General features: G+C 70.3%; 16 protein-coding genes and 2 pseudogenes (2 of these 18 only partly in view). 2 read left to right on the top strand and 16 right to left on the bottom strand.

Annotated features, from left to right (window positions below; translation table 11 throughout):
* The 9 genes from EV192_RS38960 to EV192_RS38920 form a co-directional block, all read right to left on the bottom strand.
* A protein-coding gene (locus EV192_RS38960) for a GHMP family kinase ATP-binding protein (RefSeq protein ID WP_132123650.1) crosses the window boundary here: on the bottom strand, positions 1-209 show its 5' portion. 670 nt of this gene lie to the left of the window's left edge; only the first 209 of its 879 coding nucleotides appear in the window; it begins with the start codon at positions 207-209; its stop codon lies off the left edge, out of view.
* A complete protein-coding gene (locus EV192_RS38955) occupies positions 206-2,008 on the bottom strand; it encodes a class I SAM-dependent methyltransferase (RefSeq protein ID WP_132123649.1) in 1,803 nt (600 codons plus the stop codon). Before EV192_RS38955 ends, EV192_RS38960 begins: the two co-directional genes overlap by 4 nt.
* Positions 2,008-3,150, bottom strand: a complete 1,143-nt coding sequence (locus EV192_RS38950; RefSeq protein ID WP_132123648.1) for a glycosyltransferase — start codon at positions 3,148-3,150, stop codon at positions 2,008-2,010. Before EV192_RS38950 ends, EV192_RS38955 begins: the two co-directional genes overlap by 1 nt.
* On the bottom strand, positions 3,147-3,920 hold the full coding sequence (locus EV192_RS38945) for an alpha/beta fold hydrolase (protein ID WP_132123647.1): 774 nt from the start codon (positions 3,918-3,920) through the stop codon (positions 3,147-3,149). The genes EV192_RS38950 and EV192_RS38945 overlap by 4 nt, the downstream gene beginning before the upstream one ends.
* Complete coding sequence (locus EV192_RS38940; RefSeq protein WP_132123646.1) at positions 3,921-4,199, bottom strand: acyl carrier protein; 279 nt, start codon at positions 4,197-4,199, stop codon at positions 3,921-3,923.
* Positions 4,186-8,067, bottom strand: a complete 3,882-nt coding sequence (locus EV192_RS38935) for a type I polyketide synthase (RefSeq protein ID WP_132123645.1) — start codon at positions 8,065-8,067, stop codon at positions 4,186-4,188. Before EV192_RS38935 ends, EV192_RS38940 begins: the two co-directional genes overlap by 14 nt.
* Complete coding sequence (locus EV192_RS38930) at positions 8,061-14,462, bottom strand: type I polyketide synthase (protein ID WP_243727350.1); 6,402 nt, start codon at positions 14,460-14,462, stop codon at positions 8,061-8,063. Before EV192_RS38930 ends, EV192_RS38935 begins: the two co-directional genes overlap by 7 nt.
* Before the next feature lie 382 nt (positions 14,463-14,844).
* Entirely contained in the window at positions 14,845-16,305 is a 1,461-nt protein-coding gene (locus tag EV192_RS38925; RefSeq protein ID WP_132123770.1) for a benzaldehyde dehydrogenase, read from the bottom strand.
* A 63-nt stretch (positions 16,306-16,368) separates the two neighbouring features.
* Complete coding sequence (locus tag EV192_RS38920; protein ID WP_132123643.1) at positions 16,369-17,160, bottom strand: integrase; 792 nt, start codon at positions 17,158-17,160, stop codon at positions 16,369-16,371.
* A 114-nt stretch (positions 17,161-17,274) separates the two neighbouring features.
* Here EV192_RS38920 and EV192_RS38915 point away from each other — a divergent pair, with 114 nt between their 5' ends.
* Positions 17,275-18,573, top strand: a complete 1,299-nt coding sequence (locus tag EV192_RS38915) for a hypothetical protein (RefSeq protein ID WP_132123642.1) — start codon at positions 17,275-17,277, stop codon at positions 18,571-18,573.
* 143 nt (positions 18,574-18,716) lie between these two features.
* Here EV192_RS38915 and EV192_RS38910 read toward each other — a convergent pair whose 3' ends face one another.
* Positions 18,717-19,973: a pyridoxal phosphate-dependent aminotransferase gene (locus EV192_RS38910; RefSeq protein ID WP_132123641.1), complete on the bottom strand. Its 1,257-nt coding sequence runs from the start codon at positions 19,971-19,973 to the stop codon at positions 18,717-18,719.
* A 14-nt stretch (positions 19,974-19,987) separates the two neighbouring features.
* On the bottom strand, positions 19,988-21,262 hold the full coding sequence (locus EV192_RS38905) for a KamA family radical SAM protein (RefSeq protein WP_132123640.1): 1,275 nt from the start codon (positions 21,260-21,262) through the stop codon (positions 19,988-19,990).
* Positions 21,263-21,463: 201 nt separating this feature from the next.
* Here EV192_RS38905 and EV192_RS38900 point away from each other — a divergent pair, with 201 nt between their 5' ends.
* Positions 21,464-22,063 carry a TetR/AcrR family transcriptional regulator gene (locus tag EV192_RS38900; RefSeq protein ID WP_132123639.1) on the top strand — a complete coding sequence of 200 codons (600 nt, stop codon included), beginning with the start codon at positions 21,464-21,466 and terminating at the stop codon, positions 22,061-22,063.
* On the opposite strand, the gene EV192_RS38895 is transcribed toward EV192_RS38900, so the two are convergent.
* From EV192_RS38895 to EV192_RS38875, 5 genes and pseudogenes are all read right to left on the bottom strand, one after another.
* On the bottom strand, positions 22,058-23,635 hold the full coding sequence (locus EV192_RS38895; RefSeq protein ID WP_243727349.1) for an AMP-binding protein: 1,578 nt from the start codon (positions 23,633-23,635) through the stop codon (positions 22,058-22,060). The two genes, EV192_RS38900 and EV192_RS38895, sit on opposite strands and share 6 nt — an antisense overlap.
* Positions 23,632-36,519, bottom strand: a complete 12,888-nt coding sequence (locus tag EV192_RS38890) for a type I polyketide synthase (RefSeq protein ID WP_132123638.1) — start codon at positions 36,517-36,519, stop codon at positions 23,632-23,634. Before EV192_RS38890 ends, EV192_RS38895 begins: the two co-directional genes overlap by 4 nt.
* Positions 36,520-36,644: 125 nt before the next feature.
* A pseudogene (locus EV192_RS38885) lies at positions 36,645-39,197 on the bottom strand (type I polyketide synthase); the annotation flags it as partial.
* A 230-nt stretch (positions 39,198-39,427) separates the two neighbouring features.
* Positions 39,428-45,028 (bottom strand): annotated as a pseudogene (locus EV192_RS38880) (SDR family NAD(P)-dependent oxidoreductase); the annotation flags it as partial.
* Between the two features lie 517 nt (positions 45,029-45,545).
* Positions 45,546-57,671, bottom strand: the 3' portion of a protein-coding gene (locus EV192_RS38875; RefSeq protein WP_132123635.1) for a type I polyketide synthase. The gene runs 1,644 nt beyond the window's last position; 12,126 of the gene's 13,770 nt are visible here — the last part of the coding sequence; the start codon falls outside the window, past its right edge; the stop codon is at positions 45,546-45,548.

Raw genomic sequence — 57,671 nt, 5'->3', positions numbered from 1 at the left:
ATGGAGACCAGTTCCAGCATCCGGTCGGTCCGCCGCTCGCCCGCGACGATCGCGCCCCACCGCGCGCACACCGACATCCCCGGCATCAGCGGCACGACACCGGGCGCATACCAGACCCCTTCGGCCGACCGCCCGAACGCCTCCCGGAACGCGTGCGGCACAAGGCGAAGCTCCGGCGAGACGTCCGGCCGGTCGGCCAGGTCGGTCATCGAACCCCCTTGCGGGCGAGCACCCGGTAGGCGTTGCCCCGGTCGTGGCGGTTGGCGATGGTCTGGTTCACGGTCTTGTCCAGCACGCCCGCGATCACCAGCCAGGGGATTCCGAGCGTCCAGACCGCCGCGCTCCGCACGCCTTTCAGCTTCGGCTTCGCCGGACGCCACGGCGACGGCGAGCGCGGCGCGATGTTCGCCAGGAACAGGTAGCTGGACAGGACGAAGTCGTTACAGAGGTGCGCTTTGCCGCGTTCCTCGGCGATCGGTTCCAGGCCGCGGTCGGCCAGGGCCGCCTTCAGGTTCCCGATCGGCATCATGTGCTGGTGCTGCGGCTGGAACCACGGCATCCAGTACCGGCCGAACAGCCGGCCCAGCCGCCACTCCGGGTCGGGCAGCTCGATCAGCAGGTAGCCGCCGTCCGGCAGGACCGACGCGGCGACGTCCAACTCCGCCCACGGGTCGCGGGTGTGTTCCAGGTAGTGGTGCATGCTGACCACGTCGTACTGTCCGGCGATCTCGCCGGCGAACTCCTTGAAGCCGCCGCGGTAGGACCGGCTGATCCGGCCGAGGGTGACCGCGTCGTCGATGGCCGCCCCTTGGTCCAGGCCGTCGAACGTGGTCTCGGGGAGGATCTCCTTGGCGCCGCGGCAGAAGTGCGCGTGCCCGGAACCCACGTCCAGCCACCGGACCGGGGTGGTGAACGGCTGGACCATCCGGGCCCGGTCGTAGTACGGCTCGGGCCCGCCGGCGAACACCGCCTCGGCCGCGCCGGCGCCGTGGCCGTCGTAGAAGTCGCGGTAGTAGAAGTCCAGACCGGCCGGGGTCAGCCGGGGGTTCTGGAAGAAGTGTCCACAAGGGACGCAACGGTCCATGGTGAACTCGCCGGGTTTGCGCTGCACCAGGTCCGTACTGGTCACGCACAGCTCCAACTGAGTCGCGCCACACGCCGGGCAGGTGTCTCGACGGGTTTCGAAGAAGCGGTCGGTGCCGCGGCTGATCTCGTCGGCGTACACCGGGATCAGCGCGACCATGTTCTCGTCCTGGGCCCGTTCCTCGGCCGACCGCCAGCGGCCGGCCATCGTCCGCACCCACAGGTACGGCGTGTACACCGGCCGCAGGATCGAAGCGACAACCAAATCCTTGGGGTGCAACGGAGTTCCCGCGAACGCGAGCACCGGATGCAGCAGGTACAAACCGGCGGCGATCAAGCCCCACGGCCAAGACCACACCACAGTCCCGGCCACAATCAGGTAGCCGAGCACCGAACCCGCGGTCCACAGCGCCGGGCGCTTGCCGAGTTGCCGCAGCCGGGCGGCCCTGGTCGACAAGTCGTACGGCTTCGCTTTGAGCGTCGGCGCCACGGCCAGGTCGACGCTGACGCCTTCGCGGTCCTTGACCCGCCGGGCGAACGTCACGAACTCGGTGGGATCACTGGGTTCCTTGACGTCCAGCTTGTCGATCGCCTTACGGCCGCACACGATCGCGTCACCCGCGCTGATCCCGCGCACCCACCGGCCGCCGCGGTACTTCGCCGGCTCGACCGTCCGGAGCAGGTCGACCGCGGCCGTGGTGCTGAGGTTCGCCGGGATTACGTCCACCAGGCCGAGATCTTCGGCTCGGACGAACTCGATCGCCGACTCCCGGACGTCGCCGGGCAGGTCCGCCGGATAGGACACGAAGTCCTCGGAGTCGCCGGCCGCGAGCCGCAACACCCGCAACTGCCCGGCCCGCGCGCGCAGTTTCCCAGCGTCCAGCAGCAGGTAGGCGACCACCAGCCCGAACAGGATCCACGACATCACACCGTCACCGCCTCAAGATGATCGGCCGCGGCGGACGCGCCGCCCGCGGCCCGGAAGGACTGTTGGACCCGGCGTGCGCCAGCGGCGTACTCGGGGTTGTGCAGCACGGCGTCCAGGGCCGCCCGGATCTCGGGTGCGCGGACCCGCGCGTACTTCAGCCGGAGCCCCGCGCCGGCGTCAACCACCTGCTGGGCGATGATGGGCTGGTCGTCCCTGATCGGGGCGACGACCAACGGCAACCCGTGGGCCAGTGCCTCGCACACGGTGTTGTGGCCGCCGTGCGAGATCACCGCTTCGACGTGGTTCATCAGCGCCAACTGCGGAACACGTTCCGTCACAAGCACATGCGGCGGGGCCGTGACCACGCCTGGCGGCGCGACGAGCACCACCTGGACTTCGGTGAGGTCGCTGACGGCGGTGACGACCTCGCCGAAGAACCGGTGCCCGGCGGCGCCGTTGAGCGTGCCGAGCGACACCAGGACCCGTCGTTTCCCCTCGGTCAGCCATTCCCAGGGGAACTCGGTCCGCTCCGACCGCCGCAGGGCTGGCCCGGTGAAGACGTAGTGGTCGGGAAATGCCCTGTCCCCCACCAGTTCAGCCGTGGTGAACGCCAGCACCAGCAGCTCCGAGAACCTGATGTCCACATCGGACTCACTCAGGGCGGCCAGCTGCCGGCGGATCCATTCTTCCACCTTCGGCATCGTCTGAAGTGGACGGACGAGCTCCGCCGAGGTGCTCGCCGACGTCACCCACGGGATCTCCGAGGCACGGGCCACCACCGGGCCGGCGAGCGCCTGCTGGTCGGCGACGACCACGTCCGGGACGAACTCGAAGACCGCCTTGTCGACACCGGGAATCATGGCGTGCGCCAAGGGGATCAGGAACTCCTCCCAGAGGAACTTGAGGACCGCGAAGCCTTTCAGCTCCAGCCATCGCCGCCGGGCGTCCTGGATGTCCCGTTCCAGACTGTCGGCCAAGGCCGGGAAGATCGTCGCGCCGTCGTCGAGCAACGGTGTCAACGTCCCGGAATGGCCGACCCAGGCGACTTCGTGGCCACGGGCACGCAGCTCGGCGCCCACCGCTGCGGTCGGGTTGACGTGCCCGGTCAGCGGCGGGACGACGAACAGGTACCGGCTCATCCGAGCCACCCCCGGATCAGGCTGAGGAGGTCCCCGGTCGCCTCGCGCAACACCGTGTGGCCGAGGCCGGGAATCACGTGCAGCTCACAGTTCCGTACGTGCGTCGCCAGGTCCTGGGCCGCGTCCACCAGTTCCGACTCGGCGCCGAACACGCCGAGCACAGGGCACTGGACCTCCTTGAGGTCCTGTTTGGACAGCAGCGCGCCGGACATCAGGTCGTCGATCAACGACGTGCCGTTGAGCAGGGCGTCCGCGTTGCCGGCGAGCTTCGCGACCTTACGCTGGCCCAGCGTTCGCAACTGGTCCTGGGTGCGGTCGAACTCCAGCCCGAGCGCGGCCACGCTGAGGGTGTTCACGATGTCCTCCACCCACAGTTCGCCCGGTGTGCCCGCGCACGCGGCCTCCACGAGCACGACCCCGGCGACGCGTTCGGCCGCCTTCAGCGCGGTGTGCATCGCGACGATGCCGCCGTAACTGTTGCCCAGGAGGTACACCGGTTCGGTGATGCCCAACTCGTCCAGGATGGCGAGCAGGTCCGACGCGCTTTCCTGAGGCGTGTAACCGGCTTTCGGCCGGGCGGACAGGCCGTGGCCGCGTAGGTCAAATAGCACAGTGTGGATGCCGTCCCGGGCCAGCGGCGCGGCCAGCGTGTAGTAGAAACTGGACAAGTTGTCCATCACCAGGCCGTGCACGAACACCACCACGGGTCCCTCGGACGGGCCCAGTCGCTGGACGTGGAACCGCAGGCCGCGGACGTGGATCTCGGCCATCTACGCGGCCGGTGGGGCTTCGATGTGGTCGACCAGCCGACCGACGGTCATCGCCATGATCTCGTCGATGTCCATGTCGCCGAGGAACGCGACGAGGTCGACGCGATCGCCGTACCGTTCGCGCAGCTTGTCCGCGAGCGCCACGAACTCGATGCTCTCCAGGCCGAGGTCGTCCGAGAACGTGGTCTCCGGGGTGACCGCCATGCCCAGCAGGACGTCCGCGCCGACCACTTCCTCGATCATCCGGACCACCTCGTCCAGCACGTCAGTATCGGACATGATCCGCTCCTGTCAGATCGACCACATAGGACGTCTCGCCGTCGGCGACCGTGGGCTGGACGCTGATGCCGACCGGGTCGTCGCCGGCGATCGCCACCGCGCACCCACCCCCCGACGGCTTGGTGGGATCCACGCAGTGCGCCACGGAGACGGTCGGGGTGGTGAACGCGCCCGTGACCCGCACACCGTCGCCCTCGTCGATGACGGTGAGTTCGGCGGGGAAGATCGGGCCGGCGCCGCGGTCCCACAGCCACGTCCGGACCGCGTCCTTCACCGCGACCCGGCCGACCAGCCACTGGCGCTGGGTGCGCAGGTCGAGCCGCCGGTACTGGTCGCGTTCCGCGGCGGTGAGATAGCGGCGCATCATCAGTTCGCGCGTCGCGCTGTCCGCCCACTTCTCGGTGACCATCACCCAGCCGCCGGGCTGCGGCTCGGCCAGGGTGTTGCGTTCGGCCCGGAGTTTGACCTGCCAGATCCGGTCGTCCGTGGTGAACCGGCGGGTGGTCCAGCCCTCGATCCGGCACCACAGCGTCCCGTCCGACGTCCGCAGTTCCGCGTCCGCGCGCATGTGCTCCGCGGTGACCTCGGTGATCCAACTGGTGCACTGGATCCGTTGCCCGACTTCCGGTGTCGGCCCGTGGTAGCGGACCGCGTCGATGCCGGTCGGCAGGACTGTCTGGTCGACGTCCCGGCTCACCTGCATCCAGTGCCCGATCACCTGCCCGGCGTTGTCCAGCAACGCGCCCGGCGCCGGCAGGACGGTCACCGTGCCCGTGATGCCGTTGTCGGCGAGCGTCTCGATCCCGATGACCCCGGCGAACCGCGGCCCATGGAACATCCAGCCGTCTCGGTAAAGCCGGCTCGCCGGGACCGGCGCCGGCCTGGGGTCGACGAACTCGGGCATGGTCCGGTTGTCGGGCTGCGGATACCTGTCGGCCACCAGGACACAGCCCTCGGCGTAGTCACCAACCCGGACGTGGATCCGGTTTCCCTTGCGGCGGACCGTGATGGTGGCCTCGGTAGCGGGTTCGACCACGACCCACTGCATCGCCCGCACGGACTCGACCCCGGTGATCACACCGTCCGGCGCCACGGTCCGGGCCGCGTCCTTGATCACCTCCAGGAGGCCGGTGATCGGCACGGTCGGGAACCCGTCGGACACTTCGGCCCACCCGTCGGCCTGCGGGAAGATCGCATGGTCGACCAGTTCGGGCATGGTCGCCAGCGAGAACTCCCGGGTGAACCTGGCTTCGGCCGGGTGGGTGGGCTTCGACAGGGCTTCGACGACCTGGCGGGCGGCCGCGGTGGTCTCCGCGAGGACAGCGGTCAAGGCCGCGCTGACCGGCGAATCCTCAGGAATCGACGTTGGTTGGGTGATCGGGTGGGTGGCTATCGGGTCGAGCCTGATTCGGGGCACACCGAGATTCAGCAGACGGCCCCGGTTCAGGCCGAAGGCCCACAGTGCGGCGGCGGTTCGGTCGGCTGAGTCGCCGGTCACCGTGATGTGCTCGCGGTCGCCGAGGGTGTCCTCCACGAAACCTGTGAGGCTGCCTTTGCCGACCTGGACGAACGCGCGGATACCGGTTTCGTGCAACCGGTGGATCATCGGCCGGAAGCGGACCGGTTCGACCAGGTGCCGCAGCACCAGGTCGCGGATCTCGGCCGGGTCGTCCGGCATGGGTGCGAGCGAGGTCGCCGACCAGACCGGCACAGCGGGTGGCTGGACCGCGATGCTGTCGACGGTTGTCCTTGCGGTCGCCAGGAAAGGGGCGAGCGCGGGTGTGTGGAAGCCGGTCCGGAACGGCATCACCTGGGCCAGGACACCTTGCGCCTTCAGGGTTTCCACCACGTCGGCCAGTTGGTCGGCCGGGCCGCAGATGACTGACTGATGGGGACAGTTGTCGTGGCTGACGACCACGTCCCCGGTGACTGCCCGGTGTGCCGTTTCCGCGTCGCAGCCGAGGGCCGCGTAGACGACGTCCGCGACGGCGACCATGCCCGGCCGGAGGGATTCGACGAACTCGTCGATGGTCGGGTAGATGCCGGCGACCGCCATCGCCGTCCACTCCCCCATGCTGTGGCCGGCGAGGGCGGCGGGCACGATCCCCGCCGCCTTGAGCCGCTGTGCCTGCGCACGGCCAGCCCGCAGCAGGCCGATCGCGTGGTCCACAACGGACTCCTCGCCGGTCAGCTCGCCCGTGCCGCGCTGCTCGAAACCACTGAACAGGAAGGCGACCTGGTCCTTCCTGGTGAGCAACGGTCGGGGCGCGAACCAGATGCCGTGCCGGCCGGTCCACGCCTTGGCCCGGCCGGCGATCTGCCTGGCGAGCTTCAGTTTCCGGGTGTCGGGGGCCCAGACTGTCAGCCGGCAGGGCAGATCGCCGGCCGGTGTCCGACTGCGCGCACGGGCCAGCAGGTCCTCATCGTCGGCGAGCAGGTCACGTTCGAGGTCCGCAGGAGTGTCCGCGGACAGCGTCAACACGGGCACCGGCAGCTCAGGCACGGCCGGACTGCTGTCGCGGGCGCGTTCGAGGACGGCGTGCGCGTTGATCCCGCCGAACCCGAAGGCGTTCACCACCGCCCTATGTGGATCGTCCCACGGCCGCGCCTGGTGAATGAGCTCGAACCGGGTGCCCCGGAGCTTCTCGTGCGGTTCGTCGACGTGCAGGGTGGGCGGCAGGGTCGCGTGGTACAACGCCAGCGCGGCTTTGATGAGTCCGGCCATGCCGGCCGCCGGCATCGCGTGCCCGATCATGGATTTGACCGTGCCGATGCCGATCTTCGAGCCGTGCGCCCCAAAGGCGTTGATCATGGTCTGCGCCTCGGCCGCGTCGCCGGCGGGGGTGGCCGTACCGTGCGCTTCGATCAGGCCGAGTCCGTCGCCCGGATTGAGACCTTGCCAGGCTCGTTGTACGGCAAGGAGTTGGCCAGCCGGGTTCGGTGTCATCATGCTCGTTGCGCGGCCGTCGCTCGCGGTCCCGACACCGCGGATGACGGCGTAGATCCGGTCGCCACTGGCCATCGCGTCCGCGGCACGCTTGAGCAGCACCATCCCGACGCCTTCGGACAGCAGCGTGCCGTCGGCCTTGCTGTCGAAGGGACGAATCCGCTCCGTCACGCTGAGGGCCTTGAGCTGCGTGAACACACTCCACAGCGTGGGGTGATGGGACACGTGCACGGCCCCGGCCAGCATGGCGTCACACCGGCCTTCGGACAGTTCACGCACGGCGTGTTCGACCGCGACCAACCCGGACGCGCACGCGGCATCCACTGTGTACGCGGGGCCGTGCAGGTCGAACCGGTTGGCGACCCGGGACGCGGCCAGGTTCGGCACCAGGCCGATGGACGCCTCAGGTTGGTCCGGGCCGAGCTTCGAGCGCAACGCGGCCCGCAGCTCGCGCTCGTCCACCCCGGGCAGCAGGTCGCGCACGACCGACACCAGCTGGTTGACCTGCACGCGCTGGTCCAGCCGCGCGCAGCCCGGCGTCAGGTAGCCACCACGACCCACCACGACACCGACCCGATCCCGGCTCGGCAGTGCCTGCTCGCCGCCCATGTCGGCGATCGCGGCGGCGGCCACGCTCAACGCCAGCAGCTGGTCCGGCTCGGCCGCGTCCACAGTGGACGGCATGATGCCGAACCGGCCGGCGTCGAAGACGGCGAGGTCGTCGAGAAAGCCACCGCGCCGGCAGTAGAACCGGTCGCTCGCCGGGGTTCCGGCGGGGTCGTAGTACAGGTCCGGATCCCAGCGGGCGGCCGGGATCGTGCCGATCGAGTCGACACCGTTGACGATGTTGTGCCAGAACGCCGACGCGTCGGCCGCTCCGGGAAACAGGGCTCCGACACCGACGATCGCGATGTCTAGCATTGGTAGACCACCTGCACGTCCTCGCCGGCCGCGATCTCGTTGAGCAGGCAGTCGACCCCGTCCTTCGGGTCGATCAGGCCGATGCCCCGGCGGCCGTACTCGCCGGCCAGGTCCGCGGCCATCCCGCTGCCCGACCACGGGCCCCAGTCCACGCTCACCACGTGGGCGTCGGTCTGCGTCGACCAGAATCTCGCCAGCCGGTCCAGGGTGTCGTTGGCGGCGGCGTAGTCGGCCTGGCCCCGGTTGCCGGCCACCCCACTGATGCTGCCGAACAACACCATGAAGCGCGGGTTGTGCCGCAGCGCCGCCTCAAGCGCCTTGGCGCCGTCGACCTTGGTGTCGTAGACACGGGCGAAGGCTTCGACGGTCTTGTCCGCCATCAGCTTGTCGTCCAGGACACCGGCGCCGTGGATGACGCCGTCCAGCCGGCCGAAGCGCGCGACGATGTCCTCGATCACCGGACCGGCTTCCCGCACGTCACAGGCGTGGTAACGGACCGAGGCCGTGGACTGGCGCAGTTGCTCCATTGTGGACTTGATTTCGCGTTGGGCGAGGATGGTCCGTGCCGTCGCGGCGATCTCATCCCGGTCACGTAGGCCGGTCTCGATCAGCGCGCGACGAAGGGCGGGCTCGTCCTTCGCCGCCGCCGTCCGGGGATCCTCCTGTGCGCGCGGCAACGGGGTCCGGCCGATCAGCTCGATCCGGCAGCCCGTCCGTTCGGCCAACGCGATCGCGGCCAGCGCGGTGATGCCCCGCGCGCCACCGGTGAGCAGCACCACGCTTTGCTCGTCCAGGCTCAGATCTCCTTGGGGTACAGCGGTTTCCTTGAGCTGGATCGCGTAACGCCGGCCGGACGCGTGACCCACCACAGCTGGTCCGTCGACCGCGGTCAGTTCGGCGACGAGGGCGGTCGCGATGGCGCGGTGGCTGTCCTTCGGGTTCACGTCGACCGCCCGGACGTGGATGTCCGGGTACTCCTTGGCCGCGGTCCGGACCAGGCCGTGCAGGCCCAGGTCGGCGGGGATGGCGGTCTCACCGAACCCGAACGTGCCGCCGCCGGCCGTGGCGGCCACGAACCCGCGCACCGGCCCGGCCAGGCACGTCCTGATTTCCTGGTAGACCGCGGGCAGCAGCCACTCCTCGTCCGGGCGCAGGCCGCCGAGGTGGATCACGTAGTCGACCCCGGACGGCACGTCGGCGATGCCCGGCACGGTTCTGGTCGACCCACCGAACCGCTCCACCAGGTCCGCGATCTCCAGGCCGATGCCGCCGCCGTCGCCGACGATCAGCACCCGCCGGTCGGCGAGCACATCGGCCCGCGGCGGGCACGCGTCCAAAGTCACCAACTCGGGAACCTGGCGGGTGGGGCGGACGCTGGTCACCGCCGGTGGCGCGACCACGTCGGCCGGCTTGTCGTGCTGGTCGAACCAGCCGACGATGCCCTCGATGGTCTTGATCTTCGACAGTTCGTCCACGGTCGCGCTGTCGCCGGTCACCCCGAGGGCCGTGGCCAGCTCGCCGATGATCTCGGTCCGTTTGATGGAGTCGATGGACAGGTCCGCCTCCAGGTCCAGCCGGGGATCCAGCATCTCTGGCGGATACCCGGTACGGGTACTGATCGTCGCCAGCACCACGCTGCCCACGTCCATCGCCACCGCCGGTTCCGGCACGTGTTCCGGCTCGACGACAGGCTGCTCGACGACGAGCGGGGCCGTGGTGGTGCCGAGGTAGCCGAGCATGACATCACGTTGCGCGGCAACGGCTTCGCGCATCCCGTCCAGGAACTCCTTGACGATGGAGTCTCTGGAGACGCCCGCGGTCAGGCGTGGGGCCTCGGTCGCCGGGCGGAGCCCGCCGGCGAGGGGTTTCCCGTTGGTGTCACGCACAAGTCCTCCATCCACGTACCACTGGGGTCGTCGGGGAACGTCCTCCAGGCGGACCGGTTCGGCCCGGCCGGCGAACATCGGCACGGTGTCGACCGGAACGCCGGCGACCGCGAGCGCTGCCACGGCTCGAAGCAAGGCGGGGACGCCAGGCGTCCCGTCACACGAGACCGCTGTGAACGACCGGTCACCAAGGATCTTGCGCACGAACGACGTCAGCACACTGCCCGGCCCAGCCTCGACGAACACCCGGGCGCCGGCCGCGTACATCGCCTCGATCTGGTCGACGAACTGGACGCCACTGGTGAGCTGGGCGGCCAACGTGGCCGGGATGTCCTGGCCGTACGGTCGAGCATCCACATTGGACCACACCGGGATGTCCAGCGAGCCGATGTGCTGCGTGGCCAATGTGCCGGCGAACGTGTACGAAGCGTCCGCCACGAGTGGACTGTGGAACGCGGCGGCGACCGGGATGGTCCGCACGGACACGCCGGCGGACCGCAGGTTCTCGACCGCCGATGCCATCGCTTCCGTGGCACCGGAGATCACCAACTGCTGGGGCGAGTTGTGGTTGGCCACCACCACACCGGCCGGCAGCAGGTCCCGGATGTCCGAAAGGGACGCTGACACGGCCGCCATCGTCCCGGGATCCTCGCCAACGGCCGACACGATCGCCGCGGCCCGCGCCGAACTCAACCGAAGCAGGTCTTCCGGCCCGAACGCGCCCGCGACGGACAACGCCACCAGCTCGCCGTAGCTGTGGCCGCCGGCCAGGTCCGGTCGGATGCCGAACGACGCCAGCAGTTCCGTCATCGCCAGGCCCGCGATGCCCAGCGCGGGCTGGGCGACCGTGGTGTCCGTGATCGCCGCCCGCTGCCGGGCCTTGTCGTCCTTCGACAGCGCGGCGGGCGGGAACATCACGTCCTCGTACGCACCCGACGCCAGCCGCAGGTTTCGCTGGAGCCAGGGGAACGTGGTGAACAGGTCGAGCAGCATGCCCGGACGTTGGCTGCCCTGGCCGGAGTAGAGGAACGCGACCTTCGGCGGCTCGGTCGCGCTCCGCAGCTTGACCAGGTCGGACTCCTGCCAGGCGGCGACCGACGCGAGCACGTCGGGCAGTTGGTCGTGGTGCGTGACGACCGCCGCGGCCTGGATCGGCTGGGTGCTGGCCGCCGCGGTCGCGGCGAGGGCACGCAGTGGCCAGGGACGGCCGGCGGCTTCGTTCGCCTCGACCAGCCGGGCCAGTTGGGCCGACGCCCGTTGGGCCGCCTCGGGGGTCGCGCCCCGGAAGACGACCAGTTCCGCCGGCCATTCACGTAGGCCGTGCCGGGGTTCGTCGGCTCCGCTGTATCCGGTGATGACCGTGTGGAAGTTGGTGCCGCCGAAACCGAACGCGCTGATCCCGGCGGTGCGTTCGGCGGCCGGCGCCGACCACGTTCGGCGGCCGAACGCGAACGGGCTGGTGGTGGCGTCCCAGTAGGCGTTCGGCTCGGTCACGTGCAAAGTGCCCGGCCGGACTCCGGTGTGCACGGCGGTCGCCGCCTTGATCACACCCGCCAGGCCGGCCGTGCATTTCGTGTGGCCGATCTGGGACTTGACCGACCCGATCGTGCAGCTTCCGGGGGCGAGCTTGGTGAACATCTCGGTCAACGCGGCCAATTCGGTCCGGTCCCCCACCACAGTCCCGGTCCCGTGCGCCTCCACGAGCCCGACGGACTCAATGGAGACGGCGCGGTACGCCCGCTGGAGTGCGCGGCGTTGTCCGTCGGCGCGTGGCGCGGTCAGGCCAAGGGACCGTCCGTCACTGGACGCGCCGATGCCTTTGACCACCGCGTAGATCCGGTCGCCGTCGCGTTCGGCGTCGGCGAGTCGCTTGAGCACAACGCATGCCACGCCTTCGCCCAGCGCTATGCCGTCGGCCGCCGAGTCGAAGGTCGCGCAGCGGCCGCTGGGCGACAGCGCCTGTACGGACGCGAACATCATGAAGTCGTGGGCACTGTTGTGCAGGTCGACGGCACCGCAGAGGACCAAGTCGCTCGACCCGGCGCGCAGCTCTTTGCACGCAACGTCGAGCGCGGCGAGGCTGGACGCGCAGGCCGCGTCAACGGTGTAGTTGGCGCCGCCGAGGTCGAGCCGGTTGGCGATCCGGCCGGCGATGACGTTGCCGAGGACACCCGGGAACGAGTCCTCGGACAGGCGCGGCAGGTACTCGTCCAGTTCTTCGGGCGTGCTGCCGTACAGCGCAGGTAGTGCGGAGCGTACAGTGTACGCATTGGCTAGGTCGGCGCCTGCTTCGGCACCGAAGATCACCGAAGTGCGGTCCCGGTTGAAGGCTCGCTTGGCGTAGCCCGCGTCCGAGAGCGCCCGCGCAGCGGCTTCCAAAGCCAGCAACTGCGCGGGTTCGATGGACGTGAGCGAGGCCGGCGGGATGCCGTACGCGAGCGGGTCGAAGGCAACCGGCGACAGGAAACCGCCCCAGCGGGACGGGGTGTCCGGGTACCGCGCCGGATCCCAGCGCTCCGCCGGTACTTCGGTGACCGCGTCGACCCCGGACACGATGTTGGACCAGTACGTGGCGACGTCGCCCGCGCCCGGCAGCATCGCCGCCATCCCCACGATCGCGATGTCCAGCGGCTCGGCCGGAGCTTCCGGCGCGTCGTCGGACACCGCGGACCACCGGGCTTCGAGCAGGTCGCCGCGGGTGACGTCCTCGTGCAGGGTGGCGATGTCGGTCAGCGAGTCCCGGAGCGTGGCGACCTGGCCGATCATGAACATGCCTGTCGACCGCTGCTCGTCCTCGGCCACCGCGACCAGTTCGGCACCCGACCGGCGCAGGCCGCGGCTGGCGATCCGCAACCGGCCGAGGTTCAGCTTCTCCAACTGTTCCCACGCGTCCTGCCTGGTCACACCCTCGGCCAACAGTCGCGCGCGCTCCTGCTCGAACATGTCCACATAGGACGTCTTGGCGCAGCGCACGCTGTGTCCGGGCGAGGTCTCCAGCAGCACGGTGTCCGCGCAGTCGACGGCGACCTGCTGGAACACCGGCTGGATCGCGCCGTGCTCGACCGCCTGCCTGGTGAACAGGTACGCGGTTCCCATCAACGCGCCGACGGCCGCGCCACGCGCAGCGAGCGGGGCACTCATCGCCGAGACCATCGCGGCTGAACGCTCGTCGTGGATGCCGCCGGCGAACAGGACGCTCACGTCACTCAGGTCCGGCCGGTCCAGCAGGACGTCGATCTGCTGTTCCCACAGGGTGAAACTCGACCGTGGGCCGGTGTGGCCGCCGCACTCCCACCCCTCGAACACGAACTTGCGCGCGCCCTCGTCCAGGAACCGGCGCAGCAGTGCCGGCGACGGCACGTGCAGGAACGTCGAGATCCCCGCCGCCTCCAGGTCCTTGGCCTGCGCCGGGTTGCCACCCGCGACGATCGCGTACCGCGGTTTCACCGCGTGCACGGCCGTCAGTTGGGCTTCCCGGAGAGTCGGGTCCGCGAACCCGAGGACGCCGACACCCCACGGCCGGTCGCCGAGGCGCTGGGCGGTGCTGTTGAGCAGGGCGGCGGTCTGCTCGCCGGTCATCAACGCCAACGCGAGGAACGGCAGCCCGCCCGCCTCGGCGACGGCTTCGGCGAACGCGGGCTGGTCGCTCACACGCGTCATCGGGCCTTGCGCCAGCGGATAGCGCAGCCCTGGATTTCGTCGACAGAAGACGCCATTTCCGCGCAAAGGCGGATTTTCCGCGGCCGTGCGCAGATTGGTATGAACAGCTTCACGAACTATTTGCACAACACCGCCGGCGGTAACACCCGATTGGCTCAGTCCACGCGCGAGCGCGCCATCTTGGCCGACCGGAAGCACGGTGTCCAGACCTGGTCGTTGAATCACTCTTCGGCCGCCCACAATGGCGGTGTCAGCGCCGTCCATCGCCGCGATCGCGGCTGTCACCTCGGGTCTCAGGTAATCGCGGACCTCGTTCACCAAGATGAACTGGCTGTCCAGGACGACGCCATTGGCGCCGCCGGCGACGGCCGCGGCGGCGGTGTTCGGCCCGATGCCGCCCGCCGCCCACACCGGCACGTCGACCTCGGCGAGCAGGTGTTGCAGCAGCACGAAGGTGGTCAGTTCGCCGACCCGGCCACCGGACTCGCAGCCACGCGCGACGAGCCCGTCGGCGCCGGCAGCCACCGCGGCGAGGGCCTCCGCGACCGTGGTCACCTCCACCAGCACTCGCCGGCCGTTACCGTGGATATGTTGGGGTGTAAGGATTGTGTCAACGTCGTCGGGTAGGTCGGCCACGGTTACCGGGCAGTCGCCGGCCAGCCGGACGCCGAAGCCGCCGTCGAGCCGGTCCCGCACCCGGTCGAGCGCGGCCAGCGCCGGCGCGCGGTCGTCGCCGAGGTCGAGCACGCCGAGACCGCCGGCGCGGCCGACCGCCACCACCAGGGCGGCATGCGGTTCGGCCAGTGGACTCACACCTATGACCAGGTCACGACACGAAAGTACGCTCAAGTCGATTCCTCCTCCACACCGGCAGGGAATGGGATGTGAAAGGAAACCAGCGGTGAACGACCGGAGCGTCACCCCAACGGGACGTTTCCTGGCCGTTGACAACCGTTTCATTTTGACGCAACAAATTGTGTCAACGCTGACCGGACGACGGGTGGACAATGCTCGCAGGGCGGTCCACTCGGTGTCACCCGCCGATCACCGTACAAACAAACCCGACCCGCGTCCACTCCTGCGGTGAGAACTTCTCACGTATCGGGCCATCGTTGTCGCGGCACCACAAGAACCCACCACGGAACCCCTCACCAGCGTGAGTCCCCGCCCCGATGACCGGTTCTGCCGACCAGCTCCCGGTGATCCACAACACACCGTTACGGGTGAGTTCTCAGAACGGATAGCCAGGCACGTCCGCGCGCATCGTGACCCACCTGGTCTCGGTGAACGCCGCGATGTTGGCGGCGGCGCCGCCGAACCGAGAGCCGGTGCCGGACGCCCGGACCCCGCCGAACGGGACGTTCGCCTCGTCGTTCACGGTCTGGTCGTTGACGTGCACGATCCCGCTCGGGATCCGCTCGGCCAACGCCAGGCCACGCATGGCGTCCCCGGTCAGGATGCCGAGGGACAGCCCGTACTCGCTGTCCGCGGCGAGCTTCACGGCCTCGTCCTCCGAGGCGAACGGGGTCACGGCCGCGACTGGGCCGAAGACTTCGGTTCGGTACGCCGGCACCGACGCGGTCACGTCCGCGAGCACAGTCGGCCGGTAGAACAGGTCCGTGTACGTCCCGCCCGCGGCGAGCGTGGCGCCGGCCGCGACACTTTCGGTCACCAGCGCGTGGATCTTGTCGCGCTGGCCGGCGTCGATGACCGGTCCCAACGCGAAGTCCCCGGTCGCCGGGTCGCCGACGGTCAGCTTGTCCGCCTTGTCCGCCAGCCGCCGCACGTACTCCGGATAGATCGACTCGTGCACCAGGTGCCGGCCGGTGGTCATGCAGATCTGCCCCTGGTGGAAGAACGAGCCCCACGCGCCCGCGCCCACCGCGCGGTCCAGGTCCGCGTCCCGGCACACGATCAGCGCGGAGTTCCCGCCCAGTTCCAGGTGCGCCCGCTTGAGGTGCTTCCCCGCGGCCTCGCCCACCAGGCGACCGGCCGCGGTGGACCCGGTGAACGAGATGACCCGCACGTTCGGGTCGGCCACCAGGGCCGCGCCTGCCTCCGGGCCGCCGGGAAGGACGTGCAGCACACCCGGAGGCAGGCCGGCCTCCTCGAACACCGCCGCCAACGAGAAGCCGCCGCACACCGCTGTTCGCGGGTCGGGCTTCAAGATGACGGCGTTGCCCAGGGCCAACGCCGGTGCCACGGACCGGATCGCGAGGATCAGCGGCGCGTTGAACGGAGCGATCACACCAACGACACCGACCGGGACGCGCTGGACCGTGCTCAGCCGTGGCGCCTCACTGGGGACCATCTCGCCGTACGGGTGGCCTGGCAGCGCGGCGGCCTCGTAGCACTCCTGCGCGGCGACATGTAGCTCGAATCCGACTTTTCCGGCCACCGAACCGGATTCCCGGGTCAGCCACTCGCCGATCTCCGTCCCATGCCTCTGCCACAGGTCACCGGCCCTGCGCAGGATCGCGGCACGGTCCTGGAACGGGGTGGCTGCCCAGGTCCGGTGCGCCTCAGCGGCGGACAGGGCGGACGCCGCCACGTCCACGGGTCCAGCGATGCCGGTCCGGCCCAGTTCACGCCCGCTGGCCGGCTCCCGCACGACACCGTCGCCACCGGCCGTGGTCACCCACGTGCCGGTGAAGACCCGTCCCTGCCATGTCTCGCCGCTGAGAAACGCCATGTCGAACTGGTACCCGGTGATCGCGGGCCGCGTCAGCACGACTTCCGTTCAGCGGAAGATCGATCAGGAGTCCACTGTGGACTCGAAGTCGCAGTACGCGACCGTGGCGTCGTCGTGCACCTTGCCTCTCGGCCAGCGACGACGGTCCGGATCGGATCTCTCGCACCGACGGACCGACGCGATCACCTCTGTTGGCCCCATGTTCAACAGCTGCGCCCAGGTCGCTTGGCCGTACTCGTCCACCAGGCACGACGCACCGTCGGTGAGCAACGCGGCCCGCCGGATCGCGGCCCGCGGAACGCATCCGGTGATCGCGTTGTCGGCGGCGGTGGGATCCGCGCTGGCGACCCAGTAGCCGTCCGGGTGGTTGCGCAGCCCGTGCAGTCCGTCCTTCAGGTGCCGGCGCAGCTCCGGCGACGCGTCCGGGTGGCGGGCGCGGCGAAGCAACTCCGCCAGCCGGGTGTCGGTGAGCGCGGTGGTGCCCAGTTCGGTCGCCAGCACCAGCACGCAGTCGGTGAGGATCAGGTACTCCACCGACTTGACGGAGTCCCGCAGGACCGCGACGGTCGCGGCCGGGCTCCACGGGTGATCCAGATCGCACGTGCCGCCGTGCATTCCGGCGACGTCCGCGATGGCGCCGCCGACCGCCTCGGTCAACGAGATGGCACCGCCCGCGTGCTTCAGAATCCGGTCGGCCAACTGCCGGACGTACCACACCGTGCCGTGTCCGCAGCCGGATTCGTCCGTGTACCACTTGCTGACGCCGTCCAGGACGACCACCACGTCACCGGCCGTGGCCGCGATGTCCTCATTGGACTCCCCCGACCCCTGTCCGGTCGCGAACGACACCCGCACGGCCGGCAGTGTGGCATCCCAGGGGGCAGGTGACAAGACAAGCCGGCCGGTGTTTAATGCCAAGCAGCTACGTACTGGGAGGTTACGAGTGACGGACCCGGGTAGCACCCGGAGATGACCCGGGTGACCGGGGCCGTGGTGACCCATCCGAACCACACCGGCCGGGCGCGTGTTCTCGCCGGTGGGACGCTTGACGTGGTCACCGATCGCACCTCGGCCGCCTGGCTGTCCATTCCGGACGGATCGACGCACCACTTTCTCCTGCCGGACAACGCCGTCACGTCGACCACGTTCTTCGAGCGGGTGCAGAACGCGGCCAAGACCATGCCGGACGCGGCGCTGGTGCTGTTCACCGCGGCCAACACCCGCAACGGCGCGGCCGTGCGCCAGGGTGCGCTGGCCGGGGCGCGGTGGGTGCCGGCGGCGAGCGAGTACGTGCCGACCGCCGGGACCGTCCTGCCGCACGAGGTCGCGCGCGGCTTTGTCGGCTACGTCAGGGAACACGGCGGCCACTGGCCAGAGTCCGTACTGCTGCACCGGTTCCTGAAACGAGAGCGGGTTCCCGCTTTTCTGGCCGTGCCGAACCTGGTCGACTACTCGTTGGCGGAGAACAACTCCGCGTGCTTCTTCGGCGAGGATCCGGAAGCCGGTGACGAGCCCGGCCTGGCCGAACTGTCGGTGGTCCCGTTCTACGCGCACGGGTTCGCCCAGTGCGCGGTGCGGATGTCGGACGGGTGGCGGACCATGCTGACCGACGAGTACCTGCGCCGCTTCGCCATCCCGGACCTGCCGACGGCCGCGGACTTCGACTCGGCCGAGGAGCGCGCGGTCTGGCTGACCGGTTTCACCATGGGCGTGGTGAACCGGTTCGAGGGACACGGGGTGAGCCGGTCCGGCCTGGTGCTCGACCGGGCACTGTCGACGCTCGGCTCGTCCCGCCGGCTGCACGCGTTCGCCTGGGACGGTCTGCGCTCGGGCATGGGCACGGCGCCGAAGAGCAGCGACCGGCCGCTGAGCGTGCGCGTGGCGGTCGACGGGTACCTGGGCGAGTACCTGCTGTTCACATTGGCCGGCCGCGGCTATCCGGTCACCCGGGACTCCCCCGCGGACGTCGTGGTCTACGACGGCGACCAGCCCGCGCGGGGCGCGAAGGCGACCATCCGGCTGGGCGGGGACGAGCCGCTGCCCGGGGTGTCGGTGATCCGCACGGACACCCCGTACGGGCCGGGGATGCCGGGCGAGCCGTCCCGGGCGGACCGGCTGGTGCACATCGCGGACATCGCGGACGCGGTCGAGCAGGTGATGCTCCGGGACCCGCCGCCGGCCCTGTACCCGATCGACCGGCCGAGTGTGCCGGTGGATTTCGGGCTGCACATGCTCTGGGAGTGGCGGGCCTACGAGACCGATGAATGACCCGCCCAGAACACTTTCATTTCGCTACTCCTCCTGACCACGAACAACCCATTAATGAATGTTCGTGCCCGGGAGATGTTCACCGATCGACTGACGATGAACTCATCCGCGGATCATGATTTTCTCACGCTTGACGCGATGACTCACGCGCACAGCTTGGTGAATGCCTCATCGATCCTGGTCAGCGTGTCGCTGATATGCGGCAGCCGCAGCGGATCGGCCGCGGCCAGCGCCTGCTCTTGCAACTCCGCGGTGTCGCCGTAAAGCATGCTGGTGGCGGCTTTGAACTTGAGCGCGCCGAAGTCGTCGCCCAGCAGGTGCCCGGCGAGCACCACGATCGCGTGCTCGTCCAGCAGGTGTTGGGCGAGCGAGTCCGAGTCGGTGACGCCGAGCAGCCCCAGTTTGCCGCGGACCGGGCCGAAGTCCGGGTAGACGTAGAAACCGCCGGCCGGCGGCCGGCAGACCGCGCCGGCGTCCACCATGATCCGGTGCACCGCGGCCGCGACCACACCGTGCAGCCGCGCGCTGTCGGCCAGCCGTTGCCGCAGCTCCGGCGGTTCGCTGAAGGCGTACTCGGCCACCTCCTGCATCGGACCGGCCAAAGTGGACCAGACCTCGCTGGCGAACGACAGCACGCCGTCCCGGATCTTCTGGCCCCACGGGCCGTCCGGGAACCGGGCCGCGCCGATCCGCCAGCCGCCCACCGCGAGGCTCTTGGACAGGCCGGTGGTGACCACGGTCCGCGGCGGCGCCAGCTCGGCCGGGCTCACGAACGGGGTCGCCGGGTCGTGCACCAGGTCCCGGTAGATCTCGTCGGAGACGATGAGCAGGTCCTCCTGCTCGGCGACCGCGCAGACCTCGCGGACCAGTTTCGGCGACGCCAGCGTCCCGGTCGGGTTGTCCGGCAACGTCAGTATCAGGATCCGTGGGTCCCGGCCGAGCGCGCGGGCCGCGAGAATGGTCTCCCGCAACGCCCCCGGGTCGGGCACGCCGCCCGCGGAGGTCGGGATCGGCACGTGGAACGCCTTCTTCCCGGCCAGTTCGGCCTGCGGCGCGTACGTGTTCCACGCCGGTTTCGGCAGCAGCACGTCCCCGGGGACGACCAGGTTGAGGGCCATCAACAACGGTTTGCTGCCCGGCCCGACCACGATCTGGTCCGGGCTGGTCGGCATCCGCCGCCGGGAGAAGTACCCGGCCGCGGCCTCCCGCACCGCGCGCCCACCGGCCACCGGCCCGTACGAGGTGCGACCCGCGCCGGCGACCAGCCGCTGGACCAACGGCCCGAACGCCGGCAGCCGCGCCTCGCCGAACCCCATGTGCACAATGGACTCGCCGTTCGCCACCCGCGCCGCGACCTGCTGGTTGAGGGCCAGGTTGGGCGATACGCGCCAGCCAGCCATCGTCTGTGCTCCCTTCACCCCGTGATCCCCTCGGCAATATCAGCCGGTGTGGTGCAGTCCATGTGCAACTCGTCCAACCAGCACGCGCTTGGCGAGTACGCGGCCCGGAACGGCCGGCCCACCAGCGCCGGGTCACGGGCCTGCAGCATCCGCAACTGAAAGAAGCCGTCAGTCACGCCATCGATCACGACCTTGCCCGCGGTCGCGGACATCACCGGCCCGCGCACCGTCCGCGCCAGCCCCGGCAGGGTCCGGTACGCGGCCTGGAAGATCTCCACCGCGCGGGCCAACGGGACCTTGAAGTAGTCGTGCGGGCCCGTGTCCCGTTCGACGAACATGTAGTACGGCACCGCGCCGGCCGCCAGCTCGCGCCGCCACAGCTCCGACCACGTGCCGGCGTCGTCGTTGACATGCGCCACCAACGGCGCCTGGCAGTACACGATCGCGCCGGTCGACCGGATCCGGGCCAGCGCGCGCTGTGCCTCGTCGGTGGCCAGCTCGCGGGGGTGTGCGAAGTGCGCCATCACGGCCAGCGTCCGGCCGGCGGCGATGACTTGGTCGAACAGCCGCAGGACGTCGTCGGCGTCCTGGTCGGTGGTGAACCGGTACGGCCAGTACGCCACCGATCTCGTGCCGATCCGGACCGTCTCGACCGAGGTGACCCCGAGCAGCGGCTCGACGTGCGCGCGGAGCCGGTCGCTCGACATCACCATCGGGTCGCCGCCGGTCAGCAGCACGTCGCTGACGGCCGGCCGGGTGCGCAGGTACGCGACCAGGTCCGCCGGGTCGGGCGCGGCGAACCTCAGGTCGGTGTCGCCGACGAACTGGGCCCACCGGAAGCAGTAGGCGCAGTACGAGTGGCACGTCTGGCCGTGGCTGGGGAAGTACAGCACGGTTTCGGCGTACTTGTGCTGGATCCCCGGCAGTTCCCGACCGTCCACAATGGGCACGTTGCGCAGCTGGCCGGACGGGTGCGGGTTCAGCCCGGCCCGGATCCGGTGGATGAACGACGGCTCGGGGCTGGCCAGCCGCAGCTCGTCGGCCAACGGCAGCATGCCGCGTTGCGGGAACACCAGTTGGAAAATCGGATCGGCCGGCACATTCGACCAGTCGACGAGTTCTTCGAGGACATACTCATTGACCCGAAACGGCAGCACCCTGGCGAGTGCGCGAATTGTGCCGGCGATCTCGGCGGACAGGCCGTAACGCACCGCGATGTCGTCGATATGTCGCGGCCCGTAGGCGCGAAAACGCGCGGTCGGCGGGACGGTCTCCGCCAGCAATGTCATATATCCATGATAAGGATCGGCCCAGCGTACGGACCCTGGTTGACCCCTCTTTCGGATATTCGTGGCGGGCTCACGGCCGGCGAACACAATTTCTCATGTCCGGAATTCCACACAATGCGCCGGGCCGGCGCGGCGGCGCGGCTGGCCAGGGGGTCGCCCGCCCCGATACGCTGTTAACTCAATCGTCGAACAGGACAGCGGATGGGACATCGGGAGCAGCTCCTCGAGGGCGCGAAGCGCTGCCTGCTCGAGAAGGGGTTCGCCCGGACGACGGCACGGGACATCGTGGCGGCGTCCAACACGAACCTCGGGTCGATCGGGTACCACTTCGGCACGAAGGACGCGTTGATGAACGCGGCCCTCGTGCAGGCCACCGAGGAGTGGGGCAACGAGCTCGGCCAGACGCTGGCCGCGTCCGCCAACCCGGACGACACCCCGCTCGACCGCTTCGAGGCGGTCTGGACCCGGGTGATCTGCATGTTCGAGGAGCACCGGGAGCTCTGGGTGGCGCAGTTCGAGATCTTCAGCCACCTGCAGCACTCCCCCGAGATGCGGCCGTACTTCTCGGCCGCCCAGGAGACCGCCCGCCGTGGCCTGGCGACCCTGCTGCAACTGATCGACCCGACCGCCGACGAGCACTCGGTCCGGTCGGCCGGCTCGTTCGCCCTGGCGATGCTCACCGGGGTGATCGCCCAGTGGCTGGTCGACCCGGACAAGGCCCCCGACGGCAAGGACCTCGCCGACGCCATCCGCGCGATCGCCGGCCTCCCCAGGACCGCACCCCAACCAGCCGGTTCATAGGTCGGGGGTGGCGGCCAGGGCGGCGCGGTCGGTCTTGCCGTTGGTCGTCACCGGGAGTTCCGGCAGGACTTTGATCTCCCTGGGCACCATGTAGTCCGGCATGGTCTGCATGCAGAACGTGCTCAGCGTGGCGTGGTCGACGTCCGGGACGTCCGGGCGCAGCACCACGAACGCGGCCAGTTCGGTGTCCTCGCCGGGGCGCTGCCGGACGAAGGCGACCGCCGCCGCGATGTCCGGGAACTCGGTGAGCCGCCGTTCGACCTCGCCGAGTTCCACCCGGTTGCCGCGGATCTTCACCTGGGAGTCGGTCCGGCCGCAGAAGTACAGCTCGCCGTGCTCCCCTTTGTACGCCAGGTCTCCGGACTTCAGCACCAGCTGGCCGGACCGGGGGCACAGCGGATCCGGGACGAGGGCCTTCGCGGTCGCCTCCGGGTCGTCCCAGTAGCCGTTGAACAGCGACGGGCCGCGCAGGTAGATCTCGCCGACCACCCCGGCGCGGTCGATCGGGGTGCCCTCCTCGTCGATCAGCATCATCTCCGCGCCCGGGTAGGCGAAGCCGATGGACAGCCGCTTCATGCTGGGCGGCAACGGGTTCGGCACGTCGGTCAGGGAGAACGCCATCGCCTCGGTCGGGCCGAAGCAGTTCACGATCCGGGCGGTCGGCAGGGTCTGCTGCAGCTGGCGGAGTTCGGTCAGCGGGAAGTTCTCGCCAGAGAACAGGATGCCGCGGATCTGGTCGAGTTCGGCGAGCGCGTCGGCCTCGTGCCGCAGCACCGGGCGCCAGATCGACGGGACGCCGTTGACCTGGGTGGCGCCGGACTCGCGCAGGAAGCCGAGGAACCGGCGCGGCCAGCGGACCGCCTCCCGGGGCACCGCGAGCAGGGTGGCGCCGGTGCCGAGGGCGAGGCCGATGTCGAGCAGCGCGAAGTCGCACTGCAGCGGCGATGTCGTGGCCACCCGGTCGTCGCACGTGATGACGCTGTGCGCCAGCATGCCCCGGTAGAACGCCAGCACGGCCCGGTGGCTCATGGCCACGCCTTTGGGCCGGCCGGTGGTGCCCGAGGTGAAGATCATGTACGCCGGGTCGGTGGCCACGATCTCGCGGCGGTACCGGGTGCTGGGCTTGGGGGCCCGGCTCACCATCAGGCCGTGCCGGCCGAACCGCCCGGTCGGCACGTCCGGCGGCAGGTCGTCGCGTTTGCCGTCGATGGCCTGGACGTGCATGGCCGCGTCGGCCGACCGGATCACCGACATCAGCCGGTGCAGCGGCATCTCCGGGCTGACCGGGATGAACGTGATGCCCAGCGACGAGCAGGCCAGGATCATCGCGACCGCCGACGCCGACGTGTTCGACTCGACCACCACCCGGTCGCCGACGTGCAGGCCCAGCTCGTCCAGGGCGAACGCGAAGTCGTGGGTGAGGCGCTCCAACTGCCGGTACGACAACGTGTTGAGGCTGCCGTCCAGGCCGTGTTCCATGACCGCCGGGCGTTGCGGGGTGACCTTGGCGGCGGCGAGGATGAACTCATCCAGCCGCTCGGCCACCTTGTGCCGTGTGATCGTGAACGTCACTGGTTCCCTCCCAAGAACTCGTCGAGGATCACGTTCGCCAGCCACCCCTCGATGGCCCGCGCGGTGGTCCCCGCGTGCTGTTCCGCGATGGTGAAGTGGGTGCCAGGCACGGTCAGCACGGTGTGTGCGGACTCCCACGTGGCCTGCCACTCCCCGGCGACCGGCCGACCGGTGTCGAACAGCTCACCCGCCTGCACGAACAGCACCGGCGCGGCGAGCCGGTCGAGCGTGAAGTCGGGCAGCAGCTCCACGTAACGGCCCATGGCGGACAGCTCGGTGCTCGTGAACGCGCCCAACTCGGCGGCTTTGGTGGGCACGGCCAGCGCCATCCGCTTGACGACCTCCGAGCCGCCGTCCTCGGTCACCCGGTAGGTGTCCAGCAGGATCACGGCCGTCGGCGGGACGCCCATCCGTTCCATGTGGGCCGCGGTGGCGTGCGCGAGCAGGCCGCCCGAGGAGAAACCGAGCAGCACGAACGGGTCGCCGTTGGCCGCGCGGCGCACGCTCTCGGCGAGCACGGCGACGACCGCGTCGAACGAGTCGGGCAGGCTTTCGCCGTCGCCGAAGCCGGGCATCGGCAACGCCGTGACCGGCATGTGCAGCTGGGCGGCCAGGCGGGCGTGCTGGTTGACGCCGCCGGCGACGGTGGGTGTGCTCAGGCAGATCAGCCGCGGCTGTTTGCCGCCGCTGCCCGGGGTGCTGAAAGTGACCGGTTTCGGCAGTTCGGACAGGTCCTCCGGGGAGTGGAACGCCGGCCTCAGGTCGGCCGCCGCCCGGAGCAGCGAAAGTCCTTTGTGGACGTCGCCGTCCGTGATGGTGCGGACGAACAGGTCGTGGAAGCTGTCCTGGTCGCCGACATCGACCGCGGCCACGCCGGCGTGCAGGGCCGCGTCGAACATCGCCAGGCCTTCGTCTTTCGAGAACGCCATCGACACCGCGGACAGTCCGAGGGAACGCCGGTGCGCGGCCAAGCCGTCCAGGAAACGGTTGGCCGCCGCGTCGCTCCCCTGCCCGGCCGCGAGCACATGTGCCCCGGCCGACGAGATCATCACGAACAGCGGCACGTCACCCAGCAGTTCGTGCAGGTACCAGGCGACGTCCGCCTTGGGCTTCAGCACCTCGTGCATCCGTTCCGACGAGATCGCTTCCACCAGGCAGTTGTCCGCGACATCGGCCGCGTGCACCACTCCCCCGGGCTGGTGCCGCTCGATCAGCGCGGCCAGCGCCTCCCGGTCGGACACGTCACACGCCGCCACGGTCATCCCGAGGTCACGCAGGGCCGCGGCGCCGGGCGCGGTCATTCCGGCGCGGCTGGCCAGGATCACGTCCCGGACACCGTGCTCGGTCATCAGGTGCCGGGCGATCAACGCGCCCAGGCCGCCGGTGCCGCCGGTGATCAGGACTGGGCGGTCACTTTTCCAGTGGCGACCGTCCTTTCCGGACAACCGGACCAGCCTGGGCACCTGGGCCCGGCCGACGCGCAGGGCGATCTCGGGTTCGCCGGTGGCGACCGCGGCGGCGAGGTTGCGGTGCGACGGCTCGGCGTCGTCGATGTCCACCAGCACGAACCGGCCGGGGTTCTCGGCCTGCGCGGCCCGGACCACACCCCACACCGGCGCCTGCCGGACATCCACCCGGTCGCCCGGCACGGTCGCCACCGCGTTCTTCGTGACCACCACGAGCCGCCGCCCGCCCTCGTCGGTGAGGATCCACTGGATGGCCGCGAGCACCTGGTCGAGCACCCACCGGACGGCGCCGGGCACCGCACCGGCCGGGGAGTCCAGCATGAGCACGTCCGGCAGGTCGGCCGGGTCGCCCAGGCCCAGCGGCTGCCACACGACGTGCCGGAGGTGGTCCGGGGAACGGCGAACCATCGAGTCCACTGAGGCGACCGGGGTTCCGGCGGTGTCCGCGAGCGTGATGGCCACCGTGTCGCCGTCGAGCGCCAGTCGCACTCTAACAGTGTTAGAGACCGGGGCGTGGATCGCCACACCGCGCCACGAGAACGGCAGCAGCGCGGCCGTTCCACCCGCCATGACCAGCGGGTGCGTGCAGGCGTCCAGCAGCGCCGGGTGGATCCCGAAGCCGCTCCCCTCGACGCTGACCTCGGCGAAGATCTCGCCTCCTCGACGCCATGCCGCCCGCACGCCCAGTAACGCGGGACCGTAGTCGAATCCCTTGTCCGCCAACGAGGAGTACAGCTCGTCGACGTCCGCCGGGATGGCGTCGGCCGGCGGCCACTCGTCCAGACGAGCCGGCACCGACGAGCCCTTCGCGCACATGCCCTCGGCGTGCAGCACCCAGTCGGAGCCGTTCCGCGCGTACACCCGGACCGGACGCGTGCCGCCGCTCGGGGTGCCGACGACCACCTGGATCGCCACAGAACCGTTGAGCGGCAACGGCGTCGGCAGAGTCAGCTCGTCCACCACCGGATACCCGACCTGGGTGCCCGCGGCCAACGCCAGCTCGACGAACACCGACCCGGGCACCAGGGTGGTCCCGTTGACCTCGTGATCGGCCAGCCACGGGTGGTCCTGGGCGGACAGTCGGCCGGTGAACGTCACGCTGTCCTCGTCGGGCGCGGGCACGGCCGCGGTCAAAAACGGGTGGATCGCGGTCGGCGAGCCGGCCGCCGGCTCCAGCCAGTAGCGTTCGCGCTGGAACGCGTACGTCGGCAGGTCCACCCACCGGGCGCCGGTGCCGGCGAAGAACGCCGGCCAGTCGACGTCCACCCCGGACACGTGCAGCTGGGCCAACGCGGTGACCACGCTGTTGGTCTCCGGCCGGTGGCGGCGCATCATCGGGATGAACGAACTGTCCATCGCGGACAGCATGCCGTCCGGCCCCAGCTCGACGAATCGCGTGACCCCCTTGCGGCGCAGGAAGTCCACGGTGTCGGCGAACCGGACCGGCTGGCGGGCGTGCCGGACCCAGTAGTCCGGCAGGTCGAGCGAGTCGGCGAACTCCCCGGTCACGCTGGACACGACCGGGATCGCCGGCAGGTGGTACCGCAGCCCGCTGGCGATGGTCCGGAGGTCCGAGAGCATCGGTTCGACGTACGGGGAGTGCAAACTGTGCGACACGCGCAGCCGTTCCGTGCGACGGCCTTGGGCGGCGAACCGGGCGGCGATCTCCACGACGATGTCCTCCATGCCGGAGACCACCAGCCAGTCCGGGCTGTTGACCGCGGCGACGCAGACCTTGTCGGTCATCATCGGCGCGACCTCGTCCTCGGTCGCCTGCAGCGCGGCCATCGCCCCACCGGGCGGCAACTCCTGCATCAACCACCCGCGCGCGGCGACAAGCACGGCCGCGTCCTCAAGCGAAAGCACGCCGGCGACGTACGCCGCGGTGAGCTCGCCGATGGAGTGGCCGGCGAGGTAGTCCGGCCGGACACCCCACGACTCCAGCAGCCGGTACAGCGCGACTTCGACGGCGAACAGCCCGGCCTGGATGAAGACGGTCTGGTTCGCCAGGTCCTCCTCTTCGCCCCAGATCACCCCGCACAGCGGCATGTCCAGCACTTTGTCCAGCTCCGCGACGACCGCGTCGAACGCCTCGGCGAACACGGGATACGCGCCGTGCAACTCCCGGCCCATGCCCAGGCGTTGGGCACCCTGGCCGGTGAACAGGAAGGCGGTCAGGCCGTCGTCGGTGGTCCGCCGCACCACGCCTTGCAGGTCCCGGCCTTCGGCGAGGGCGGCCAGCGCCTGCTTGAGCTTGGCGCGGTTGGCGCCGACGACAGCCGCGCGGTGCGGCAGCATGGCCCGCCCGGTGGCCAGCGAGCAGGCGACGTTGACCGGGTCCAGTTCGGGGTCGTCGTCGATGTGGGTGAGCAGCTTGGCCGCCTGGGCGGGCAGCGCGGCCGGCGTCTTCGCCGACAGGACAAGCGGGATCGCCGAGTTCATCACGGGTTTCGGCGCGGGCGGCCCGGCCGGCGCCTGCTCGATGATCACGTGCGCGTTGGTGCCGCTGATGCCGAACGACGACACAGCCGCCCGGCGGGGATGCCCGTTCTCGATCCACTCGTGCGGCTCGGTCAGCAGCCGGACGTCGCCACTGGTCCAGTCGACCTCGTGGGACGGGTCGGTGACGTGCAGGGTCTTGGGCAGGATGCCGTGCCGGATGGCCTGGATCATCTTGATCACCCCGGCGACCCCGGCCGCGGCCTGGGTGTGGCCGAGGTTCGACTTGACCGACCCCAGCCACACCGGGGTCGTCCGGTCCTGGCCGTAGGTCGCGAGAATGGCCTGCGCCTCGACCGGGTCGCCGAGTATGGTGCCGGTGCCGTGCGCCTCGACCACGTCGATGTCCTGCGCGGACAGTCCGGCGTTGGCCAGGGCCTGGCGGATCACGCGTTGCTGGGCCGGGCCGTTCGGCGCGGTCATGCCGTTGGACGCGCCGTCCTGGTTGATCGCCGTGCCGCGCAGGATCGCCAGCACGGGGTGGTTGTTGCGGCGCGCGTCCGAGAGGCGTTCCAGCAGCAGGACACCAGCGCCCTCGGCCCAGCTCGTGCCGTCCGCGTCGGCGGAGAACGACTTGCTACGGCCGTCCGCGGCGAGCCCGCGCTGCCGGGCGAACTCGGTGAACACGCCCGGTGTGCCCATCACCGCGACCCCGCCCGCCAACGCGAGCGTGCACTCACCCGACCGTAGCGCCTGCGCGGCCAGATGCATGGCGACCAGGGATGACGAGCACGCGGTGTCCACAGTCACCGACGGTCCTTCCAGACCGAACACATAGGACACCCGGCCGGACGCGAGACTGCCCGCCGAGGTCATCGCGGCCCGCACGCCGAGGCCGTAGTCGTGGTACATCAGCCCGGCGAACACGCCGGTCGGGCTGCCTTTCAGCGCGGTCGGGTCGATGCAGGCGCTCTCCATGGCCTCCCACGCGGTCTCCAGCAGGATCCGCTGCTGCGGGTCCATGGTCATCGCGTCGTCCGGGCTGATGCCGAACATGCCCGCGTCGAACTCGGCCGCGTCGTACAGGAACCCGCCCTGGCCGGTGCCGTCCCAGCCCCGGTCGGTCGGGAAGGCCGAGATGGCGTCGACGCCGTTGGCGACGAGTTCCCACAGTTCGTCCGGGGACGCGACACGTCCGGGATACCGGCAGCTCATGCCGATGATGGCGATCGGGTCGTCGGCCACGGGCTCGGCGTGCTCTTCGGCTGGGGCATCCGCGTCGGTCAGGTAGTCCGCCACCGCCCGAGGCGTGGGGTGGTCGACGGCGAGGGTCGCGGGCAGCTTCCGGCCGGTGGCCTCGCTCAGCTGGTTACGCAGTTCGACGGCGGCGAGCGAGTCGAAGCCGAGGTCCTCGAACGGCCGGTCGGGGTCGATGTCGCCGCCGTCGGCGTGGCCGAGGATGGCGGCGACATGGGCCAGGACCATGTCCATCAGGTTCGCGTCCGCGCTGGTCAAGGCCGTCTCCTCGGTGAGACGCAAGTCGTGCGCGGGCCTGCCGGCCACGGATCCCACCGACATGACGGGCCGGCCGGCGTCGTCCGCGATGTCCAGGGCGATAACGCCCATGGCCGGCCGGGTGACCCGGACCCGGATCGTCTCGGTCATCGGCCCGTACACCGCGATGTTCGTCCAGACGAACGGCAGCGCGGCGTCGCTTTCCAGCATGGCGACGTGCATCGCGGCGTCGAGCCGCCGAGCGAATCCGTCTTCCGACAGCGTGATCTCGGCGAACAGCTCGTCGCCCCGGCGCCAGGCCTTGCGGAGCCCCTGGAAGGTCGGTCCATAGTCGAGACCGTTGGCGCGCAAGGTCTCGTACGGCTCGCGGAGGTCGATGGCAGTGGCCGGCGGCCACTCGGTGAGATCCATCGCCGGTGCCGACGCGGTATCGGATACCGTGGCTTCGGCGTGCAGGGTGCCCCGGGAGTGGATCTTGATTGGACCAGCGCCGGCCAAGGTGACCTGGACATCCTCGGTGAGCACGAGTGGTGCGTGCAGGACGAGCTCGTCGATCACCGTGTGGCCCGCTCGCACGACCAGCTCGACGAAACCCCTGCCAGGAAACAGGACCTGACCGTCGACCGAGTGATCCAGCCAGTCCTGTTCGGACAGTGTGACCGTGTTCGGCGACAACCAGAACCGCTGCCGCTGGAACGCGTACGTCGGCAGGTCGACCCGCTGCGCCCCGGCGAAGAACGTGGCCCAGTCCACCTCCGCGCCGGTCAGGTACAGCTGCGCCAACGCGGTCACCACGGTCAACGCCTCAGGGTGGCCGACACGCAGGGTGGGGATCGCGTCCGGCACCATCATGTCCGGCCCGATCTCCACGAACCGGGCCATCCCCGCGAGCCCCCGGCACTCGGTGACAACGGCGGTGTCGTCGGCGTCGTCGGTCAAGTTGCCCCGCACCACCATGGTCACGGCGTCCGCGAGCGTGAGCACCCCGCTGACGTGGGCCAGGGCGATCTCACCGACTCCGTGTCCCACCAGGTAGTCCGGCGTGACGCCCCACGACCGCATCAACCGGTACAGCGCGACCTCAAGCGCGAGGAGCTGCTCGGTGCCGCCTTGGTTGGTCATCTCGGCCATGACCGTGTCGAACGCGCGGGCGAACACCGGGTACGCGGCCCGCAACTCGCCGCCCATCCCTGTATGCCCGCCGCGGCTGGCGAACACGAACACCGTGCCGCCGGAACGGACCCGGCCGTAGTGGGTCTCGTCGCCGACCATCGCGGCCCGGTACTCGAACGCGGCCCGGCCGGCGAGCGTGTACCCGACGTCCGCCGGGCTCCGCCCGTCCACATCGGACAGAATGCGGTCGATCTGGGCGGACAGCGCCGCCGGGGTCTTGGCCGACACCACCCACGGCACCACCGGCAGGTCGACCTTGGGCCGCGGCGGGGTGGGCACGTGCTGGATGATCACGTGCGCGTTCGTCCCGCTCAGGCCGAACGACGACACCGCCGCCCGGCGCACCGGGCCGGGCCACGGGCGGGCCGCGGTGAGCAGTTCGACCTGGCCCTGGCCCCAGTCCACCCGCGGGGTCGGGGCGGTCACGTGCAGGGTCCTCGGCATCACGCCGTGCCGCATCGCCATGATCATCTTGATCACGCCGGCCACCCCGGCGGCCGCCTGGGTGTGGCCCATGTTCGACTTCACCGACCCCAGCCACACCGGTGCCGACCGGTCCTGGCCGTAGGTCGAGAGCAGCGCCTGGACCTCGATCGGGTCGCCGAGCGGCGTGCCCGTCCCGTGCGCCTCGATCACGTCGATGTCCGATGTGGACAGACGGGCGTTGGCCAGCGCCTGGGCGATGACGCGCTGCTGCGCCGGGCCGTTCGGCGCGGCGAAACCGTTGGACGTGCCGTCGGAGTTGACCGCCGAGCCCTTCACGATCGCGAGCACCGGATGGCCGTTTCGGCGTGCGTCGGTCAGCCGCTCGACCAGGAGCATGCCCGCGCCCTCGGCCCAGCCCGTCCCGTCCGATGTGGACGAGAACGATCGGCAGCGGCCGTCCGGCGAGAGCCCGTCGAACGTGAACGTCTCCGGGGTCGCCATCACCGCGACCCCACCGGCCAACGCCAGCGAACACTCCCCCGACCGCAGCGCCTGCACGGCCAGGTGCAACGCCACGAGCGACGACGAGCACGCCGTGTCGATCGTCAACGACGGCCCCTCCAGGCCGAACACGTACGACACCCGGCCGGACGCCAACGCGCCCGTGCTGCTGTTGCCCGGATAGTCGTGGTGCATCATCCCGGCGAAGAACCCGGTCAGGCTGCCGCGCAACGACACCGGGTCGATGCCGGCGCGCTCGAACGCCTCCCACGCGGTCTCCAACAACAGGAACTGCTGCGGGTCCATGGCCGCGGCCTCGCTCGGGCCGATCCCGAAGAACGCCGGGTCGAACTCGCCGGCCTCGGGCAGGAAGCCGCCGAAGCCGACCGCGTCCCAGCCGCGATCGGCGGGGAACGCGGAGATCACATCGCGTTCCTCGGCGACCAGCCGCCACAGGTCCTCGGGCGACCCGACCCCACCCGGATAACGGCAGCTCATGGCGACGATCGCGATCTCGTCGGCCATCACCGGGGTGGTCGCCACCGGCCGGCTGACCGGACCGTGGGCGAGGTGGGCGGCGAGCCGGGCCGGGGTGGGGTGGTCGAAGGCCAGGGTCGCCGGCAGCCGGACGCCGATCTCCTCAGCCAGCGCGTTGCGGAACTCGACCGCGGTCACCCAGTCGAATCCCAGTTCCTGGAACGTCTTCGTGGGGTCGATCGTCGACGGCTCGTGCCCGAGGGTCAGTGCCACCTGGGTTCGGACAAGGTCCAGAAGAGCCGCTTCGCGGTCCGGTTCGGGGCGGACGGCCAGGCTGTGCGCAACGGCATCGGGCGCGCGGCCGACACTCGCGCGCCACCGGCTGCGATCCAGCCCACGAAACAACAACGGGGTTTCGTCCGCGTCCCCCACCGGCCTGCGGTCCCACCGCATGGGCACCAGCACCGGCGCGTCCATCGCGACCGACGCGTCGAACAACGCGAGGCCCTGCTCCGAGGTGAGCCTGCCGATTCCGGTGCGGGCGATCCGCGACAGGTCCGCGTGCTCGGCCAGGCCAAGCTCCCACAACCCCCACGCCAGTGACTGTGCGGCGAGGCCCCGCGCGCGGCGATGGGTGGCCAAGCCGTCCAGGAAACCGTTGGCCGCCGCGTAGGCCACCTGGCCGGGCGAGCCGATGACACCGCTGGCGGACGAGAACATCACGAACGCGGACAGGTCCATCGACAATGCCGCGGTCAGCTCGTGCAAGTTCCACGCGGCGTCGACCTTGGGCCGCAGGACCGCGGCCAGCCGGTCCGGTGTCGTCGACCCGATCGTGCCGTCGTCGAGCACACCGGCCAGGTGCACGACCGCGGTCACCGGGTGTTCCGCCAGCAGGTCCGCCAGCGCGGCCCGGTCGGCCACATCGCAGGCCGCCACCACGATCTCGGCGTCCAGGTCCGGCAACTCCGTCCCACCGGACCGGCTGGCCAGCACGAGCTTCCGCACGCCGTGGTGGGTGACCAGATGCCGGGCGACCAGAGTGCCGAGCGCGCCCGTTCCCCCCGTGATCAGGACCGTTCCGTCGAACGTGACATCACGCGGCGCGGCGACGGCCGGGGCGAGCCGGGCGCCGTAGAGAGTGCCGGCGCGGACCACGGACTGGGGTTCGTCGGTGGCGACGATCGCCGAGATGTCCGCGGTGTCGTCGATGTCCGCGATCAGGAACCGGTCCGGCGCCTCCAGTTGGGCCGCGCGGACCATCCCCCAGATCGCCGCGCCGGCCAGGTCTGTGACGTCCTCGCCGGGCAACGCCACCGCGCCGCTGGTGAGCACGAGCAGCCGGGACGGCGCGAACCGGGCGTCCTTGAGCCAGCACTGCATGGTCGACAGCATCCGGCGGGTGGCCGCGTGCACGTCCGTGTCGTCCGGGCGCAGGAACACGATGTCCGGAACCGGCCCAAGGTCCATTGGTCCGTACAGGTCGTCCCATTCCAAAGTGGACACCGCGGACGGCCTGGCGGTGACCGTTGGAAGAGCCGTCCACCGCACTTCGAACAGGTCGTCCCGGCTGGTGCGCGCGACCGGCTCGCCGGCCCGCAGCACGACCCGGTCCACGTCCATCACCGGTTGCCCGGCCTCGTCCGCCACGAACAGCGCCACCCCGCCTGCACCGTCAGGGGTCAGCCGGATGCGGACACTGGTCGCGCCCGGGGCGTACAGCCGGACGCCGGACCACGCGAACGGCACCATGATCCGCCCGGATTCGCCCGTGACCATGGCGGCGTGCAGGCATGCGTCCAGCAGGGCCGGGTGCATGCCGAAGTCGTCGCGCGGCGCGGGCAGCATGGCTTCGGCATACACGACATCGCCGTCCCGCCACACCTTCCGGAGTGCCTTGAAGGCCGGCCCGTAGCCGAGGCCCGCGTAGCAGGCGTCGACATCCACCTCGGTCCCCGTGGGCGGCCAGTCGACCAGCTCGGTCAACGCCGACGAGCCCGCGCCCACTGTGCCGTGGGCGTGCGGGATCCACGGTCCGTCCTCGGTCCGGGAGTGGATCACCAGCGCGCGGTCGTCGACGCTGACCTGGATCTGGACCGGGCCGTCCGCCGGCATGACCAGCGGGCTCTCCAGGGTCAGCTCGTCCACCGCGGGATGGCCGGCGGCGCGGCCCGCCTGCAGTGCGAGCTCGACGAATCCGGTCCCTGGGAAGACGACCGAGCCGTCGACCACGTGATCAGCCAGCCAGGACCGCACCGTCACCTCGGCGTTCAGCACGACACCGCCGGTCGCCAAGGGGACCACGGTGGTCCGGACCGGGCTGGGAGCGCTCCCAGCCCAGTACCGGGCGCGCTGGAACGGGTACGTCGGCAGGTCCACCCGGCTGCCGCCGGAGCCGGCGAAGAACGCCGGCCAGTCGATGTCCACACCGGACACGTACAGCTGGGCGACGGCGTTCAGCAGGGTGCCGACCTCGGGTCTGGTGCGTCGCATGATCGGCACGAGCAGCGCGTCCGGCACGGTCTGGCCGGCCATGCCGGTCAGCACGCCGTCCGGGCCCAGCTCAAGGAACTTCGTGACACCCTGTGCCGAAAGGCAGCGGATGCCGTCAGCGAACCGGACGGCCTGGCGGGCGTGCCGGACCCAGTACTCCGGGGTGTCGATGTCGTCAGCGATGTCTCCCATAACTGTGGAGACGATCGGGACGGCCGAAATGTGATATGTCAATTGCTCCGCGATCGCCCGGAACTCCGCCAGCATGGGTTCCATCAGCACGGAATGGAACGCGTGCGATACCCGCAACCGTTTGGTGTGCTCGAACCGGCCGGCGATGGCGAGGACCTCGGCCTCGTCACCGGCGATGACGACCGAGTCGGGTCCGTTCACCGCGGCGATCGACACCCGGGCGGTGAGCAGCGGCTCGACTTCGTGCTCGTTGGCCTGCACCACGACCATCGCCCCACCCGGCGGCAGGTCCTGCATCAGCTGGCCGCGCGCGGAGACCAGCGCGCAAGCGTCCTCAAGGGACAGCACACCGGCCACGTGCGCGGCGGCGATCTCACCGACGGAGTGCCCGGCGAGGTAGTCCGGGCGGATGCCCCACGACTCGACGAGCCGGTACAGGGCGACCTCGATGGCGAACAGCGCCGGCTGGGCGTTCCCGGTCTGGTCGAGCAGGTCCGCGTCGGACCCGAACATCACGTCCGGCACGTCCAGGTGCGCCAGGACCGCGTCCATGGCCTCGGCGAACACGGGGAAGGTCGCGTACAGTTCGCGGCCCATGCCCAGCCGTTGGGCGCCCTGGCCGGTGAACAGGAACGCCAGCAACCCGTCCGTGCGCGTCTCGCCGGCACCGGCGGCGACCGCCCGAAGTCCCTCGACGGCTTTGGTCCTGTTCTCGGCGAGGACGATCGCGCGGTGGTCCAGCGAGGCCCGACAGGTGGCGAGGGTGAACGCCAGATCGATGTCGGCCTGGTCGTCGATGTGCGCGAGCAGGTTCTCGGCCTGGGCCAGCAGACCCGGCCGGCTCCGCGCGGACACGATCCACGGGATCGGGAACCCGGCCGGCCAGTGTTCCGGCTCGAGCTCGTCCGACATCTCCACCGGCGGGGCCTGCTCAAGGATCACGTGGGCGTTCGTGCCGGTCACGCCGAACGACGACACGCCCGCGCGGCGTGGATGCGTGCTGTCCGGCCACCGCGTCGCCCGGGTGACCAGCTCGACGGCCCCGGCGGCCCAGTCCACGTGCGTGGACGGCTCGGTGACGTGCAGCGTCGGCGGGACCAGGCCGTGCCGCATGGCCATCACCATCTTGATCACGCCGCCTACGCCGGCCGCGGCCTGCGCGTGCCCGATGTTCGACTTGATCGACCCCAGCAGCAACGGCCGGTCCCGGTTCTGGCCGTACGCCGAAACGAGGGCATTCGCCTCGACCTGGTCGCCGAGCGTGGCCCCGGTGCCGTGCCCCTCCACGACGTCCACATCGGACGGAGACAGCCGGGCGTTGGCCAGTGCCTGCTGGATGACCCGCTGCTGGGCCGGGCCGCTCGGCGCGGTCAACCCGTCCTGGTTCACCGCGGATCCCCTGATGACGGCCAGTACCGGGTGGTCGTTTCGTTCCGCGTCGGACAGCCGTTCCAGCAACAGCACGCCGGCACCCTCGGACCAACCGGCGCCGTCAGCGGACTCGGAGAACGACTTGCAGCGGCCGTCCGCGGCCAGACCGCGGCTGAAGGAGGTCGGCGTGGACATCACCATCACGCCGCCCGCCAACGCCAGCGAGCACTCCCCCGAGCGAAGTGCCTGTGTGGCCAGGTGGATCGCCACCAGCGACGACGAGCATGCGGTGTCCACAGTGAACGCCGGGCCTTCCAGGCCGAGCGCGGACGCGACCCGGCCGGAGATCGCGGCGGCCGAGTTGTCGGTGCCGCTGGTGTCCACAAGGTACTCGTAGTCCTGCCGGCCGGAGCCGACGAAGACACCCACTTGCCGACCACGGACCGACCTCGGGTCGATCCCGGCCCGTTCGAACGCCTCCCAGCAGATCTCCAGCATCAGCCGCTGCTGCGGGTCCATGCCGAGCGCCTCGCGCGGGCTGATCCCGAAGAAGCCGGCGTCGAAACCCGCGACGTCGGCCAGGAACGCGCCGCGCCCGGTCATGTCCCACCCACGGTCGGTGGGAAAACCGCCGACCGCGTCCCGGCCGTCGGCGACGAGCTGCCAGAGATCCTCGGGCGAGGTTACCCCACCGGGGTATCTGCACGTCATGCCGACGACCGCCATCGGCTCGGCGTGCCGGCCGGTCGCCTCCGCCAGCCGCAGCCGGGTCCGGTGCAGGTCCCCGGTGACCCGCTTGAGGTACTCGCGCAGTTTCTCGTCGTTCGCCATGTGTTCGTCTCCGGAGTCCTTAGGGCCGTGTCCGCCCGCGGAGGAACCGCGCGAGCCGCAAGGGAGTGGGGTGGTCGTGGACCATGTCTTCGACAGCGCGCCTGAGCTTGTCCGCGGTGGCCATCTCAACGGATCCCCAGCTCGTCCAGGGCCGCGAACAGCTCCTCGTCGGTCGCCTCACTGGGCCCGGCACCGATCCAGTAACGCTTGCGCTGGAACGGATACGTGGGCAGGTCCACCTGCCTGGCGCCGGCGAAGACCTTCGCCCAGTCGACCCGGACACCCGCCACATGCGCGGTGGCGAGCGCGGTCATGATCGCGCGCTCCTCATCCGAGTCACGCTGAAGCGGAATGAACGTTCCCTCGGCAGGCCCGTTCGCGCACACCGCCTGGTCGGGGCCGACCTCGACGAACGTCGTGACACCGGCCTCGACCAGCCGGCGCAGCGCGTCCGCGAACCTGACCGTCTGCCGGACGTTCCACACCCAGTACTCGGGGATGGTCATGCTCTCCGACCGGGCACCGGTCACTGTGGACACCATGGGGATCTGGGTCCGCGCGTACCGCACGGTCTGCGCGACCCGCCGGTACTCGTCGAGCATGGGCTCGACCAACGCCGAATTCGAAGCGTGCGAGATCCGCAGCCGGTGTGTCTGCTCGAACTTCGCGGCCACTTCGTCGACCGCGTCCGGTACACCCGACAGCACAACGGAGTCCGCGCTGTTCACGGCCGCGATGTTCACCTCGTCGGTCACATGCGGCAGAACGTCCTCTTCGGACGCACGCACCGCGACCATCGTTCCGGCGGCGGGCAGCGCCTGCATCAATGTGCCGCGCGCGGCCACCAGCTTCGCCGCGTCCGGCAGTGACAGCACGCCGGCCACGTGCGCGGCCGTGAGCTCGCCCAACGAGTGCCCAGTCACGTAGTCCGGGCGGAGGCCCCACGACTCCACCAACCGGTACAGGGCCACTTCGACGGCGAACACGCCGGCCTGGGTGAACCGGGTCTGGTGCAGCAGGTCCTCGTCCTCGCCCCAGATGACGTCCCGCAGCGAGCACCCCAGGTGGGTGTCCAACTCGGCGACGACACTGTCGAACGCCGCCTCGAACACCGGGAACAGGCCGTACAGTTCACGTCCCATACCCAGTCGCTGCGGGCCTTCGCCGGTGAACAGGAACGCGGTCGGCCCCGGCCGCCCCGACCCGAGGACGACGTTCGACGCGGGCCGGCCACCCGCCAACGCCGTCAAGCCCTGCTCGAAGCCGCCGACGACGGCCGCGCGATGTTCGAACACCGCCCGCGAAGTGGCCAACGAGAACCCCACATCGACTGCGGGCAGATCCACCAACGGCAGCAACTGCTCGGCTTGCGCGGCCAATGCCCGCGGTGTCCGCGCGGAGATCACCCATGGCACCACGGACAGCCGGCTACGGCAGGGTTGCGGATGCCCGGCCGGCGCCTCCGCCAGGATGACGTGGGCGTTCGTGCCGCTGATCCCGAACGCGGACACCCCGGCTCGGCGGGGGCGGCCGTCGCGGGGCCACGGCTGGTTCTCGGTCAGCAGCCGGACGTTCCCCTTCGTCCAGTCGACGCGCGGGTTCGGCGAGTCGGCGTGCAGCGTCCTCGGCAGCTCCTCGCGGCCCATCGCCTGGACCATCTTGATCACCCCCGCGATCCCGCCGGCGGCCTGGGTGTGGCCGAGGTTGGACTTGACCGACCCGAGCCACAGCGGGTGGTCCCGGTCCTGGCCGTAGGTCGCGAGCACCGCATCGGCTTCGACCGAGTCGCCCAGCCGGGTCCCGCCGCCGTGTGCCTCAACCGCGTCCACGTCCTCAGTGGACAGTTTGGCGTCGAGAAGTGCCCTGCGGATCACCCGTTCCTGGGCCAGCCCGGTGGACGCGCCGTCGGAGTTCACCGCGGAGCCGCTGACGACCGCGAGGATCGGGTGGCCGTTGCGGCGCGCGTCCGACAGCCGCTCCACCAGCACCATCCCGGCGCCCTCGGAACACCCCATGCCGTCCGCGTCGGCCGAGAACGCCTTGCACCGGCCGTCCGCCGCCAAACCGCCTTGTTTGTCCATGTACGTGTACATCTCTGGGGTCGCCATCACGGCCACGCCGCCGGCCAACGCGAGCGTGCACTCGCCCGCGCGTACCGCCCGCGCGGCCAGGTGCAGTGCGACCAAAGAGGACGAACACGCGGTGTCCACCGAGATGGCCGGGCCTTGCAGGCCCAGGGTGTGCGCGACTCGACCGGTGACCATGCTGCCGGGCTCGTGGCCGACCGCGTAGTCGTGGTGCGTCACGCCCGCGTAAACGCCGGTCTCGGTTCCCTTGAGCGCCAATGGATTGATTCCAGCCCGTTCGACGGTTTCCCAGGCCAGCTCCAGCAACAGCCGTTGCTGCGGGTCCATCGTCCTGGCTTCGCGGGGCGGGATGCCGAAGAACGCGGGGTCGAAGTCGCCGGCGTCGTACAGGAAACCGCCGCGACCGGTCACGTTCCAGCCGCGGTCGGTCGGGAAGTCGGACACCGCGTCGCCACCGGCGACGAGCAGGTCCCACAGTGCCTCGGGTGAGCTCGCGCCGGGATAGCGGCAGCTCATCGCGACGATCACGACCGGCTCGTCGCGGCGTTCCGCCTCGGCCAGTCGCTTCCGGGTGTCCAACAGGTCGACAGTGGCTCGCTTGAGGTATTTGAGAAGCACGTCCTCGCCGCTCACGCGACCACTTCCCCTCGCCTATCGAGAAAATGCCGGCTCCGGAGAATGTGTGATAAAACCGGGAGAACCAGGCACCCCGAGTACCAGTTCCCAAGTTACTGAAGGCCCCAGACAGCGCCAACCCTTAGTCACCCTTGATGCGAGCCCGACCTCGTGAATTTCTCATACCCCTAGCAGGAGTTTCTCATTCACAGCTCCTGGTCGAGGATCTTCAGGATCTCGCTCGCGGTGGCCGATTCGATGTCCTTTTCGGTGACCAGGGCGTCCGCCGGTTCGACATATCTGGCGGCGATCACGCGGAGCCGCCGGACCACTTCGGCATACTCCGCCTTGTCCATGGTCGCGGATTCCAGAACTGTTTCCAGCCGGTCCAGTTCGGTCAGCAGGGCGTGGTCCTGGCCAGCGAGTTCGGCCGCGATCAGGTCGGTCACGGCCTGGGTGTTCGGATGGTCGACGGTGAGGGTCACGGGCAGTCTCAGGCCGGTCGCGTGGTTCAGCTGGTCGCGGAGTTCGACGCACGCGGCCGAGTCGAACCCGAGCTGGTGGAACGCCTGGTCCGGGTCGATGGACGCGCCTGAGGCGTATCCGAGCACCTGGGCGACGTGACCGCGTACGACATCCAGGATGATCCGTTCCCGTTGGTCCGTGGCCAGTCCGGCCACCCGCTCGCGCAGCCTCGGGCCGGTCCTGGTGATCTTCTTCCGCGTCGGAACGGGCCCTGCCATCGCGACGACAAGCGCCTCGCTCGCGATGTCGAAGGCCCGCAGACCTTCGGCGACCGACAGCGTGGGCATGCCTTGCAGCGCCCGGCTTATCGGCGTGTCGATGTCCCACAGGCCGTACGCCAACGAGGTCGCGGGCAGGCCCTGCGCGCGGCGCTGCGCGGCCAGGGCGTCCATGAACACGTTCGCCGCCGCGTACTCCTCCTGTCCGGGGACCGGGAACATCCCGCTCGCCGACGACACGAGCACGAACGCGGTCAGGTCGAGATCCCTGGTCAGCTCGTGCAGATGCCAGGCGCCTTCGACCTTCGGCGCCATGGCGTCACCCTCGGCGACACCGGCGGCGTGGATGACCGACGACACCGGGTGATCCGCGAGCAGCTCGGCCAGTTGGTCCTTAGTGGACACGTCACACGCCACGATCCGGACCGTGGCGCCAAGCCTGCCGAGTTCTGTCCGGAGGGCGGCCGCGCCGGGACTGTCGATCCCACGCCGGCTGGCCAACACCAGCGACCGCACACCGTGCGCGGCGACCAAGTGCCGGGCCAGCGCCGCGCCGATGCCGCCCGTGCCGCCGGTGATCAGGACCGTCCCGGCCCACTCCCGCGCGGCACCCGCCGTCTCAACCAGTCGCGGCACCCGGACCTCGCCGGCACGGATCGCCACCTCCGGTTGGTCCGCCGCGACCGCGCCGGCCAACGCCTCCTCGGACGCCGTGGTCCGGTCGGTGTCGACGAGCATGAACCGGCCCGGGTTCGCGGCCTCGACGGCCCGGACGAGTCCCCACACCGGCGCCTGCCGCACGTCCACCCCCTCACCGTCCTCAGTGGACACCGCGTTCCGGGTGACGACGACCAGCCGACCGGAGTCGGGCTCCAGAACCCAGTCCGTGAGGGCCGCGTCGACCTCGTCGTAAAGCGTCCGGACGGCCATCGGGACCGGCCCGTCCGGTGACCAGACCTCGTACACCGCGGTGTCGGTCAGTTCCGCGTCGGTCGTGGCGACCGGCGTCCACTCGACCCGATACGTGCCGACAGTCCGCATCGGCCGGGCCGCGAGCGATCGCACGGACAGCACCGGCAGGCCGGACTCGTCGGCGATCTCGATCCGGTTGCCCGCGATCCGGACCCGAACCGCCGTCATGCCGCCGGCGTGCAGGGACACGCCACGCCACTCGAACGGCACCCGGGTGTCCGGACCGAGGGCGACGTGCAGGGCGGCGTCCAGCAACACGGGATGGATGCCGAACCCACGCACATCGACGCCGTCCGGTAGCACGACCTCGGCGAACAGTTCCCCTGCGCGTGCCCATGCGGCCCGCACGGCCTGAAATGCCGGCCCGTAGGCGTATCCGTGCTCGCGCAGGTCCGGGTAGGAGACAAGGAGGGGCTGCGCACCCGGCGGCGGCCATTCGGTCAGGTCGAACAGTGCGTCCGTGCCGGCGGCCAGCAGTCCGCTCGCGTGCAGCGTCCACCTGTCGTCGGAGCGGGCGTAGATCTGCACGGTCCGGCGGTCGTCCTCGAGCGCGCCGACCACGATCTGCACCGCCTGACTGTTGACGACCAGGGGCGCGTGCAGGGTCAGCTCGTCGATCATCGACGACCCGACCTGGTCGCCCGCCCAGATCGCCAGGTCGACGAATGCCGTCCCGGGCAGCATCGCCTCGCCCTGGATCACGTGGTCGGCGAGCCACGACTGGCCGTCGAGCACTCCGGTGAACGTGACCGCGTCCGAATCAAGCGCCGGCACCATGGCCGTCACGAACGGGTGCAGCGGTGCGGGGGCGGCGGGTGCGTCCATCCAGTAACGCTGCCGTTGGAACGCGTATGTCGGCAGGTCCACTCGCTGCGCGCCGGCGAAGAACGCGGCCCAGTCCACGTCCATACCCGACGCGTACAGCTGCCCGACGGCGGTGACCAGTGCCATCGCCTCGGGCCGGTTCTCCCGTTGCAACGGCACCAGGACAGCCTCGGTCTCCAGGCACCGCTCGGCCTGCCAGGTCAGCACCGCGTCCGGCCCGACCTCCACGAACCGGGTCACGCCTTGGGCCGCGAGCCACCGTACGTCGTCCATGAACCGCACCGGCCGCCGCACGTGCCCAACCCAGTAGTCAGCGTCCCCTGTGGACACCAAAGGAATCGAGGGCTCGTGGTAGGTCACGCTCTCGGCGACGACCTGGAAGTCCGCCAGCATCGGCTCCATCAGCGACGAGTGGAACGCGTGCGACACCCGCAGCCGTTCGGTCCGCCGGCCCTGCGCGGCGAACCGGGCGGCGATCTCCACGACCACGTCCTCGACACCGGACACCACAACGGAGTTCGGCCCGTTCACCGCGGCGACGCTCACCTTGTCGGTCACCAGTTGCGCGACTTCCTCCTCGGTCGCCTGGATCGCGACCATCGCGCCGCCTGCCGGCAAAGCCTGCATCAGACGGCCACGCGAAGCCACCAGCCGGCACGCGTCCACAAGCGACAACACCCCGGCGACGTGCGCGGCGGCGATGTCGCCGAACGAGTGTCCCGCCAGGAAGTCCGGCTTGATCCCCCACGACTCCAGCAACCGGTACAACGCCACCTCGACCGCGAACAGTCCGGTTTGGACGAACTCGGTCTGGCGCGCCAGGTCCTCGTCCGCGCCCCAGAAGACCCCGCGCAGCGGCAGGTCCAGTCGCTTGTCGAGCTCGGCCACGACCGCGTCGAACGCCTCGGCGAACACCGGGTACGTCTCGTGCAGTTCCCGCCCCATCCCTAACCGCTGGGCACCTTGACCCGTGAACAGGAGCGCCGTCTTGCCGGTGGACTTCTTGCCGCGCACCAAGGACTGTCCGGACTCGCCGCGGGCAAGGAGCCCCAGCCCTCGGATGAGCTTGCCGCGGTCGCCGACCACGGTCGCCCGGTACTCGAACGCCTTGCGGGTCGTGGCCAGGGCGAACCCGATATCGGCCGGGGCCAGATCGGTCCTTTGCTCCACATAGGACTTGAGTCGAGCGGCCTGGTCGGCGAGGGCGGCCGGGGTCCTCGCCGAGATCACCCACGGGACGATCGGCACCGACCGGGACTTCGTGGGCACCTCGGCGACGTGCTCGATGATGACGTGCGCGTTCGTCCCGCTCAGGCCGAACGACGAGATCGCCGCGCGGCGGATCGGGCCGGACCACTCACGTTGCTCGGTGAGCAGCCGGACGCTCCCCACGGACCAGTCGACGTCCGGGCTCGGCCGGTCCACGTGCAGGGTCCGCGGCATCACGCCGTGCCGCATCGCCATGATCATCTTGATCACCCCGGCGACCCCGGCCGCGGCCTGGGTGTGCCCCATGTTGGACTTGACCGAGCCGAGCCACACCGGCTCGCCGCCCTGGCCGTAGGTCGCCTGCAGGGCCAACGCCTCCACCGGGTCGCCGAGGGGGGTCCCGGTGCCGTGCGCCTCGACCACGTCGACGTCCGCTGTGGACAGTCCGGCGTTGGCCAGTGCCTGCCGGATGACTCGCTGCTGGGCCGGCCCGTTCGGCGCGGTCATGCCGTTGGACGCGCCGTCCTGGTTGATCGCCGACCCCCGGACGACCGCCAGCACAGGGTGGCCGTTGCTGCGCGCGTCCGACAGGCGCTCGACAAGCAGCACACCGACGCCTTCCGACCATCCGGTCCCGTTGGCGGCCGCGGCGAACGGCTTGCACCGGCCGTCCGGCGCGAGCCCGCCCTGCTGGCCGAAGTACAGGAAGTTGTCCGGGGTCGCCATCACCGTGACCCCGCCGACCAGCGCGAACGTGCACTCGCCGCCGCGCAGCGCCTGTGCCGCCAGGTGCAGCGCGACGAGTGACGACGAGCACGCGGTGTCAACCGTGACCGCCGGCCCTTCGAAACCGAACGTGTACGAGATACGTCCGGACACCACGCTGCCAGCCGTGCCGCCGCCGTAGTCGTGGTACATCACGCCCGCGAACACGCCGGTCGGGCTGCCCTTGAGCGTCGCCGGGTCGATGCCGGCGCGTTCGAACGCCTCCCAGGACGTCTCCAGCAGCAGCCGTTGCTGCGGGTCCATCTCGACGGCCTCCCGCGGCGAGATCCCGAAGAAGCCCGCGTCGAAGTCGGCCGCGTCGTAGAGGAACCCGCCGGCGTCCGGGTACGGGCCGTCCACCCAGCCGCGGTCGGTCGGCAGCGCGGACATCACGTCCACACCGTCGGCGACCATCCGCCACAACTCTTCAGGTGTCATGACACCGCCCGGATAGCGGCAGCTCATCGCCACGACCACGATCGGGTCGTGATCCCCGTTCAGGTCCACCGGCATCGGTTCTCCAGCGCCTTCGATGTGAGCGGCGACGTCCCGGACCGTGGGATGGTCGTATACCGAAGTCGCCGCGAGCGTCATTCCGGTTGCCCCGGCCAACCGGTTCGGTGTCTCTAACACTGTTAGAGAGTCGACCGACAGCCCAGCGTGGTCATCCGACGCCGTGGTCCCGTACGGGTACGTCGGCAGCTCGACCAGCCGCGCGCCGGACTCGGCGAAGTACGCCTTCCAGTCGACGTCCACCCCGGTCACGTACAGCTGGCTGACCGCGCCGAGCAGCGTCGCCACCTCAGGCCGGTCCCTTCGCATGGCCGACACCACCACGGCGTACTCGACAACGTCCTTGGCCATCTCAGCCAGCAGGGAATCCGGCCCCACCGCCAGGAACCGGGTAACTCCCTGGGCGGCCATGTACTCGACGGCGTCGGTGAACCTCGCCGGCTGCCGCGCCGAGACGATCTGATCAGCCGCGGCACCGGTCACGGTGGACACTATGGGAACAACCGCGGGACGGAACTCGACCTCGGCCTCCGCATCGGCCACCAACGCGCACGCGTCCTCGATCGCAAGCACCCCAGCGACATGCGCGGCCGCGATCTCCCCCACCCCGCACCCAGCGATAAAGTCCGGTCGCACATCCCACGACTCCAACAACCGGTACAGCGCGACCTCAAGCGCGAACACCACCGATTCCGGTGTCAGGTCATCGAACTGCTCCTGGACCGCGTCGACAGCGGCGGCGAACACCGGGTAGGCGTCGTAAAGTTCGTACCCCACACCGGAACCACCGTCGCCGCTGAACAGGAACGCGGTCGACCCGGCGAACCGTCCGGTTCCGCGTACCAACCCGGGCGCGTTCTCGCCCCGCCCCAACTCGGTGAGCCCGTGTTCGAGGTCCACCATCCCGGCCCCGAACACCACAGCCCGGTGGTCGAAGGAGGTCCGACACGCCAACGAGTACCCCAAGTCCTCCTTGGTCTCACCCAAACAGGACAGCAACCGAGTGGCTTGCCCGGCCACAGCGGCCTGCGTCTTCGCCGAAATGACCAACGGCACCATAGGAAGGTCCACGCCATCCTCCCCCCGCCGCTCGACCGGTGAACGGGTCACGATCCCCCCTGGAGGTTCGATTTGACATGGGGTGCGGCGGCTTTAAGCTGGCTGCGGCGGCAGGCCCAAAGACGCCCCAACGAAGAACCTGTGGAGATGAACCCAAGAACCCTTGGCCTGCCGGCGTAGTCGGCTTGCAGCCGCCGCAAGGGGTCCCCATGTCAAATCGAACCGGAAGCAACCCGACTCACAAATCGCCTTCCTCCTCCGGCTCAGACTCCAGCACAGCCCGAACCAAATCGTCCAGATCCATGTCCTCGATAGCGGCCAGTCGAGCGGCGACGGGCTCAGCCGGAGCGGTGAGATCGGCCATCTCCAGCAGCATCTCCAACACCCCGGCCTCCCGCATCCGATCCAACGAGATGGAAGCGAGCCGTTCCCGAATCTCGTCATCCCCGGACTCAACGGGAGCCATCGCCCGGTCAAGGAACTCCCCGAGAGCAATCGCGTTAGGACAGTCGAAGACAACCGTCGCCGGCAACCGCAACCCGGTGATCGCCTGCAACCGGTTCCGTACCTCGATGGCGCCCAACGAGTCCATCCCCATCTCGACGAAACCAAGCGCCGGATCGACCGAGTACCCCACAACGGCGGCGACCTGCTCGCACACCAGGGCGACCGTCCCGACACCCGAGGCCCGCGAAACCACCGGCCGACCAACGAGGCCCCGCAACAGCGCCGGAACCGCGTCCTGCCGCGACCGCCACACCGACAGGTTCAGGTTCACCGGCACCAGCACGGCCTCATCGGTCCGCACCGCCAGGTCCAGCAGGGCCAAACCGTCCTCAAAGGACAAGATGGGCATCCCGGACCGGTCCAGCCGCCGGATGTCGACCGGCCCCGGCCGGCTCGTCAGGCCCTCCCACGGGCCCCACGCCAACGAAGTCCCCGGCAGCCCCATGCCCCGGCGGTGCGCCGCGAGGGCGTCGAGGAACACGTTGGCCGCCGCGTAGTTCGCCTGTCCCGCAGCCAACACCATGCCGCCGGCGGACGAGTACATCACGAACGCGGACAGGTCCAGGTGCTCGGTCAGTTCGTGCAGGTGCCAGGCCGCGTCCGCCTTCGCCGCCAGCACCCGGTCCATCTGATCGGGTGTCATCGACGACACCAGGCCGTTCTCCATGACGCCGGCCGCGTGCACGATCCCGGTCAACGGGTGCGCCGCCGGGACCTCGGCGAGCATCTCGGCCACCGCGCACCGGTCCGACATGTCGACGGCGGGCATCCACACGGACGCGCCCATCGCGACCAGGCCGTCCCGCAGTTCGGCCGCGCCCGGCGTGTCGATCCCCCGCCGGCTGGCCAACACCAGGTGCCGGACGCCGTGCTCGGCCATCAGGTGCAACGCGGTCAACGACCCCAACAACCCGGTCCCGCCGGTGATCAACACGGTCCCGTCGGTCCGCCAGGGCGGAGCCTCGTCGCCGACCGTCGCCCGCACCAACCGTGGCACGGAGACGACTCCGGAACGAATGGCGATCTCCGGCTCGCCTGAGGCGACTGCCGCCGCCACGTCCATCGAGCCGTCCGTCTCCACCAGGATGAACCGCCCCGGATGCTCGGCCTCGGCCGCCCGGACCACACCCCACACCGGGGTCTGGCGCAGGTCACCGGCGGCCGTGACGATCGCCAGCGGACCTGAGGACGAGGACGCGAGCCATTCCTGGACCACCCGCAGCACGTCACCGACGGCCTCGTGGACACCTTCGAGCACGTCACCGTCCACTGAGGACGAAACCAGGTAGGTCGGGATGCCCGAAGACCCACCAGGTGCGATGGGATTCCACGCGATCCGGTACAGCGAGTCCTCCTGCCCGTACCGTCCCGGCGAGATCTCCCGCAGGCTCAACGACTCCACGGACGCGACCGGCTGCCCGGTGTCGTCCGCGATGGCCAACGACACCGAGGCCGGCGCGGGCTTCGACACCCGAACTCGCAAAGTCGAAGCCCCTGCGGCATGCAGCGACACCCGTGTCCACGAGAACGGCAGCAGGGTCGTCCTCGGGCCGTCGTCCAGGACGCGTTCGGCGTGCAGGGCCGCGTCCAGCAACGCCGGGTGGATGCTGAACGACTCGTCCACGACCGGCAGCCGGATCTCGGCGAACACGTCGTCACCGCGCCGCCACGCCGCCCGGACGCCTTGGAACATCGGCCCGTACCCGTATCCGAGAGCGGCCAAGTCCTCGTACAGCCCGGACACGTCCACGCTCTTGGCCCCGGCCGGCGGCCAGGCCCGCAGCGTGAACGTCGGCGTGGTCTGCTGCGCGGACAACACGCCGTGCGCGTTGCGGACCCATGGCAGGTCGTCCATCCGCGAGTAGATCGACACGCCGCCTTCCGCGTCGAGCACGACCTGAACGGACACGTCGCCGTCGTCCGGGATCTCCATCGGCACTTCCTGGACGAGCTCCTCCAGGACGTCACAGCCGATCTCCTGGCCGGCGCGCAACGCCATCTCCACGTACGCGGCGCCGGGAAGCGTGACGACACCCAGGATCCGGTGGTCGGCCAGCCACGGGTGGGTGTCCAGCGACAGCCGCCCGGTCAGCATCGGCGCCCCGGCCGACGCCGACGGCACGATCGCGGACAGCAACGGGTGCCGCGCGGCGACCGCGTCACCGACAGGTTCCTGGCTGTCGAGCCAGTACCGGGTCCGCTGGAACGCGTACGTCGGCAGGTCGACCCGCCGCGCCCCGGTTCCGGCGAAGTAGGCGTCCCAGTCGACCGCCATGCCGGACACCTGCATCCGCGCCAAGGCGTTGACGAGGGTCGCGACCTCCTCACGGCCCCGGCGAAGGATCGGCACCATGTCGACGTCCGTCATGCCGGACAGCACGCCGTCCGGTCCCAGCTCGACGAAGGTCGTGACACCCGCTGCCGAAAGGCACTCGATGCCGTCGGCGAAGCGAACCGTCTCCCGCACGTGCCTGACCCAGTACTCCGGTGCGGTGAGGTCGATGGCGATCCGACCGGTCACATTGGACACGACCGGGATCCGGGGCGAGTGGTACGTCACGGATGTGGCGACCGCGAGGAACTGCGAGAGCATCGGGTCCATCAACGGCGAGTGGAACGCGTGCGACACGCGCAGCCGGGTCGCCCGCCGGTCCTGGTCGGCGAACTGCTGCGCCAGGAGCACGACCGACTCCTCGTCGCCCGACACCACCACCGAGTGCGGCCCGTTCACCGCGGCGATGGCGACCCGGTCGGACAGCCATGGCCGGACCTCCGCCTCAGTGGCCTGCAACGCGACCATGGCTCCGCCTTGCGACAGGGCCTGCATGAGCCGCCCGCGCGCGGCCACCAGTTTCGCCGCGTCCGCCAGCGACCAGACGCCGGCGACGTACGCGGCCGACAACTCGCCGATGGAGTGCCCGGCGAGGAAGTCGGGCCGGACACCCCACGACTCGACCAGCCGGTACAGCGCGACCTCCAGGGCGAACACCCCGGCCTGGGTGAACACGGCCTGGTTCAGCATGTTGTCCGACTCGCCCCACATGACCTCGCGCAGCGGCAGGTCCAAGTGCTTGTCCAACTCCGTCGCGACCGCGTCGAACGCTTCCGCGAACGCGGGGAACGTCTCGTACAGCTCGTGGCCCATGCCGGTCCGCTGGGCGCCCTGGCCGGTGAACAGGAACGCCGTCAGCCCGTCGGAGTTGGCGTTGCCTTGGACGACACCGTTGGTAGCCCGGTCCTCGGACAACGCGACGAGCCCGCGCATGGCCCCGTATCGGTCCTTGGCCGGGATGACGGCCCGGTGCTCCAGCGCGGCCCGAGAGGTGGCGAGGGAGTACGCCAGGTCGAGCATCCGGATGTCCGGATCGGCGTCCAGGTACGCCCACAGGATCGACGCCTGCGCGCTCAGCGACGCCGAGTCGGCGGCCGAGATCAACAGCGGCACCGGAACCTGGATGTCCGGAACCTCCACTATGGACTCCACGGGCGCCTGTTCGAGGATCACGTGCGCGTTGGTCCCGCTGATGCCGAACGACGACACCCCGGCGCGCCGGACCCGGTCGCCCGACCACGCCCGGTCCTCGGTCAGCAACCGTACGGACCCGGCGGACCAGTCGACGTGCGGCGACGGCGCGTCCACGTGCAGCGTTCGCGGCATCTGGCCGTGCCGCATGGCCATCACCATCTTGATCACGCCGGCGACCCCGGCCGCGGCCTGGGTGTGCCCGATGTTGGACTTGACCGACCCCAGCCACAACGGCTCGTCGCGATGCCCGTACGCCGTCATCAACGCCTGCGCCTCGATCGGGTCGCCGAGTCTCGTGCCGGTGCCGTGCGCCTCCACCATGTCCACATCGGACGGACGCAGCCCGGCAGCGGCCAGCGCGCGCGTGATCACCCGCTGCTGCGCGGGCCCGTTCGGCGCGGTCATCCCGTTGGACGCGCCGTCCTGGTTGACCGCCGACCCGCGAATGACAGCCAGCACGGGATGGCCGTTGCGGCGGGCATCAGCGAGTCGTTCCACCAGCAGCAAGCCGATTCCCTCGGCCCACGACGTGCCGTCCGCCGCGGCCGAGAACGGCTTGCACCGGCCGTCGGACGCCACCGCCAACTGCTTGCTGACCTCGGCGAAGATCTCCGGGGTCGGCATCACGGTCACCCCGCCGGCCAACGCCATGGTCACCTCGCCGGACCGCAACGCCTGGCAGGCCATGTGCAGCGCGACCAACGACGACGAGCACGCGGTGTCCACAGTGACCGCCGGCCCTTCCAGGCCGAACGTGTACGCGACCCGTCCCGACGCGACGCTTCCCGCGTTGCCGTCGCCGTAGTCGTGGTACATCACACCCGCGTACACACCGGTCTGGCTGCCGCGCATGGATTTCGGGTCGATCCCGGCGCGTTCGAACGTCTCCCACGTGACCTCCAGCAACAGCCGCTGCTGCGGGTCCATCGCCATCGCCTCGCGCGACGGGATCCCGAAGAACGCGGAGTCGAACTCGGCCGCGTCGTACAGGAAGCCACCCAACCCGGACGCGGTCCAGCCACGGTCGGTGGGGAACGAGGCGATCGCGTCGACGCCTTCGGCGACCAGGTGCCAGAGGTCTTCGGGCGACCGCACGCCGCCGGGGTACCGGCAGCTCATGCCGACGATCGCGATCGGCTCGTCCGGGGTGCTCGGCACGGGGTGGACACCGGCGGCCACGGGAGAGCCGCCGGTGAGCTCGTTCTTCAGGTACTCGGCCAACGCGTGCGCGTTCCGGTGGTCGAACACCAGCGTCGCCGGCAGCCGCAGGCCGGTCGCGGCGCTCAGGCTGTTCCGCATCTCTAACGCTGTTAGAGAGTCCAGGCCGAGATCGTGGAACGCGGTGTCAGCGGGAATGGAGTCGTGGCCTAACACCGCGGCGGCGTGCTTGCGCACGAGGTCCATGAGCATGCGGTCGCGCTCGCCGTTCGACGCCGACACGAGCTTGCGGGTGAAGTCCTCCTGGACGACCCGTCGCCCTGGCGCGCCACGCAACATCGCCGGGACCTCGCCGCGCATGGCCGTCCGGTCCACCAGGAGCGGCACCACGACCGGCGAGTCGACGCACACGCCCTGATGGAAGAACTCGATCCCGTCGGGCAAGGACATCGCCGGCAGGCCCGGCCGGCCCACCCCGTCCACCTTGCCGAACGCCAGCGACACCGCCGGCAGGCCCATCGAACGCCGGTTCGTGGCGAGCGCGTCCAGGAACACGTTGGCCGCCGCGTAGTTGCCCTGCCCCTCGGGCATCACGAGCCCGCCTGCGGACGACATGAGCACGAACGCGGTCAGATCCATGTCCTTGGTCAGTTCGTGCAGGTGCCAGGCGCCATCGATCTTGGGCCGCAGCACCGACTCCATTCGCGATGGCGTCATGGACTCGATCACACCGGGATCGGTGACCGCGGCCGCGTGGATGACCGCGCGCAGCGGCCGGTCCGCCGGGATCGAGGCGATGACCGAAGCCAGCGCCTCCCGGTCCGTGACGTCGCAAGCGACAGCCGGAATGTCCATTTCGGACGTTCCACTCCGGTTCACCAGCAGCATGTTCCGGATACCGCGCTCGCGCAGATCCCGGGCGACCGCCGCGCCGAAGCCGCCGCCGGTGATCAACACCGTGCCGTCCGGATCCCACGGCGCCGGCATGTCCGGCACCAGCACGTTGACCAGCCTCGGCGCCCGCAGTTCCGTTCCGCGCACGGCTAGTTCGGGTTCGCCGGACGCCGCCGCGGCGAGCAGGGCATCGTCGTCCATGCCGTCCCAGTCGACCAGGCCGATCCGGCCGGGGTGCTCGGCCTGGGCCGCCCGGACCAGGCCGACGACGGGTGCGTGCCCGAGGTCGTCCGTGGTCACCACGACCAGCTTCGACATCTCGAACCGCTCGTCGGCCAGCCACGTCCGCAGCAGTTCGAGCACCTCGTTGGCGAGCGCCCGAGCGGTGTACGGGACATCCCCGGACAGCACCGGGCACTGCGCGATCACCACGGCCGGGATCTCCTGCCGGGCCACGAGGTCCTCGACCATCGGGGTATCGAGGACCACGTGCCCGGCGAGGAGACGCGGACCGGGCGCCGGCACCCAGTCGATCCGGTACATCGACTCGTTCATGGCACCCCGAGCGGCACCCAGTTGTTCACTCGAAACCGCTCGGGAGTTCAGGGCGGCCACCGACATCACCGGTTGGCCGTTCTCGTCCGTGACCATCATCTCCGACTCCTCAGCCCCCCGGATCCGCCGGATCCACACGCGCAGCGCGGTCGCGCCGGACGCCTGCAACGACACCCCAATCCATGCGAACGGCAACAGTGTCTCTGTGCCTTCGTCGACGAGCATGTCCACGTGCATCGCGGCGTTGAGCAGCGCGGGATGCACGCCGTAGTGAGCGATATCCGCGTCGATGTCCACCTCGGCGAACAGTTCGTCGCCGCGACGCCAGGCCATCCGCATCCCCTGGAACGCCGGGCCGTACTCGTAGCCACGGTCGCGTAGCCGTTCGTAGGCGCCGTCCAGCGGCACCGGGATCGCCCCCGGCGGCGGCCATTCGGCCAACTCGACCATGAGCTCCGGGCCACCGGTGGTCAGGTATCCGGTGGCGTGCCGCGTCCACGGCCCGTCGTCGCGGCGGGAGAAGATCCGGACCGACCGGCGGCCGGACTCGTCCGCGCCCACCACGACCTGGATCGCCACGTCCCGGGTCAGCGCCAACGGCGCTTCGAGGGTCAGCTCCGCCACCAGGTCGCACCCGACCTGGTCGCCGGCCCGGATAGCCAACTCCAGGAACGCCGTACCGGGCAGGATGGTCGTCCCCAACACGCGGTGGTCGGCGAGCCACGGCTGCGCGTCCACGGACAGCCGACCGGACAGCACGACCCCGCCCGACTCGGCGGACACCGTCGCGGCGCTGAGCATCGGGTGCGCCACCGGGTCCAGACCGGCCGCGCCGACGTCGCGCCGAGCCGGGCTCTGCCAGTAGTGCTTGTGCTGGAAGGCGTACGTGGGCAGGTCGATCATGTCGCCGTCGCCGTAGAACACACCCCAGTCGACGCTCGTCCCTCGACTGTAGGCGAGCGCGAGCGCCTCGACGACCTGACGTTCCTCGTCACGGTCGCGCCGCATGAGCGGGATGAACCCGTCCATCACGGCATCCGGGCCGACCTCCAGGAACGTCCGGACACCCCGGTCTTCCATGTACCGGACCATGTCGGCGAACCGGACCGTGTCCCGGACCTGCCGCACCCAGTAGCCGGCCGTCCGCATCTCCTCGGCGACGACCGCGATCCTCGGTGGCAGGAACGTCAATGCGGCCACTACCGCGCGGAACTCGTCGAGCATCGGTTCCATCAGCGCCGAGTGGAACGCGTGCGACACCTCCAGCCGGGTCGTCCGCCTGCCCTGCGTCGAGAACCGTTGGGCGATCCTGGTGACCGCGGCCTCGGCGCCGGAGATCACCACCGACATCGGGCCGTTCACCGCCGCGAGACTCACGTCGCCGGTCAGCAGCGGCGTGACCTCGACCTCGGCCGCCTGCAGTGCGATCATCGCGCCGCCGGCCGGCAACGCCTGCATGAGCCGGCCGCGCGCGGACACCAGCTTGGCCGCGTCCGGCAAGGAGAAGATGCCGGCGATGTGGGCGGCGGCGATCTCGCCGACCGAGTGCCCGGCGACGAAGTCGGGTCGAACACCCCACGACTCCGCCAGCCGGGCCAGTGCCACCTCGACCGCGAACAACGCGGCCTGGGCGAACACTGTCTGATGGACCAATCCCCGGTCCTCGCCCCACATCACCTCCCGCAGTGACAGGTCATCCAACTCCGCCACCACGGCGTCAAAGGCTTGGGCGAAAGCCGGGAACGTCCCGTACAGCTCCCGCCCCATCCCCAGTCGTTGCGCGCCCTGCCCGGCGAACACGAACGCGGTCCGGCCGCCGACGACCTGCGCCGGCCGCAGGGTTTCCAGTCCCTCGGCGAACTCGTCCCGGGTCGAGCCGATCACCACGGCCCGGTGCTCGAACGCGGCCCTGGTGGTCGCCAGCGACCGGCCCACGCGCGCGAAGTCGTCGTCCCTGACACCGTCCAAACAGGACCTCAGCCGGTCCGCCTGGTCGAGCAGTGCCGCCGGGGACGTCGCCGAGAGGATCCACGGCATGACGGCCGGTCCGTAGCCGGGCTTCGCCCTCATCGCAGGCGCCTGCTCGATGATCACGTGCGCGTTGGTCCCGCTGTTGCCGAACGACGAGATCCCGGCCCGGCGCGGCCGGTCGTGAACGGGCCATTCGATGCCGTCCGCCAGCAGCCGGACGTCGCCCGCGGTCCAGTCGACCCGCATGGACGGCCGCTCGGCGTGCAGCGTTCTCGGCAACGTGCCGTGCCGCATGGCCATCACCATCTTGATCACGCCGGCGATCCCGGCCGCAGCCTGGGTGTGGCCCATGTTCGACTTGACCGACCCCAGCCACAACGGCTCGTCCCGGTACCCGTACACGGCCATCAACGCCTGGGCCTCGATCGGGTCACCGAGCGCGGTGCCGATGCCGTGTCCCTCCACGGCGTCCACATCGGACGGGGTGAGACCCGCGGACGCCAGCGCCTGCCGGATCACCCGCTGTTGGGCCGGCCCGCTGGGCGCGGCGACGCCGTTGGAGGCGCCGTCCGAGTTGACCGCCGAACCCCGGACGACGGCAAGGATCTTGCGGCCGTTGCGCTGAGCGTCCGGCAGTCGCTCCAGCAGCACCAGGCCGACGCCTTCGCCCCAGCCCGTGCCGTCCGCGCCCATCTCATCAATCTTGTCCGATGTGGACATCACCGTGACACCACCGGCCAACGCGAGGCCGCATTCCCCGCGACGCAACGCCTGCATAGCCCAGTGCATGGCCACGAGCGAGGACGAACACGCAGTGTCGACCGTGACTGCCGGACCTTCGAGACCCAGGGTGTACGCGACCCGGCCGGACACCATGCCACCCGCGTTGCCGTCGCCGTAGTCGTGGTACATCACACCCGCGAAGACACCGGTGTCGCTGCCGCGCATGGACTGCGGGTCGATGCCGGCGCGTTCGAACGTCTCCCACGCGATCTCCAGCAACAGCCTCTGCTGCGGATCCATGGCCGTCGCCGCACGCGGCGAGATGCCGAAGAAGTCCGCGTCGAACATGGCCGCGTCGGACAGGAACCCGCCGCGACCCGTGCTGGTCCAGCCCCGGTCCGTCGGGTAGTCGGCGATCACGTCCTCGCCCGCGGCCACCATCTGCCAGAGGTCCTCCGGCGACCGGATGTCCCCCGGATACCGGCACGCCATGCCGACGATCGCGATCGGTTCGTCGGCGACCGGCGGCACGACCACCTCGGGCGATACCGCTTGGTCCGTGGGGGTGGGGTGGTCGACCGCGCGCCGGAACCGAGCGGCCACGACCATCGCGTCGTCACACAGCAACGCGCGGTCCATCATCGCGAGGCTGTCCGCCACCGACATCGGCTCCACACCCAGCCGCCGCGCCCGGGTGTCGCTCATCCCGCCCGCGCCGACCCACGGCCCCCACGCCAGCGAAATGCCCGCCATTCCCTGGGCCTGCCGGTGCGCGGCCAGCGCGGCCAGGAAGGCGTTGCCGGCTTCATCCACAATGGACGCCAGCGAGGAGTACAGCACGAACGCGGACACTTCGCCGACCAGCGAATGCAGGTGCCAGGCCGCGTCCACCTTCGGCCGCATGACCGTATCCACCTGCCGGGACGTCAACGTCCCGATCGACCCGTCGGCCACCACCCCGGCCGCGTGCACAACGGCGGTCACCGGATGCTCAGCCAGCAGCGCGGCCACGGCGTACCGGTCGGACACGTCACACGCCACGACGGCCACGTCGACACCCAGCTCGGCCACCAGCTCAGCGGCGCCGGGCGCGTCCATCCCCCGGCGGCTCACCAGCACAAGGTGCTCGACGCCGTGCGCACGGACCAGGTGCCTGGCGAGGTGCGCGCCGAGCGCACCCGTGCCGCCGGTGATGAGGACCCGACTGTCGGGCCGCCACGGCGAACTCGCGCGGGTCTCCGTCGCCGGAACGAGCGTGGGGACGAGAATCCGCCGCTCGCGGATGGCCAGCTCGGGCTCGCCGGCGGCGACGGCCAACGCGACCGTCTCGGACAGTTCGTCCACGTCCACCAGCACGAACCGGCCCGGGTTCGCCGCCTGCGCGGCCCGCACCAGGCCGGAGACCGGCGCCTGCGACATGTCCACGTCCTCGCCCTGGCGGACGGCGACGGCCCGTTGGGTCACCACGACCAGCTGGCCACTGTCCTCGGCCAGCCACGCCTGGATCAGCCCGAGCACCTCGGCGGTGACCGCATGCGCCGCACCCGGGGTGTCCTCTTCGGACAGTACGGGCACGATGTACGTGCCGACCCCGGCCGGGTCCAGGGCTTCGAGGTGGTTCACCAGCGGCAGCCACTCGCGACGCAACGGCGGGTCCGTCCGGACCTGGTCCCGCAGTGTCACCGCGCCGACGGAAGCGACCGGAACGCCCATCATGTCGGTCAGCGACATTGACAGCCGATCGCCGTCTTCGACAATATGGACCCTGGCGGACGTGAAACCGTTGGTGTGCACGGCAACCCGCTCCCAGATGAACGGGACTCCCGTGTGGCCGGCGGCGTGCATGGCCGCGTCCAGCAACGCGGCGAACCTGTCCGGGTCGCGGACGTCCACCTCAGCGAAGATCTCGGCACCACGCCGCCAGGCCGCGCGCAATCCGCGGAACGCCGGCCCGTGTTCGCTCGCCGCGTAGATCTCGGCGACGTCGACCGCCTGGGCGTCCTTCGGCGGCCACTCCGGGATGGTCGCCGGCATACCGCGACGGGTCTCGAACCGGCCAGTAGCGTGCCGGACCCACACGTCGTCTGCCTTCGAGTAGATCTCCAGGGACATGTCCCGCGCCACCACCTGCAGCGCGACCGGCGATTCGCCGAGGACGAGCGGAGTCTCCATGGTCAGTTCGGCCAGCAGCGGGCAGCCCATCTCAGTACCCGCGCGCAGCGCCATCTCGACGAACGCCGTACCGGGCATGAGTGTCCGCCCGGCGATCACATGGTCGGCGAGCCACGGGTGGGACAGCGTGGACACCCGGCCGGTCAGCACGATCCCGCCGGACGCGAGGTGCACCACCGAGGACAGCATCGGCTCGTGCGCCCAGAACCGCTTCCGCTGGAACGGGTACGTGGGCAACGGGATGCGCCGGGCGCCGGTGCCCGCGTAGAACGCCTCCCAGTTCAGCCGGGCGCCGCGCACGTACGCCTCGGCGACCCGGGTCAGCAACATCCGCTGTCCCAGATCCGGGTCGAGCGTCAGATACGTGTCGCCGTCCCGGTAACCGTTGGGCACCATCGGGATCCGCCGCGGCGCGAACGTGACGAGCTGGGTGAGCTGGTGGATGACGTCCTCCCGCGCACCCACCAGCAAGGCGGCGTCCTCAAGGGACAGCACGCCGGCCGCGTGCATCGCGGCCAGTTCCCCCACGGCCTGACCGGTCACGAAGTCCGGCCGCATCCCCCAAGACTCGACCAGCCGGAACATCGCGACCTGCACGGCGAACGTCTCGGCCCGGTCGTCCAACCTGTCCATTGTGGTCAGCAAGTGGTTGACGGCATCGTCGAAGGCACGCGCGAACACCGGGTACGAGCTGTACAGGTCCATGGCCATCGCGAACGGCCGCTCGGCCGGGAACGCCAGGCCGAACCGGCCCTCGGTGACGTGACCACGGATCATGTCGGCACGCATGAACTCGTTGTGACTCCCAGCGATGACGACCGCGCGCTCCGGCAACGCCGCCCTGGTGACCGCCAGCGA

The organism is Actinocrispum wychmicini (assembly GCF_004345645.1).
GTDB lineage: Bacteria > Actinomycetota > Actinomycetes > Mycobacteriales > Pseudonocardiaceae > Kibdelosporangium > Kibdelosporangium wychmicini.
Note: the sequence above shows the minus strand (reverse complement) of the source record. Positions and strands in the feature narration are given on the sequence as shown.

Excerpts from the sequence above, each read along its gene's own strand:
- EV192_RS38955 (WP_132123649.1), bottom strand. The coding sequence starts at position 2,008 with ATGTCGTGGATCCTGTTCGGGCTGGTGGTCGCCTACCTGCTGCTGGAC.
- EV192_RS38950 (WP_132123648.1), bottom strand. The coding sequence starts at position 3,150 with ATGAGCCGGTACCTGTTCGTCGTCCCGCCGCTGACCGGGCACGTCAAC.
- EV192_RS38945 (WP_132123647.1), bottom strand. The coding sequence starts at position 3,920 with ATGGCCGAGATCCACGTCCGCGGCCTGCGGTTCCACGTCCAGCGACTG.
- EV192_RS38940 (WP_132123646.1), bottom strand. The coding sequence starts at position 4,199 with ATGTCCGATACTGACGTGCTGGACGAGGTGGTCCGGATGATCGAGGAA.
- EV192_RS38935 (WP_132123645.1), bottom strand. The coding sequence starts at position 8,067 with ATGCTAGACATCGCGATCGTCGGTGTCGGAGCCCTGTTTCCCGGAGCG.
- EV192_RS38925 (WP_132123770.1), bottom strand. The coding sequence starts at position 16,305 with ATGGCGTTTCTCAGCGGCGAGACATGGCAGGGACGGGTCTTCACCGGC.
- EV192_RS38915 (WP_132123642.1), top strand. The coding sequence starts at position 17,275 with ATGACCCGGGTGACCGGGGCCGTGGTGACCCATCCGAACCACACCGGC.
- EV192_RS38910 (WP_132123641.1), bottom strand. The coding sequence starts at position 19,973 with ATGGCTGGCTGGCGCGTATCGCCCAACCTGGCCCTCAACCAGCAGGTC.
- EV192_RS38905 (WP_132123640.1), bottom strand. The coding sequence starts at position 21,262 with ATGACATTGCTGGCGGAGACCGTCCCGCCGACCGCGCGTTTTCGCGCC.
- EV192_RS38900 (WP_132123639.1), top strand. The coding sequence starts at position 21,464 with ATGGGACATCGGGAGCAGCTCCTCGAGGGCGCGAAGCGCTGCCTGCTC.
- EV192_RS38890 (WP_132123638.1), bottom strand. The coding sequence starts at position 36,519 with ATGGCGAACGACGAGAAACTGCGCGAGTACCTCAAGCGGGTCACCGGG.